This window comes from Nocardia sp. NPDC004340, assembly GCF_053602575.1.
Genome location: NZ_JBSGDW010000005.1, coordinates 167,975 through 223,047 on the forward strand (window position 1 = coordinate 167,975; position 55,073 = coordinate 223,047).

60 protein-coding genes, 1 tRNA gene, 1 other RNA gene and 2 pseudogenes (2 of these 64 running past the window's edge) are annotated in these 55,073 nt (G+C 68.0%); 41 read left to right on the plus strand and 23 right to left on the minus strand.

Features of this window, described 5'->3' with window-relative positions:
- Both ACWEOI_RS21770 and ACWEOI_RS21775 read right to left on the minus strand, forming a co-directional pair.
- A protein-coding gene (locus ACWEOI_RS21770; protein WP_357286757.1) for an acyl-CoA dehydrogenase family protein crosses the window boundary here: on the minus strand, window positions 1-189 show its 5' end (the start). The gene continues 1,047 nt to the left of window position 1, outside the view; 189 of the gene's 1,236 nt are visible here — the first part of the coding sequence; it begins with the start codon at window positions 187-189; its stop codon lies off the left edge, out of view.
- Window positions 190-216: 27 nt separating this feature from the next.
- Entirely contained in the window at window positions 217-1,605 is a 1,389-nt protein-coding gene (locus tag ACWEOI_RS21775) for an acyl-CoA dehydrogenase family protein (protein ID WP_379094446.1), read from the minus strand.
- 234 nt (window positions 1,606-1,839) lie between these two features.
- Here ACWEOI_RS21775 and ACWEOI_RS21780 point away from each other — a divergent pair, with 234 nt between their 5' ends.
- Window positions 1,840-2,094 carry a hypothetical protein gene (locus ACWEOI_RS21780; RefSeq protein WP_433667459.1) on the plus strand — a complete coding sequence of 85 codons (255 nt, stop codon included), beginning with the start codon at window positions 1,840-1,842 and terminating at the stop codon, window positions 2,092-2,094.
- 97 nt (window positions 2,095-2,191) lie between these two features.
- Here ACWEOI_RS21780 and hisN read toward each other — a convergent pair whose 3' ends face one another.
- Window positions 2,192-2,977, minus strand: a complete 786-nt coding sequence (gene hisN, locus ACWEOI_RS21785; protein ID WP_357086635.1) for a histidinol-phosphatase — start codon at window positions 2,975-2,977, stop codon at window positions 2,192-2,194.
- 116 nt (window positions 2,978-3,093) lie between these two features.
- Window positions 3,094-3,690 carry an NADPH-dependent FMN reductase gene (locus tag ACWEOI_RS21790; RefSeq protein ID WP_452360775.1) on the minus strand — a complete coding sequence of 199 codons (597 nt, stop codon included), beginning with the start codon at window positions 3,688-3,690 and terminating at the stop codon, window positions 3,094-3,096.
- 145 nt (window positions 3,691-3,835) lie between these two features.
- Here ACWEOI_RS21790 and ACWEOI_RS21795 point away from each other — a divergent pair, with 145 nt between their 5' ends.
- The 11 genes and pseudogenes from ACWEOI_RS21795 to ACWEOI_RS21845 all read left to right on the plus strand — a co-directional run bounded on the left by ACWEOI_RS21795 (window position 3,836) and on the right by ACWEOI_RS21845 (window position 13,081).
- Window positions 3,836-4,693 carry an MmyB family transcriptional regulator gene (locus tag ACWEOI_RS21795; protein ID WP_433667455.1) on the plus strand — a complete coding sequence of 286 codons (858 nt, stop codon included), beginning with the start codon at window positions 3,836-3,838 and terminating at the stop codon, window positions 4,691-4,693.
- Between the two features lie 63 nt (window positions 4,694-4,756).
- Complete coding sequence (gene prfB, locus ACWEOI_RS21800) at window positions 4,757-5,875, plus strand: peptide chain release factor 2 (protein ID WP_452360776.1); 1,119 nt, start codon at window positions 4,757-4,759, stop codon at window positions 5,873-5,875.
- 48 nt (window positions 5,876-5,923) lie between these two features.
- Entirely contained in the window at window positions 5,924-6,772 is an 849-nt protein-coding gene (locus ACWEOI_RS21805; RefSeq protein ID WP_452360777.1) for a mechanosensitive ion channel family protein, read from the plus strand.
- The gene (locus tag ACWEOI_RS21810) at window positions 6,750-6,926 is read left to right on the plus strand and encodes a hypothetical protein (protein WP_433667449.1); all 177 of its coding nucleotides are present in this window, start codon (window positions 6,750-6,752) and stop codon (window positions 6,924-6,926) included. The genes ACWEOI_RS21805 and ACWEOI_RS21810 overlap by 23 nt, the downstream gene beginning before the upstream one ends.
- Before the next feature lie 57 nt (window positions 6,927-6,983).
- Complete coding sequence (ftsE, locus tag ACWEOI_RS21815; RefSeq protein ID WP_433667447.1) at window positions 6,984-7,673, plus strand: cell division ATP-binding protein FtsE; 690 nt, start codon at window positions 6,984-6,986, stop codon at window positions 7,671-7,673.
- On the plus strand, window positions 7,673-8,578 hold the full coding sequence (ftsX, locus tag ACWEOI_RS21820; protein ID WP_357286737.1) for a permease-like cell division protein FtsX: 906 nt from the start codon (window positions 7,673-7,675) through the stop codon (window positions 8,576-8,578). The genes ftsE and ftsX overlap by 1 nt, the downstream gene beginning before the upstream one ends.
- An 84-nt stretch (window positions 8,579-8,662) precedes the next feature.
- Window positions 8,663-10,513: pseudogene (recQ, locus tag ACWEOI_RS21825) on the plus strand (DNA helicase RecQ); the annotation flags it as partial.
- Between the two features lie 448 nt (window positions 10,514-10,961).
- Window positions 10,962-11,270 (plus strand): MazG nucleotide pyrophosphohydrolase domain-containing protein, encoded by a 309-nt coding sequence (locus ACWEOI_RS21830; protein ID WP_452360778.1) that lies wholly within the window; start codon window positions 10,962-10,964, stop codon window positions 11,268-11,270.
- Between the two features lie 115 nt (window positions 11,271-11,385).
- Window positions 11,386-11,458 (plus strand) — tRNA-Glu (locus ACWEOI_RS21835).
- Between the two features lie 362 nt (window positions 11,459-11,820).
- Window positions 11,821-12,498, plus strand: coding sequence for an SPFH domain-containing protein (locus tag ACWEOI_RS21840; protein WP_433667442.1), 678 nt, complete (start codon window positions 11,821-11,823; stop codon window positions 12,496-12,498).
- Between the two features lie 49 nt (window positions 12,499-12,547).
- Complete coding sequence (locus tag ACWEOI_RS21845) at window positions 12,548-13,081, plus strand: SRPBCC family protein (protein ID WP_452360779.1); 534 nt, start codon at window positions 12,548-12,550, stop codon at window positions 13,079-13,081.
- 9 nt (window positions 13,082-13,090) lie between these two features.
- On the opposite strand, the gene ACWEOI_RS21850 is transcribed toward ACWEOI_RS21845, so the two are convergent.
- Window positions 13,091-13,414, minus strand: coding sequence for a putative quinol monooxygenase (locus ACWEOI_RS21850; RefSeq protein ID WP_452360780.1), 324 nt, complete (start codon window positions 13,412-13,414; stop codon window positions 13,091-13,093).
- Between the two features lie 131 nt (window positions 13,415-13,545).
- Here ACWEOI_RS21850 and smpB point away from each other — a divergent pair, with 131 nt between their 5' ends.
- Window positions 13,546-14,022 carry an SsrA-binding protein SmpB gene (gene smpB, locus ACWEOI_RS21855; RefSeq protein ID WP_040860814.1) on the plus strand — a complete coding sequence of 159 codons (477 nt, stop codon included), beginning with the start codon at window positions 13,546-13,548 and terminating at the stop codon, window positions 14,020-14,022.
- 103 nt (window positions 14,023-14,125) lie between these two features.
- Window positions 14,126-14,498: a transfer-messenger RNA gene (gene ssrA / locus ACWEOI_RS21860) on the plus strand.
- A gap of 46 nt (window positions 14,499-14,544) precedes the next feature.
- Here ssrA and ACWEOI_RS21865 read toward each other — a convergent pair.
- Together ACWEOI_RS21865 and ACWEOI_RS21870 are read right to left on the minus strand one after the other, a co-directional pair.
- Window positions 14,545-14,964, minus strand: a complete 420-nt coding sequence (locus tag ACWEOI_RS21865; RefSeq protein ID WP_452360781.1) for a nuclear transport factor 2 family protein — start codon at window positions 14,962-14,964, stop codon at window positions 14,545-14,547.
- A gap of 64 nt (window positions 14,965-15,028) precedes the next feature.
- On the minus strand, window positions 15,029-15,562 hold the full coding sequence (locus ACWEOI_RS21870; protein WP_452360782.1) for an AAA family ATPase: 534 nt from the start codon (window positions 15,560-15,562) through the stop codon (window positions 15,029-15,031).
- A 138-nt stretch (window positions 15,563-15,700) separates the two neighbouring features.
- Here ACWEOI_RS21870 and ACWEOI_RS21875 point away from each other — a divergent pair, with 138 nt between their 5' ends.
- The 8 genes from ACWEOI_RS21875 to ACWEOI_RS21910 all read left to right on the plus strand — a co-directional run bounded on the left by ACWEOI_RS21875 (window position 15,701) and on the right by ACWEOI_RS21910 (window position 24,563).
- Window positions 15,701-16,096: a hypothetical protein gene (locus ACWEOI_RS21875; RefSeq protein ID WP_452360783.1), complete on the plus strand. Its 396-nt coding sequence runs from the start codon at window positions 15,701-15,703 to the stop codon at window positions 16,094-16,096.
- 334 nt (window positions 16,097-16,430) lie between these two features.
- A complete protein-coding gene (locus tag ACWEOI_RS21880; RefSeq protein ID WP_452360784.1) occupies window positions 16,431-17,351 on the plus strand; it encodes an ABC transporter permease in 921 nt (306 codons plus the stop codon).
- Complete coding sequence (locus tag ACWEOI_RS21885; protein WP_452360785.1) at window positions 17,348-18,232, plus strand: ABC transporter permease; 885 nt, start codon at window positions 17,348-17,350, stop codon at window positions 18,230-18,232. Before ACWEOI_RS21880 ends, ACWEOI_RS21885 begins: the two co-directional genes overlap by 4 nt.
- Complete coding sequence (locus tag ACWEOI_RS21890) at window positions 18,229-19,257, plus strand: ABC transporter ATP-binding protein (protein ID WP_452360786.1); 1,029 nt, start codon at window positions 18,229-18,231, stop codon at window positions 19,255-19,257. Before ACWEOI_RS21885 ends, ACWEOI_RS21890 begins: the two co-directional genes overlap by 4 nt.
- Window positions 19,254-20,297, plus strand: a complete 1,044-nt coding sequence (locus tag ACWEOI_RS21895; RefSeq protein WP_452360787.1) for an ABC transporter ATP-binding protein — start codon at window positions 19,254-19,256, stop codon at window positions 20,295-20,297. The genes ACWEOI_RS21890 and ACWEOI_RS21895 overlap by 4 nt, the downstream gene beginning before the upstream one ends.
- Before the next feature lie 8 nt (window positions 20,298-20,305).
- Window positions 20,306-21,835, plus strand: coding sequence for an ABC transporter substrate-binding protein (locus ACWEOI_RS21900; protein WP_452360788.1), 1,530 nt, complete (start codon window positions 20,306-20,308; stop codon window positions 21,833-21,835).
- Window positions 21,832-23,088 (plus strand): amidohydrolase family protein, encoded by a 1,257-nt coding sequence (locus tag ACWEOI_RS21905; protein ID WP_452360789.1) that lies wholly within the window; start codon window positions 21,832-21,834, stop codon window positions 23,086-23,088. Before ACWEOI_RS21900 ends, ACWEOI_RS21905 begins: the two co-directional genes overlap by 4 nt.
- Window positions 23,089-23,090: 2 nt before the next feature.
- Window positions 23,091-24,563 carry a chlorohydrolase family protein gene (locus ACWEOI_RS21910; RefSeq protein WP_452360790.1) on the plus strand — a complete coding sequence of 491 codons (1,473 nt, stop codon included), beginning with the start codon at window positions 23,091-23,093 and terminating at the stop codon, window positions 24,561-24,563.
- 10 nt (window positions 24,564-24,573) lie between these two features.
- On the opposite strand, the gene ACWEOI_RS21915 is transcribed toward ACWEOI_RS21910, so the two are convergent.
- The 5 genes from ACWEOI_RS21915 to ACWEOI_RS21935 are packed head-to-tail and all read right to left on the minus strand — an operon-like array spanning window position 24,574 to window position 30,169.
- Window positions 24,574-25,554 carry an ornithine cyclodeaminase family protein gene (locus tag ACWEOI_RS21915; protein WP_452360791.1) on the minus strand — a complete coding sequence of 327 codons (981 nt, stop codon included), beginning with the start codon at window positions 25,552-25,554 and terminating at the stop codon, window positions 24,574-24,576.
- Between the two features lie 26 nt (window positions 25,555-25,580).
- On the minus strand, window positions 25,581-26,507 hold the full coding sequence (locus ACWEOI_RS21920) for an ABC transporter permease subunit (RefSeq protein WP_433667417.1): 927 nt from the start codon (window positions 26,505-26,507) through the stop codon (window positions 25,581-25,583).
- Entirely contained in the window at window positions 26,504-27,622 is a 1,119-nt protein-coding gene (locus tag ACWEOI_RS21925) for an ABC transporter permease subunit (RefSeq protein ID WP_433667415.1), read from the minus strand. The genes ACWEOI_RS21920 and ACWEOI_RS21925 overlap by 4 nt, the downstream gene beginning before the upstream one ends.
- Entirely contained in the window at window positions 27,619-29,181 is a 1,563-nt protein-coding gene (locus ACWEOI_RS21930; RefSeq protein WP_452360792.1) for an ABC transporter ATP-binding protein, read from the minus strand. The genes ACWEOI_RS21925 and ACWEOI_RS21930 overlap by 4 nt, the downstream gene beginning before the upstream one ends.
- 1 nt (window position 29,182) lies before the next feature.
- Window positions 29,183-30,169, minus strand: coding sequence for a BMP family protein (locus ACWEOI_RS21935; RefSeq protein ID WP_452360793.1), 987 nt, complete (start codon window positions 30,167-30,169; stop codon window positions 29,183-29,185).
- Window positions 30,170-30,307: 138 nt separating this feature from the next.
- Here ACWEOI_RS21935 and ACWEOI_RS21940 point away from each other — a divergent pair, with 138 nt between their 5' ends.
- Window positions 30,308-31,072: a GntR family transcriptional regulator gene (locus tag ACWEOI_RS21940; RefSeq protein WP_452360794.1), complete on the plus strand. Its 765-nt coding sequence runs from the start codon at window positions 30,308-30,310 to the stop codon at window positions 31,070-31,072.
- Between the two features lie 27 nt (window positions 31,073-31,099).
- On the opposite strand, the gene ACWEOI_RS21945 is transcribed toward ACWEOI_RS21940, so the two are convergent.
- Genes ACWEOI_RS21945 through cynS form a run of 4 tightly spaced genes read right to left on the minus strand, consistent with a single transcriptional unit; the run spans window position 31,100 to window position 34,286 of the window.
- On the minus strand, window positions 31,100-31,918 hold the full coding sequence (locus ACWEOI_RS21945; RefSeq protein WP_452360795.1) for an ABC transporter ATP-binding protein: 819 nt from the start codon (window positions 31,916-31,918) through the stop codon (window positions 31,100-31,102).
- Between the two features lie 5 nt (window positions 31,919-31,923).
- A complete protein-coding gene (locus ACWEOI_RS21950) occupies window positions 31,924-32,808 on the minus strand; it encodes an ABC transporter permease (RefSeq protein WP_452360796.1) in 885 nt (294 codons plus the stop codon).
- Entirely contained in the window at window positions 32,805-33,779 is a 975-nt protein-coding gene (locus ACWEOI_RS21955) for an ABC transporter substrate-binding protein (protein WP_433667405.1), read from the minus strand. Before ACWEOI_RS21955 ends, ACWEOI_RS21950 begins: the two co-directional genes overlap by 4 nt.
- Window positions 33,780-33,836: 57 nt before the next feature.
- Window positions 33,837-34,286, minus strand: a complete 450-nt coding sequence (gene cynS / locus ACWEOI_RS21960) for a cyanase (protein WP_452361060.1) — start codon at window positions 34,284-34,286, stop codon at window positions 33,837-33,839.
- Between the two features lie 301 nt (window positions 34,287-34,587).
- On the opposite strand from cynS, the gene ACWEOI_RS21965 reads away from it, so the two are divergent.
- The 4 genes and pseudogenes from ACWEOI_RS21965 (at window position 34,588) to ACWEOI_RS21980 (ending at window position 35,647) form a co-directional block, all read left to right on the plus strand.
- Complete coding sequence (locus ACWEOI_RS21965) at window positions 34,588-34,983, plus strand: hypothetical protein (protein ID WP_452360797.1); 396 nt, start codon at window positions 34,588-34,590, stop codon at window positions 34,981-34,983.
- 4 nt (window positions 34,984-34,987) lie between these two features.
- A complete protein-coding gene (locus ACWEOI_RS21970) occupies window positions 34,988-35,284 on the plus strand; it encodes a hypothetical protein (protein WP_452360798.1) in 297 nt (98 codons plus the stop codon).
- Between the two features lie 10 nt (window positions 35,285-35,294).
- Window positions 35,295-35,411 (plus strand): annotated as a pseudogene (locus tag ACWEOI_RS21975) (AAA family ATPase); the annotation flags it as partial.
- Between the two features lie 101 nt (window positions 35,412-35,512).
- Complete coding sequence (locus tag ACWEOI_RS21980) at window positions 35,513-35,647, plus strand: hypothetical protein (RefSeq protein ID WP_452361073.1); 135 nt, start codon at window positions 35,513-35,515, stop codon at window positions 35,645-35,647.
- A 29-nt stretch (window positions 35,648-35,676) separates the two neighbouring features.
- Here ACWEOI_RS21980 and ACWEOI_RS21985 read toward each other — a convergent pair whose 3' ends face one another.
- The 5 genes from ACWEOI_RS21985 to ACWEOI_RS22005 form a co-directional block, all read right to left on the minus strand.
- Window positions 35,677-37,968 carry an FdhF/YdeP family oxidoreductase gene (locus ACWEOI_RS21985; RefSeq protein ID WP_452360799.1) on the minus strand — a complete coding sequence of 764 codons (2,292 nt, stop codon included), beginning with the start codon at window positions 37,966-37,968 and terminating at the stop codon, window positions 35,677-35,679.
- A complete protein-coding gene (locus ACWEOI_RS21990) occupies window positions 37,968-39,029 on the minus strand; it encodes an FUSC family protein (protein ID WP_452360800.1) in 1,062 nt (353 codons plus the stop codon). The genes ACWEOI_RS21985 and ACWEOI_RS21990 overlap by 1 nt, the downstream gene beginning before the upstream one ends.
- A gap of 126 nt (window positions 39,030-39,155) precedes the next feature.
- Window positions 39,156-40,067: a LysR family transcriptional regulator gene (locus ACWEOI_RS21995; protein WP_452360801.1), complete on the minus strand. Its 912-nt coding sequence runs from the start codon at window positions 40,065-40,067 to the stop codon at window positions 39,156-39,158.
- A 31-nt stretch (window positions 40,068-40,098) separates the two neighbouring features.
- Entirely contained in the window at window positions 40,099-40,788 is a 690-nt protein-coding gene (locus ACWEOI_RS22000) for a DUF899 domain-containing protein (RefSeq protein ID WP_452360802.1), read from the minus strand.
- Window positions 40,789-40,871: 83 nt separating this feature from the next.
- Complete coding sequence (locus ACWEOI_RS22005) at window positions 40,872-41,399, minus strand: phenolic acid decarboxylase (protein ID WP_452360803.1); 528 nt, start codon at window positions 41,397-41,399, stop codon at window positions 40,872-40,874.
- A gap of 111 nt (window positions 41,400-41,510) precedes the next feature.
- Between ACWEOI_RS22005 and ACWEOI_RS22010 the strand changes: the two genes are divergently transcribed.
- On the plus strand, window positions 41,511-41,684 hold the full coding sequence (locus ACWEOI_RS22010) for a hypothetical protein (protein ID WP_433667389.1): 174 nt from the start codon (window positions 41,511-41,513) through the stop codon (window positions 41,682-41,684).
- A 63-nt stretch (window positions 41,685-41,747) separates the two neighbouring features.
- Here ACWEOI_RS22010 and ACWEOI_RS22015 read toward each other — a convergent pair whose 3' ends face one another.
- Window positions 41,748-42,347, minus strand: coding sequence for a hypothetical protein (locus ACWEOI_RS22015; protein ID WP_452360804.1), 600 nt, complete (start codon window positions 42,345-42,347; stop codon window positions 41,748-41,750).
- 203 nt (window positions 42,348-42,550) lie between these two features.
- Between ACWEOI_RS22015 and ACWEOI_RS22020 the strand changes: the two genes are divergently transcribed.
- Window positions 42,551-42,970, plus strand: a complete 420-nt coding sequence (locus ACWEOI_RS22020) for a hypothetical protein (RefSeq protein WP_433667385.1) — start codon at window positions 42,551-42,553, stop codon at window positions 42,968-42,970.
- Window positions 42,971-43,213: 243 nt separating this feature from the next.
- Here ACWEOI_RS22020 and ACWEOI_RS22025 read toward each other — a convergent pair whose 3' ends face one another.
- Window positions 43,214-43,978, minus strand: a complete 765-nt coding sequence (locus tag ACWEOI_RS22025) for an IclR family transcriptional regulator domain-containing protein (protein WP_433667383.1) — start codon at window positions 43,976-43,978, stop codon at window positions 43,214-43,216.
- 49 nt (window positions 43,979-44,027) lie between these two features.
- Between ACWEOI_RS22025 and ACWEOI_RS22030 the strand changes: the two genes are divergently transcribed.
- From ACWEOI_RS22030 to ACWEOI_RS22085, 12 genes are all read left to right on the plus strand, one after another.
- Window positions 44,028-44,267: a thiamine-binding protein gene (locus ACWEOI_RS22030; RefSeq protein ID WP_213559929.1), complete on the plus strand. Its 240-nt coding sequence runs from the start codon at window positions 44,028-44,030 to the stop codon at window positions 44,265-44,267.
- On the plus strand, window positions 44,260-44,649 hold the full coding sequence (locus tag ACWEOI_RS22035) for a helix-turn-helix domain-containing protein (protein WP_433667381.1): 390 nt from the start codon (window positions 44,260-44,262) through the stop codon (window positions 44,647-44,649). Before ACWEOI_RS22030 ends, ACWEOI_RS22035 begins: the two co-directional genes overlap by 8 nt.
- Window positions 44,650-44,789: 140 nt before the next feature.
- Window positions 44,790-46,133, plus strand: coding sequence for a solute carrier family 23 protein (locus ACWEOI_RS22040; RefSeq protein WP_433667379.1), 1,344 nt, complete (start codon window positions 44,790-44,792; stop codon window positions 46,131-46,133).
- Between the two features lie 127 nt (window positions 46,134-46,260).
- The gene (gene uraD, locus ACWEOI_RS22045; RefSeq protein WP_452360805.1) at window positions 46,261-46,758 is read left to right on the plus strand and encodes a 2-oxo-4-hydroxy-4-carboxy-5-ureidoimidazoline decarboxylase; all 498 of its coding nucleotides are present in this window, start codon (window positions 46,261-46,263) and stop codon (window positions 46,756-46,758) included.
- Window positions 46,755-47,090, plus strand: a complete 336-nt coding sequence (gene uraH, locus ACWEOI_RS22050) for a hydroxyisourate hydrolase (protein WP_433667376.1) — start codon at window positions 46,755-46,757, stop codon at window positions 47,088-47,090. The genes uraD and uraH overlap by 4 nt, the downstream gene beginning before the upstream one ends.
- A 6-nt stretch (window positions 47,091-47,096) precedes the next feature.
- Complete coding sequence (pucL, locus tag ACWEOI_RS22055) at window positions 47,097-48,002, plus strand: factor-independent urate hydroxylase (RefSeq protein ID WP_452360806.1); 906 nt, start codon at window positions 47,097-47,099, stop codon at window positions 48,000-48,002.
- 46 nt (window positions 48,003-48,048) lie between these two features.
- The gene (locus ACWEOI_RS22060; protein ID WP_433667372.1) at window positions 48,049-49,455 is read left to right on the plus strand and encodes a solute carrier family 23 protein; all 1,407 of its coding nucleotides are present in this window, start codon (window positions 48,049-48,051) and stop codon (window positions 49,453-49,455) included.
- Between the two features lie 182 nt (window positions 49,456-49,637).
- Window positions 49,638-50,459, plus strand: a complete 822-nt coding sequence (locus ACWEOI_RS22065; protein ID WP_452360807.1) for a hydroxypyruvate isomerase family protein — start codon at window positions 49,638-49,640, stop codon at window positions 50,457-50,459.
- Window positions 50,460-50,499: 40 nt separating this feature from the next.
- Entirely contained in the window at window positions 50,500-51,390 is an 891-nt protein-coding gene (locus tag ACWEOI_RS22070; protein ID WP_433667369.1) for a 2-hydroxy-3-oxopropionate reductase, read from the plus strand.
- 2 nt (window positions 51,391-51,392) lie between these two features.
- The gene (gene gcl / locus ACWEOI_RS22075) at window positions 51,393-53,171 is read left to right on the plus strand and encodes a glyoxylate carboligase (RefSeq protein ID WP_452360808.1); all 1,779 of its coding nucleotides are present in this window, start codon (window positions 51,393-51,395) and stop codon (window positions 53,169-53,171) included.
- 9 nt (window positions 53,172-53,180) lie between these two features.
- Window positions 53,181-54,353: a glycerate kinase gene (locus tag ACWEOI_RS22080; RefSeq protein WP_452360809.1), complete on the plus strand. Its 1,173-nt coding sequence runs from the start codon at window positions 53,181-53,183 to the stop codon at window positions 54,351-54,353.
- On the plus strand, window positions 54,350-55,073 hold the 5' portion of the coding sequence (locus tag ACWEOI_RS22085) for a fumarylacetoacetate hydrolase family protein (RefSeq protein ID WP_452360810.1). It continues 134 nt past the right edge of the window; the window shows 724 of its 858 coding nt (coding positions 1-724); the start codon lies at window positions 54,350-54,352; the stop codon falls past the right edge of the window. The genes ACWEOI_RS22080 and ACWEOI_RS22085 overlap by 4 nt, the downstream gene beginning before the upstream one ends.

Here is a 55,073-nt window from a genome sequence, read left to right on the forward strand (position 1 = left end):
GCCGGAGACGTCGGCGGAACCCGAGTCGGACAGGCCCTCGACCATGGCGGCCATGGTGTCCAGCTCGACCGGGTATTCGTGCTCGGCCAGGTCGTACTTGCGCGACGCGGGACGGAAGATCTCCTGCGCGACCTGGTGGGCCTGGTTGGCGCTGGCCCGCAGCTTCTTGGGGAGTTCGAGATTGATCATGAGTGGTCTCTCCGTTGAGAAGTCGGGTCAGAGGAGGACGACGCCCTCGGCGACGCCCACACCGCGCAGATCGCGGTACCAGCGCTCGACCGGGTGTTCCTTGGTGAAGCCGTGGCCGCCGAGCAGCTGCACGCCGTCGAGGCCGATCTGCATGCCCTTGTCGGTGGCCAGCTTCTTGGCCAGCGCGGCCTCGCGGGCGAAGGACAGACCCTGCTCGGCGCGAGACGCACCCCGCAGCGTCACGAGACGAAGACCGTCCAGCTCGATCGCCATGTTCGCGACCATGAACGCGACCGCCTGCCGGTGCGCGATCGGCTCACCGAACGCCTCCCGCTCCTTCACGTACGGAATCACGTAGTCCAGCACGGCCTGACCGGTGCCGATGGCCAGCGAGGCCCAGCCCAGACGGGCCAGCCGCACCGCGTCGGCGTACTCCTCGGCGCGCACCGCGCCCTCGGAGTCGCCCAGCAGGGCGGTGGCCGGAACCGCGACATTGTTCAGGATCAGGCGACCCAGGCCCGCGGCCCGCATACCCATGCTCGGGTCCGCCTCGATGACCAGGCCCTCGGTGTCGGACTCGACGATGAAGAAGGTCGGGCGGCCGTCCAGCTCGGCGGCGACGATGAACAGCTCGGCGTCACCGGCGGCCGGGACCAGGGTCTTCACACCGTTGAGGCGGAAGCCGCTGGGGGAGCGGGTGGCCTTGGTCTTCAGCGCGAACGGGTCGAACAGCGCCTGCGGCTCGGCGATGACCACCGAGGACTGCGGCACGTTCTCGCCCGCGTAGGCGCCCAGGTAGCTCTTCTGTTGCGCGTCGGTGCCCCACTGCGACAGCGCGACCGCGACACCGCTCGGCGCCAGGATCGGCAGCGCCAGGCCCATGTCGCCGTACGCCAGCGCTTCGGCGACCAGCGAGTTGGTGACCGCGCCGCGCTCGGAGGCCGCGCCCTCGAGCTCCTCGGGCACGTTGATCAGCGTGACGCCCAGCTCGGCGGCCCGCTCCAGCAGGTCGCGCGGCGCCTTGGCCGAGTTGTCGGCCTCGTACGCGGCCGGGCGCAGGATCTCGCCGGCGAAGTCGCGCACCGTCTCGACGATCATCTGCTGCTCGTCGGTCGGGGTCAGGTCGAAGTAGTCCTTCTTACGAGACTCGTTGGCGGGCAGACGCTTCGGAGCGCCACCGCCGGCGACCTTCTCGAACGCGCGGGTCGCGGCACCGAGGGTGCGGAATCCGGTCTTGGTGCCCTCATAGGTGAGACGCTCGATCGGCTTGCGCAGGTTGTACTTCTCGGCCAGGTCGGACCCCGTGATGGTCGTCATGACCCGCATCGCCGCGCCCATCCAGTCGCGTTTGACCGGGTTGAGGCCAACGGCGGAGGTATCCCGCTTCGTTGCGGTGTCTCGAGTGCTCATAATCACCAAGTTTCTATCGAGGAGGTGGGTGATCCCGCCCAGCAATCTTACTCCTGAGTAAGACTATCTTACTTCAGAGTAAGAACTGTCGTCGAGTGTTGTCTAATCGCGAGGTCAGAGCGGTGGCTCGAACGTGCCGATGACGTAACCCGAATCTAGTGAAACAAACACACTTCAAACGACGGCGAGCTGGGCTAAGGTGTCGGCGCATAACCCGATCCTGATGGAGGCTCGTACATAATGAAGATCGCGCTCGGAACGGTCGGCTTCGTCGCCGCCGGTCTCTTCCTCACCGCCCCCGCCGCGAATGCCGAAGTGCCGCTGCAGAACATCGACATCGGCATCACCGGCTCTGGCATCGGCACCGGCTCGGGCACCAGCGGGTGCAGCACCGGCGTCGGCACCGAGATCGGCCTCGGCTCGGTCGGCGTCGGCTCGTCCATCCCCGGCGGCCCGTTCCTCGACCTCGGTTCGGTCTGCGTTCCGCTGGGCTGATACCCCCAGGCGTCGCCACGCCGGCATGAGCAGGCGCAGTGACGCGCCCGGTAGCGGGACCGCAGCCCGCGCCGGGTACCCCTCGAAGAACTTCGAATCAGGCCTGCAGTGCCGCCAGAACCTGGTCCTGCAGATGCGAATTGGTCGCCACCGCGCTGCCGCCGTGCGGCCCGGGATTGCCGTCGAGCGACGTGAAGGTGCCGCCCGCCTCGCGAATCAGAATGTCGAGCGCGGCCATGTCCCACAGCGACAGCTCCGGCTCGGTGACGATGTCCACCGCACCCTCGGCCAGCAGTGCGTAGCCGTAGAAGTCGCCGTATCCGCGCACCCGCCACACCTCGTCGGTGAGCGCGATGAGCTTGGCGCGGCGGCCGATGGCCCGCCAGCCGGACAGGCTCGAGATCGCCAGACTGGACGCCCCCAGCTCCGCGATCGCGGACACCGAAATCGCCTTGGGCTCACCCTTTTCGAAGGTGCTCCACGCGCCGTGGCCCGACGCCGCCCACCAGCGCCGCGACAGGCCGGGCGCGCTCACCACGCCCACCACCGGCACGCCGTCCTCGAGCAGTGAGATGAGCGAGGCCCACACCGGCACGCCGCGCACGAAGTTCTTGGTCCCGTCGATCGGATCGATCACCCACTGCCGCCCGGTGAACTCGGCGTCCCCGCCGAATTCCTCGCCGAGCACCAGATCGTCGGGACGCTCGGCCGCGAGGACCTCCCGCACCATCCGCTCGACCGCCAGATCCGCGTCCGACACCGGCGTCAGATCCGGTTTCGAATCGATCTTCAAGTCGAGCGCCCCGAACCGCTCACGGGTGATCACATCGGCCGCGTCGGCCAGCCTCAGCGCAAGTTCCAGGTCAGCGGAGTATCCGGTCACCCCGAGCACGTTAGTCCTCCCCCGTTAACTCCGGGTGTCCCACATCCCCAACGACCGGTGGCACACCGGTGCCGGGAGCGGCCGCGAATTCGCCGGTCGGTGTGCCACCCGGTCGGTCAGGCGCTGACAGCGTCCTGCCGGGCGGTGCTGAGCGCGGTTGCCCACCAGTGCAGCTGGGTCAGCAGCCGGTCGGCGGCCTCCTCGTACTCGGCGGGTTCGATCAATGTGCCCGACTGGTCGAACAGCAGGTAGTAGCGGGAGAACGAGAGGTAGTTCCGCACCGTGTGGGCGTTCAACTCGTTGAACACCGCGCGCAGACCCTCGATCGCCAGCAGCCCGCCGGACCCGCCGCTGTAGCCGACGAATCCGACCGTCTTGCGATCCCATTCGGTGACATGCCAGTCGATAGCCGTCTTGAGCGACGACGGGAAGCTGCGGTTGATGTCGGGCGTGACGACCACGAACGCGTCCGCCGCCGCCAGCCGCGCGGCCAGCTCGTCGCCATTGCCGGGGCGGGCCGGATTCGGCTCCATCGCCATCGGGATCGCGGGCAGTTCGTGCGGCAGGTTGTAGTCGGCCAGATCGATCACATCCACCTCGAACGCGCCGTGGACGCGGGCCCGCGCGGCGAACCAGTCGGCCACCACCGGTCCGAAGCGTCCCTCCCGGACGCTGCCGATGATCACCGCGAGGCGCAGGGACGTGCTGGTCATGAGGGTCTCCTTGGGGGATCCTGTGCGGCCGGTCGGCCGCTCGGGATCAACTCTGCGAGTTCGCAAGACCGGTAGGGAGACCACGCTGAGGGTGGTAGTGGCAGGGACACCCTCAGCGGCCGCCTTGGTTGTTACCGTCGAAAACGTGAGTGAGAACGAGCTGGGACTGTTCCTGCGCCTGCGCCGCGAGGCCGTCACACCCGCCGAGGTGGGCCTGCCGACCGGTCCGCGGCGGCGCACGCCCGGACTGCGCCGGGCCGAATTGGCCACGCTCGCGGGTGTTTCCGTGGAATACCTGACCCGCCTCGAGCAGGGCCGCGACCGGCATCCGTCCTCGCCGGTGCTGATCGCGCTGTCCGACGCGCTCCGACTGACCCCCGCGCAGCGCGTGCACCTGCTCGGTTTCGCGAAGGCGGGGGATCCGAACTTCAACTGCCGCGGCGCATCCGGGCCCAACCGCCGCATCCGCCCGGCCGTGCAGGCCATGCTGGATCAGCTCGAGCCCGCGCCCGCGGCGGTGATGAACCGCCTCACCGAGATCCTCGCCGTGACCGACGGCTACCGCGCCCTGTTCGGGCCGATCGGCATGCTCGACGACGGACTGCCCGGCAATTACGCCCGCTACGTGCTGTCCGATCCGCGCGCCCGGGAGTTCTACCCCGACTGGGAACACAAGGCGGACAAGGTGGTCGCCACCCTCAAACAGGGACCCGGCCGCGCCGACCCGCACGTGAACGCCCTGTTCGACGAACTCGCCGAAACCCTCGGCCCCGAATTCACCGACCGGCTCGACACCATCCCCGGCCTGCCCGACACCAATGGCGTCGGCCGCCTCGAACACCCCGAGGCCGGGTCACTGCGCCTGGCCTACGAAACCCTGCACTTCTCCGCGGACGACGACCAGACCCTCATCGTCTACCTCCCCGCCGACGACGCCACCGCGACCGCCGTGGACCGCCTCGTCGGCCGTCGCCCCGGCGGCCTGCGCGCCGTCGCGGGGTGAGCAGCGCGGCCACGAGCCGCCGAAGTTTCGGAGTAATGGACCGCCCCGGTAGATTGGAACACCGTGCATCCTGACGTCTCCGCTGATCTGGCCGAACTCGACACGACTCTGAAGACCATCGAGTCGGTGCTCGATATCGACGAGCTGGCTCGCCGCATCGACGAGCTGGAACACCAGGCGGCCGACCCGGAGCTGTGGAACAACCAGGAGCACGCGCAGAGCGTGACCAGCGAGTTGTCGCACGCGCAGGCCGAGATGCGGCGGGTCAAGGATCTGCGGCAGCGGCTCGAGGACCTGCCGGTGCTCTACGAGCTGGCCGAGGCCGAGGAGGGCGCGGACCAGGTCGCGGCGCTCGCCGACGCCGACGCCGAGCGGTCCTCCCTGCACGCCGATATCGAGGCGATGGAAGTCCGGACCCTGCTCTCGGGCGAGTACGACAAGCGTGAGGCGCTGGTCAATATCCGTTCCGGCGCGGGTGGCGTGGACGCCGCGGACTGGGCGCAGATGCTGATGCGCATGTACGTGCGCTGGGCCGAGGGGCACAAGTACCCGGTCGAGATCTATGACACCTCTTACGCGGAAGAAGCGGGCATCAAGTCGGCGACCTTCGCGGTGAAGGTGCCCTACGCGTACGGCACGCTGTCGGTGGAAATGGGCACGCACCGACTGGTCCGTATCAGCCCGTTCGACAACCAGGGCCGCCGCCAGACCTCCTTCGCCGAGGTCGAGGTGCTGCCCGTCGTCGAGACCACCGACCACATCGAGATTCCCGAGGGCGAGGTCCGCGTCGACGTGTACCGCTCCTCGGGCCCGGGCGGCCAGTCGGTCAACACCACCGACTCCGCGGTCCGCCTGACCCACATCCCGACCGGCATCGTGGTCACCTGCCAGAACGAGAAGTCGCAGCTGCAGAACAAGATCTCGGCCATGCGCGTGCTGCAGGCCAAGCTGCTCGAGCGCAAGCGGCAGGAAGAGCGCGCCCAGATGGACGCGCTCAAGACCAACGAGGGCGCGTCCTGGGGCAACCAGATGCGCTCCTACGTGCTGCACCCGTACCAGATGGTCAAGGATCTGCGCACCAACTACGAGGTCAACAACCCCTCCGCCGTGCTCGACGGCGACATCGATGCTTTCATCGAAGCCGGAATTCGTTGGCGCATGCGAGAGCAGTCGGCCAACTAGATCAACTCGGCTCGCCCGCTCCGCACGACGGAGGGGAGCGGAGGCACTATGAACACAGAATTCGGGAATTGGCTGCGGTCCAGCGGTTTGGAGATCGTGCTGCTCATCGTGGGCACCATGCTCTTCAGCCGCGGCGCGAACTACGTGCGGGACCGGATCACCCGGCGCATCGACGCCGGATTCCGCAGCAGTGACTCGCTGGTGCGATCGGAGGCGTCCAAGCATCGGCACGCGCTGGCCCAGGTGATCACCTGGGTGGTGCTGTCCATCGTCTACTTCCTGGTCTCGCTGGAAGTGTTGCGGCGCTTGGGCTTCGAGCTGGGCGGACTGGTCGCCCCGGCCGCCGTGCTGGGTGCCGCGCTGGGTTTCGGCGCGCAGCGCATCGTGCAGGATCTGCTCGCGGGATTCTTCCTCATCACCGAAAGGCAGTACGGCTTCGGCGATGTCGTGCGGATCGCGGTCAGCGGGAACTCCGCGGAGGCCGAGGGTACGGTGGAGGACGTCACGCTGCGCATCACCACCTTGCGCAGCGCGGACGGCGAAGTGGTCATCGTTCCCAACGGCCAGATCGTGAAAGTGACCAACCTGTCCAAGGATTGGGCGCGCGCCGCCATCGATGTGCCGGTGCCCGCCACATCCGACATCAACAAGGTCAACGAAGTCCTGCGCGATGTCGGGGCCAAGGCGTTCTCCGATCGCAAGCTCAAGGCCCTGCTGCTGGACCAGCCCAGCGTGATGGGTGTCGAAGATCTCACCGTCAATCAGATGAACATCAAGATGGTGGCCCGGACGCTCCCGGGCAAACAGTTCGAAGTCGGGCGTGAGCTCCGTGTGCGGGTGGCCGCGGCACTGCGCCGGGAGGGTATGGGTGTCGGTGCCGATCAAGCGAATCCGTAAGTCCACCGCGATCCTGATGGCCGTGTGGGTCGCCACCTTCGCGCTCTACGTACTCGTCAAGCCCGCCGGACACGAGCCCAAGAACGCCCCGCCGATGGTGAACACCGTGCTCAGCAACTATCTGCCAAACACATCGGAGCACACCCAGCGCTGACCCCGCGTCCGCGCGGTGTAGTCGGCCGCGCGGTCGTGCTGGCTACACTGGCTCCCCGTGATAACCCTGCGCAACGTCACCAAGTCGTATCAGACCTCGACGCGGCCGGCGCTGGACAATGTCTCCGTCGATATCGAAAAGGGCGAGTTCGTCTTCGTTATCGGGCCCTCGGGCTCCGGAAAGTCCACGTTCATGCGGCTGCTGTTGAAGGACGAGAAACCGACCACCGGTGAGGTGTGGGTCGCCGACTTTCGGGTCGACCGGCTGCCGGGGCGCAAGGTTCCCAAGCTGCGCCAGCGCATCGGGTGCGTCTTCCAGGACTTCCGGCTGCTGCAGCAGAAGACGGTGGAACAGAATGTCGCCTTCGCGCTGGAGGTGATCGGCAAATCGCGAGCATTCATCAATCGGTCGGTGCCCGAGGCGCTCGACATGGTGGGACTCGCGGGCAAGGCCGACCGGCTGCCCGGTGAACTCTCCGGTGGTGAGCAGCAGCGCGTCGCGCTCGCCCGCGCCTTCGTGAACCGGCCGCTGGTGCTGCTGGCGGACGAACCGACCGGCAACCTCGACCCGGAGACCAGTCAGGACATCATGATGCTGCTCGAACGCATCAACCGCACCGGAACCACGGTGGTCATGGCCACCCACGACAACACCATCGTCGACGCCATGCGCCGGCGCGTGGTCGAACTCGATCGCGGACGCATCGTGCGCGACGACGAGATGGGCGTCTACGGGGTGGGCCGATAATGCGCGCGGGATTCCTGTTCAGCGAGGTCTTCACCGGCCTGCGCCGCAACGTCACCATGACCATCGCCATGATCCTCACCACCGCGGTGTCGCTGACCATGCTCGGCGGCGGCCTGCTCGCGGTCCGGATGGCGGACAAGATCCAGGACTACTACGTCCAGCGCGTGGAGATCCGGCTGTACCTCGACGACCAGGTGTCGAAGACGGACCCGGACTGCACCGGGCAGCCGTGCGCCTCGCTCATGGCGGATCTGAAGAAGCACGACTATGTGGCGAACGTGCAGTTCATCAATAGCTCGGACGCGGTGAAGGAGGTCAAGGAGACCACCTTCAAGGATCAGCCGGGACTCGCCGACGAGGTGAGCAAGGACGGACTGCCCGCCTCGTTCCGGGTGAAGCTCGACGACGTCACCAAGTACCGGTCCATCTACGACGACTTCTCCAAGCGGCCCGGCGTCATGACCGTGCTCAATGACATGGACATCGTGGACCGGCTGGTCAGCTTCTTCGTCGGATTGCGCAATGCCGCCTTCGGGTTGGCGGCGCTGCAGGCCCTGGCCGCTTTGATGCTGATCGCCAATATGGTGCAGGTCGCGGCGCTGGCCCGGCGGACCGAGGTGGGCATCATGCGACTGGTCGGCGCCACGCGCTGGTACACGCAGCTGCCGTTCCTGCTGGAAGCCGTGCTGGCGGCGCTGGTGGGATCGGTGCTGGCCGTGGGCGGTCTGTTCGTGGCGCAGCCGCTGGTGATCAACCGGGCGCTGGGGTCGCTGTTCAACGATCAGGTGCTGCCGCGGATCACCGGCGACGACATCGCGGCCGTGGCCATGGTCGTCACACCGATCGGTATCGGATTCGCCGCTCTCACCGCGTATGTCGCCTTGCGGTACTACGTGCGCGAGTGACGGGGTGCGAAGTTCTCGAGCGGGCACCGGTCGTCGGATGGTGTCCGTAGGATTGCCGTCGTGAGTGCGCCGGAGGTCGAGACCATTGACGGGAACCTGGGTGATGCCGGAAGTGATCCGGCACACCAGGTTTTGCGGAAGACGTTCGGGTACGACAATTTTCGCGGGCCGCAGCGGGAGATCGTCGAACAGGTGATCTCCGGCGGCGACGCCCTGGTGCTCATGCCCACCGGTGGCGGCAAGTCGCTGTGCTATCAGATCCCGGCGTTGGTGCGCCCGGGCGTCGGCGTGGTCGTCTCGCCGCTCATCGCGCTCATGCAGGACCAGGTCGACGCGCTCACCGCGGTGGGCGTGCGGGCCGGGTTCCTGAACTCCACGCAGTTCCCCGACGAACGGCGCACGGTCGAGGCGCAATTCGTGGCGGGGGAGCTGGACGTGCTCTACCTCGCACCCGAGCGGCTGCGGCTGGAGTCCACCGCCCAGCTGCTGGACCGGGGCAAGATCTCGGTCTTCGCCATCGACGAGGCGCACTGTGTGTCGCAGTGGGGCCACGACTTCCGGCCCGACTATCTGGGCCTGTCCATGCTGCACGAACGCTGGCCGGACGTGCCGCGCATCGCGCTCACCGCCACCGCCACCGAGGCCACCCGCAAGGAGATCGCCGAACGGCTGGACCTGCTCGAGGGGCGCGGGGCCAAACACTTCGTGGCCAGCTTCGACCGGCCCAATATCCAGTACCGGATCGAGGGCAAGAACCGGGCCGAGCATCAGCTGCTCTCGTTCATCCAGAACGAGCACGCCGGCGACGCGGGCATCGTCTACTGCCTGTCGCGCAATTCGGTGGAGAAGACCGCGGCGTTCCTGACCGCCAACGGTGTCGAAGCGGTGCCGTACCACGCCGGTCTGGACAACCAGACCCGCGCGACCAACCAGTCGCGGTTCCTGCGCGAGGACGGCCTGGTCGTGGTCGCCACCATCGCCTTCGGCATGGGTATCGACAAGCCGGACGTGCGGTTCGTCGCCCACCTGGACCTGCCCAAATCGGTGGAGGGCTACTACCAGGAGACCGGCCGCGCCGGGCGTGACGGGCAGCCGTCCACCGCGTGGATGGTGTACGGCCTCAGTGACGTTGTGCAGCAACGCAAGATGATCGACTCCTCCGACGGCGACGCCATGCACCGCCGTCAACTGCAACTGCACCTGGAGGCCATGCTCGCGCTGTGCGAGACCGTCCAGTGCCGCCGGGTCCAGCTGCTCGCCTACTTCGGGCAGCAGGGGGAGCGCTGCGGCAACTGCGACACCTGCCTCAACGCGCCCGAGGCGTGGGACGGCACCGTGTCCGCGCAGAAGGTGCTCTCCGCCGTGCTGCGGCTCAAGCGGGAACGCGGGCAGAGCTTCGGCGCGGGGCACATCGTGGACATCCTGATCGGCAAGCGCAATCCCAAGGTGGAGCAGCACGCCCATCACGAGCTGAAGGTCTTCGGCATCGGCACCGAGCTGCGCGATATCGAATGGCGCGGAGTGATCCGCCAGCTGCTGGCGCAGGGGCTGCTCGCCGTGCACGGCGACTACGGGGTCCTGACGCTCACCGAATCCAGCAACCAGGTGTTGTTCGAGAAGCGGCAGGTCATGCTGCGGCGCGAGCCCGAACGCAGCAAGGCGGCCCGAACTTCGAAGCCCGCCAAGGGTTCCCGCCTCGCCGCCGGCGACCTCAGCAAGTCCGATACGGACCTGTTCGAGAAGCTGCGGGCGTGGCGTGCGGCCACCGCCAAGGAACAGGGCGTGCCCGCCTACGTCGTCTTCCACGACGCGACATTGCGCGACATCGCCACCCGCAAGCCCGCGACGATGTCCGATCTCGCGAGCATCTCCGGCATCGGTGAGAACAAGCGCGCCAAGTACGGCGAGGGCGTGCTCGAGGTGGTGGCAGGCGATGGTGGCGCGATCGGCTCTGCCGGTGCCGCACAAGGTGATTCGCCGAGGATCGCCGCCGATGCCTCGGCCGGGGGCGGCGCGACGGGTGCTGTCGCGGATGGTCGTTCCTCGGGCGTGACGGGAACGGCAAGTTCTGCAACGGCTTCCAAGGCGGCGGCGAGCGGTTCGAGGTTCGCCACGGGATCCACGCCGGACACCGGTTCACGGGGCAGCAGTGGCACGCGCCAGGCCGGGGCGGCCACCCGCGGCCCCGCGCAGCGCTCGACCACGCCTGAATCGCGGCGTACGTCCGGCTCCGGTGCGCCGACCGGCGCGGGTAGGGGCTCGAATCCCGCGCCGTCCGCCTTCGCTCCGGTCGACGACATCCCCTGGCCCGATGAGGCCCCGCCGGACTTCGACGACCTGCCGCCGGACTACTGATCGGGCGGGCGTTCCGATGAGACACGACATGCCGCAGGTCGCGGCAGAGATCCTCGCGCACCTGCGGGCGGCCGGCTTCCCGGCCGAGGGCTCGCAGAACCGGCAAGTGCTCGCCCTGGCCGAGGAGACAGGCGAGTTCGTCGGCGCGTACCGCCGCTGGTCCGGACAGGCCCGCCGCACAGGCACATTCGAGGAGATGCGGGCCGAGTTGGCGGACGTGGTCATCTGCGCGTGGCTGACCGCCGAGGAGCTGGGCATCGATCTCGACGCCGCGATCGCGGACAAGCTCGCGGTGATCTTCGATCGCGGTTGGCGTGACGAGGTCCCGGAGAGCTGATCTCGGGCGGGCCCCGTAGCGCTCCGCAGGCCTGTCAACAGGCGATTTGGTTGCTGGGCGGCGGCACGATAAGCTTTCGGAGCTGCCGCGGTCCACGGATCGCAGCGAGCGACCTGGTCCCGTCGTCTAGCGGCCTAGGACGCCGCCCTCTCAAGGCGGTAGCGCGGGTTCAAATCCCGTCGGGACTACTGTGAAAGGCCCTTCAGTGAAAACTGAAGGGCCTTTTCGCATTTCATGGCCGTTCTTCCCGTCGCCGGAAAATCGTTGGCGCGCATCGCGATGCGCTGGCTACCTTTATCTCGGCCGCTACTCAGGGGCGCACCGGAATCTCCGGACCGCGTTCCCCGCATCGGGGGTGGCTACTCCCTGGTGACGCAGATTCCATCTGCCGAGGTTCGACTCCTTGACGTGATGCGCCCTGACCGGTCGTGGGCGGTATCGCGGCTCTGCGAGCTCTCCGTCCCCGGACGGGGGAGGCTCCCGCCGTGTGCCGTGATCGGTCAGGGTGTGTCCGGTCGTGCCCGATGCCAAGCGAGGGAAGGAGATTGGGATGTTCACGAAGACGATGTTCACGAAGACGTATGCGACTGTCATGGATTGGCAGCGCACCCTGCTGTACCGCGACGGTGTCCTGGAGCGGACGCTGGAGCCGGGCCGCCACCGCTACGACGAGAAGCGCTGCAAGCTCGTCACCGTCGATATGCGCCCGCGCATGCTCCAGGTCGTCGGCCAGGAGTTGCTGACCTCGGACGGCCTGTCGCTGCGCGTCAGCTTCGCCGCGGACTGGGCGGTCACCGATCCGGTGGCGTTCACGGTCGCGGCGCAGAGTGCCGAGGTGGTGCTGTACGGCGCGGTCCAGGAGGTCGCGCGCGACCTGGTGGCCGCGCACACCCTCGACGAGCTGGTCGCCGATCGCGCACTGCTCGGTTCCGGGACGGCGACGGTCGCGGCCGCGGTCGAGCGGCTCGGCATCCGGGTCGACGCCGTGCGCGCCAAGGACCTCATGCTCCCGGGCGAGCTCCGCAAGGCCGCCCTCGAGACGGTCCTGGCCCGTGAGCGCGGCCGCGCCGAGCTGGAGCGGGCCCGCGCCGAGGCGGCCGCACTGCGGTCGCTGGCCAACACGGCCAAGCTGCTCGCCGACAACCCCGTCCTGCTGCGACTGCGCACCCTGCAGGTCGCGGCATCGCCGGGCGCGAAGGTCGTTCTCGACGTGCGTGAGGAAGCCTGACGGTGATTTTGCTTGCATCATGAAATCGAATGCGCTTAAGCTCACTTTCATGATGCAAGCAGAATCGGCGCGCAACTTCACCACCACGTTCTCGGTGGATCGGTCTCCTCAGGAAGCCTTCGAGGGCATCGTCAATGTCCGAGGCTGGTGGTCCGAGGATGCCGAGGGCGTCACCGATCGGGTCGGCGGCGAGTTCGTCCACCGCTATCAGGACGTGCATCGCTGCACGGTCCGCGTCACGGAATTGGTGCCGGGCCGTAGGGTGGCCTGGCTCGTCGTGGACAACTACTTCAATTTCATCGAAGACCAGGCCGAATGGAAAGGCACCGAGATCATCTTCGAGATCACCGAGAAGGGCGGCGGGGCAGAGGTTCACTTCACCCACGTCGGCCTGGTGCCGCAGTACGAGTGCTACGACGTGTGCTCGAACGCCTGGGGCGGGTACCTCGGCGGCAGCCTCCGTAACCTGATCAATACCGGTACGGGACAGCCCAACCCGGCAGCGGGCGGCGCCGCCCCGTCCCACCAGGACGCGGCCTCCGAGTTGCGCGCCGAACGCGCACTCGACGGCCGGTCCGGGTAGAGCGGGGGATCAGGCCAGGGCTGTGGTGTGGTTCTGTTCCCACACCTGGATGTGCGGGCCGAACTCGCTGAGGAAGGCCTGCACGTGCGGGGTCGAGCCGTGATCGTCGAGGGCCTGGCGGGAATCCCAGTGCTCGAAGCACAGGAACAGCGACGGGTCGTCGTTGTCGCGGTAGAACTCGTAGGTGTGACAGCCGGGCTCGGCCAGGGTGGGTGCGGTGAGCGTCAGCATGGCCTGCGCGACCTGGTCGGCGGCGGCGGGATCGACCTTGATGCGGATGAAAGCCGTATGCACGGAGGTCCTTTCGAGGAGGGTCGCTGTGAACTGGCTCACGCCAGCACCGGTTTCATGAGTAACACCGGGCCGCCCGGTCCGGACTGGGCGCGTCCCGGCCACCGGAACCCGGCGAGACCATCCGTAAGCTGGTTGGGAATTCCGACCGGCGACGGGACGATAGAGGAGACATGAAGGAAAAGGGGCGCAAGGTCATCGCCAGCAACAAGAAGGCGAGGCACAACTACGCGATCCTCGAGACGTTCGAGGCCGGCGTGGCGCTGGTCGGCACCGAGGTGAAGAGCCTGCGCGAGGGTAAGGCCTCGCTGGTCGATGCCTACGCCTCGATCGACGACGGCGAGGTGTGGCTGCGCGGCCTGCACGTGCCCGAATACGGTCACGGCACCTGGACCAATCACGCCCCGCGTCGCACCCGCAAGTTGCTGCTGCACCGTCGCGAGATCGACAAGCTGCTCGGCAAGACCAAGGAGTCCAGCCTCACCCTGGTCCCGCTGTCCATGTACTTCTCCGACGGCAAGGTGAAGGTCGAACTGGCTCTCGCCAAGGGCAAGCAGGACTACGACAAGCGCCAGGACCTGGCCCGACGCGACGCCGAACGCGAGGTCACCCGCGAACTCGGCCGCCGCATCAAGGGCATGCGCGGCTGATCCGTCCGTTCGCGCGTTAATGGAATGAACCAAGGTTTGTGCGGTGTTAGGATAGGTAGCCCGGTGAGAGCCGGGAAGTTCATCTGAATCGGTGAACACAGACGGGGCTGAACGGTTTCGACTGCGTACGTTGATTCAGGGGAAGCGTGTCGGTGCAGGCAGGAGACCACCGTATAAGCGTCGCTGTAACCCTATAAGCGCCGATTCTCATCAGCGCGACTACGCTCTCGCTGCCTAAGCAACGAAGCGTGTCTGTCAGCCCGGGTTCGCCCTCGACCCGGTCCCTGGCATCAGCTAGAGGGCTCTACCGTCCGGCGCGGTCGCGGCGTCGGATGGGACATCTAACAGCGACTGGGATCGTCATCTCGGCTTGTTCGCGTGACCGGGAGATCCGAGCAGAGGCATAGCGAACTGCACACGGAGAAGCCCTGAAGATGCGGCGGAGGACCCGGGTTCGATTCCCGGCAGCTCCACCTCGAGGCTCCCGACCTGATCCAGGTCGGGAGCCTTTTTCATGCCGCTCTATCGGCGGCCGAACACCTCATACGTGCCCAGCTCGTGGGTGACCTCCTGACGCCAGGACACGATGCGCCAGCCTTCCGGGCCGCGCCGCACCGTGGCGTGATACCAGCCGAACACCTCGTATTGCAGATCCGGCCGCCCCTGTCCGATGTGGTGAACCCGCATTTTGGCTGTCACAGTGCCTGTTTCGCCGTCGATGGCGGCCGACTCGTTGCCCATGAGGTGCTGCGTCGGCCCGCAGCCGTCGAGATACCCGCGAATCATCCCGGCCAGATTGTCTCGGCCCGAGGCGATCTCACTACCCGCGTAATCGGCCGAGACATCCGGGCTGAACACGGTATCCAGCGCCGCCCAGTCCCGCCGGTCCAGGGCGTCCGCATATCGGTGCAGTAGTCCGATGACTTCTGTCGCATCACTCATCCGCCGGACGCTAGCCGCACCCACCACGCCCGCCCGGCTCCGTCCTGATCATCGGGATACGGAGCTACTTCGACGACCGGGTCTGAGTGCAGCGCACTCGCTGTGCAAGGTCAGCGAAATCGACTGTGCGCGTGGTATCGACGACGATCACGGGAGTCAGTCCCAGCGGGGCAGCCTTCGCGGCCCAGTCATCCCAGTTCTCGGACAAGCTCAGCAGGTCCTGGTGAACAGCCGCACGCTGTCTCGACGCGTACCGAGCTCTGGCGATCTCCGGAGGAACATCGCACCAGATCTCCACCACCCTGCGTACACCGGACCTTTCGATCCCCGACCTCGCGAAGCCCAGATCGCGCGGCCTGAACCACCACGAATCGATCACCACGTCGGTTGATGACTCTCTCGCCAGCGCCCACACCGTGTCCATAGCGATCCCACCAAGCTTCGCCCCGCCGACAGCTCCGCCCGTACTTTCCGCCAGCCCTTCTTTGACGATGTCCTTGGATAGGAACGAGGCATTCAGATTGAGCGCCAGTTCGGCGCCCAAGGTTGTCTTCCCCGAGCCCGGAAGTCCGTTGACCAGCACCAGAAGTCGGTTCACGGCGGTGCGCTCCATGTCAGTAGACGTGTCAGGTTGTTGTCAGGGCGCTGTCAGTCTGCCCGGCGAAAGTGTGTCCATCGAACAAAACGACCGGGACCGAACCGGTTGGGATCACCAAAGATTCGAAGGAGACACGACATGTCCATCACCCTGACCGACCAGGACAAGAGCACCATCCGCACCGCCGCCTACGGCGCGGTCGCGCTGCTTTCCGCCGCCGGCGCACCGCACAAGGGGAGCAGCCAGGGTTCCATCGCCCTCACCTCCGCGACCGGTGTTGTCGGGCACGTGCTCTCCACCCGGGCGCGTGACGTCCACCTGGACGGCAAGAACGTTGCCGAGCTGGCTGATCAGGTGCTGCCCGCACTGACGGCGGCGATCACGTTGCTCGGTGCGCAGGATCCGGCCGAGGCCGCCAACTTCCGTGCCACCGTGTTGGTCGCGGTCGAGGCCACCGCGCAGGCCAAGGGCGATCCGGGCCCGGCGGTGACCGCCATGGCCGGCAAGATCGCCGTTGCTCTCGACGCCGTGTAACCCACAGCTCCCTATGTTCGGCCAGGCCACGCCGACCTCATTCGGTCGGAAGTGGTTGCCGGACAGTTGAATACCGGGTCATTCGGCGTCACCCAAATCGTCTACGACGTCGTGCGCTGAACGAGGTCCCCTCACCATGGGTGAGGGGACCTTTTCGTGTTCGAGTGGCGGCGTGCGATTCCTGCGTTCGATGTGCCCGAATGTTTCGAAACATCGCAATTCGCAGGTCATTTCGTATATCTCATCGTTCACGGCTGCGAAACGCCCGGATGACGACGTGGATACCGGCCCATCCAATTCTGTAGGCCGCGTGTCCGGATGAGAAGAGTTGAGCTTGGTCGTCTATCTACTGCGCCGCTTGCTGCAGGCGGTGATCACGGTGTTCGTGGTGGTTTCGCTGGCCTTCGCGCTCGGACGGCTGACCGGTAGCCCGGCGGCCACCCTGCTGCCGGAGACGGCGAGCGAGGCCGATATCGCGGCGCTCGACGCGAAGCTGGGGTTCGACAAGCCACCGCTCACCCAGTACGTCGACTATCTGCGCGGAGTAATCGCCGGGGATTTCGGCGATTCCTACCGGCAGCAGGGCACCTCGTCGATGGCGATCGTCGGAGAGCGGCTGCCGGCCTCGCTGCAGCTCGGGACGGCCGGATTCGTGCTCGGAATCCTGCTCGCCTTCCTCGCGGTGCTCACGGTGCATCTGACCGGAATCCGGTCACTGCGCGGCGTACTGCTCGCGCTTGGTGCGGCGCGACTCGCGGTGCCGGACTTCTTGTTCGGTCTGCTGTTGGTGCTGATGTTCTCGGTGACCCTGGGTTGGCTGCCATCGCTGGCTAGCGCGAATCCGCTGTCCATCGTGATGCCGGCGGTCACCATCGCGACCGCGCAGTTCGTCGTGTACGCCCGGCTGCTCGACAATTCGCTGACCACCGAGAGCGCACAGGACTATGTGCGCACCGCGTATGCCCGCGGCGAGCGCCGCTCGACCGTGGTGCTGCGCGAAGTGCTGCCGAACGCGCTCCTACCGGTCCTCACGGTTTCGGGCATCAATTTCGGCACGCTGCTGGGCGGGCTGGTGATCGTCGAAAGCGTCTTCGCCTGGCCGGGTCTGGGCCAGTTGATGCTCACCTCGGTGTTCAGCCGGGACTTTCCGGTCGTGCAGTCCGGGCTGGTCGTCATCGCGACCATCTTCGTCGTCGTCAATCTCGCCGTCGACATCCTGTACGGCTTCGTCGATCCGAGAGCGAGAGTCCGATGATCAGAACCGCCTTTGCCCGCATCGGGTCCGCTCGCGATATCGCCGCATTGCTCGGCGTCGCCATGGTTCTCCTGGTCGTGCTGTTCTCGCTGCTGTATCCCCTCACCGACGGTTACAGTCCGTACTCGCAGGAGTTGGCCGACGCGTTCACGCGGCCGTTCACCACGGCGCGGTATCCGCTCGGCACCGACTCGCTGGGCCGCGATCTGGCCAGCCGCCTGGCGCTGGCGGGCCGGATCACCCTGGGCCTGGTCGTGGTCATCGTGGTGGTCAACTCGGTCATCGGCGTCATCATCGGCACCGTCTCGGGCTACTTCCGCGGCGCCCTGGACAGCCTGCTGATGGGGTATGCCGATGTGCAGCTCGCGGTTCCGATGAGCCTGGTCATCATGGCGTTGTCCGCGGTGCGCGGACCGAGTGTCGGGCTCATGGCCACAATTCTGGGATTGACGTTCTGGGTGGGGTACGCCCGAGTCGGCCGATCGGTGGCGCTGGGTCTGTCCACGCGCGACTTCGTCATCGCGCCGCGGCTGCTGGGCGCGAGTTCGAGCTGGGTGATGCGCAAGCACATCGTGCCGCACGTGCTCGTGCCGGTGGGCATTCTGGCGGCCGCCGATCTGGGGAACGTCATGATCATGATCTCGTCGTTCGACTATCTCGGGCTCGGTGTTCAACCACCCACTCCCAGTTGGGGACTGATGATCACCGACGGGCAGAAATATGTGCGCCAAGCGCCGTTCCTCACGCTGGTCCCAGCGGTCGCGCTGCTGCTCGTCATTGCCGGAACCCTGCTGATCAGTCAGCGATTCACCGGCGAGGGCCGTGGATCGCGCCGGGCGACGGGCGCTCGCGCGCCGTTCCGGAAGGCGGTGACGGCATGAGCGGCGACCGATCCCACGACCGTGTCCCACTGCTCGAGGTCACCGACCTCACCATCGGCTACCTCACCGCGTCCGGTGAACGGGTAGTGCTCGTCGACTCGGTCTGCCTTCGCCTCGAAGCGGGAGAAGTGCTCTGTCTCGTAGGCGAATCCGGCTCCGGTAAGTCGGTGACCATGCTCGCCGTGCTGGGTCTGCTCACCCCGCCGCTGACGATCTTCTCCGGCAGCGTGAAGTTCCGCGGGCGCGAGCTGGTCGGGGCGGACGAGGCCACCATGCGGCGGCTGCGCGGGGCGGAATTGGGGATGGTGTTCCAGGATCCGATGACCTCGCTCAATCCGGTGCGGCGGGTCGGGACGCAAATCGAGCGGGCGCTCGCGATACATCAGCGTCTCGATGCCAGGGCCCGCCGCCGACGAGTCGTCGAACTGCTGGGCGAAGTGGGTATCCCGCAGCCCGAGCAGCGCTCCCTCGCCTATCCGCACGAGTGGTCGGGCGGCATGCGGCAGCGCGCGGTCATCGCCATGGCGATGGCGAACGATCCGGCGGTGCTCATCGCCGACGAGCCGACCACGGCCCTGGACGTGACCATTCAGGCCCAGCTGATGGATGTGCTGGCGACCGCCCGGGCACGCGGTGGCGCGGGCATGGTGCTCATCACCCACGACCTCGGACTCGTCGCCCAGCACGCCGATCGCGTGGCGATCATGTACGCGGGCCGGGTCGTCGAGACGGGCACGGTGTGGCAGGTGTTCGACGACGCCACCCACCCGTACACCCGCGGACTACAGCGAAGTCTGCTCGGCGAGGCGCGGGCCGAGGCGCAAGGCCGCGCCTACGCCATCCCGGGATCGCCGCCCGCTCCGACCGATCGGCCGCCGGGCTGCCGGTTCGCCCCACGCTGCGAATTCCCGGGCAAGAACGGCGAATGCGAGACGGCCACACCGGTGCTCGCCCAGTTGAGCGCTGATCACGCCATCGCCTGCCCGCCCGCTCACGCCCTCGCCGGACAGGAGGCCTCGTCATGAATCCGACAGCTGTTCCCGAAGCGGTCATCCGGGTCGAAGACCTCGCGGTGAGTTTCGATATCCGTCGAGGACTGCGCCGATCACGGACACTGCGCGCACTCGACGGGATCACCTTCGAGGTCCGGCGCGGCGAAACCTTCGGTCTGGTTGGCGAATCCGGAGGCGGCAAATCCACGCTGGTGCGCACCCTGTTCGGGATCAACACCCCGACCGCGGGGCGCGTCTGGATTCTCGGGCGTGACCTGAGGACCCTGACGCCACGGGCGCGGCGGGCACTGCGGAACCGGGTGCAACTGGTCTTCCAGGACCCGTACTCCTCGCTCGACCCGCGCATGACCGCGCACGACATCGTGGCCGAACCCCTGCGCATCGTCGGCGGATACACCCGGGAGCGGGTCGTGGAGCTCCTGGACCAGGTCGGCCTCACCGCGGACGCGCTGCCGCGTCGCCCCGCCGAATTCTCCGGCGGGCAACGGCAACGCCTCGGTATCGCACGCGCGCTCGCACTGGAACCGGAGGTGCTCGTGCTCGACGAACCGGTCTCCGCGCTCGACGCCTCGGTGCAGGCGCAGGTGATCAATCTGCTGCAGGACCTGCAGGAGCGGCTCGGACTCTCCTATCTGTTCATCGCGCACGACCTTTCGGTGGTGCGGCACATGGCGGACAGGGTCGGGGTGCTGCATCTGGGAAAGCTGGTCGAAATCGGCGAGACCGAAGCGGTTTTCACCGATCCCGGCCATCCCTATACCCGCGCGTTGATCGCCTCCGCGCCCATCCCCGATCCCCATCGGCGCGGCCGTGATGCCGCGGTACTCGTGCGTGGCGAGATGCCCGATGCCTCGAATCCACCGAGTGGGTGCACCTTCCGCACCCGATGCCCCGACGCGAGAGACGACTGCGCCGAACGCGAACCCCCGCTCATACCGCTCGACCCGGATCACGCGCTGGATCTGATCGGTCGAACGGGTCACTCGGTCGCCTGCCATTACCCCGCGTTGCCGACTCGGCCTGCCAAATCCCTTTCCCTCCTCAGTGATTAGGAAGATCTGTGAGTTTCAAGATTCCCGCCGCCATCGCCGCGCTGACCGTCCTGGCGGCTTCCGTGACGCTGACCGGCTGTGCTCCGGCCGGCAGCTCCGGCACCGCGGGCAACGCGATCGTGGTGGGCGCTGTCGCCGAGCCCGAGCACGTTCCCGACCCGATCGTCGACGGCTCGCTGGCGGGCTACAACTACTACTTCGCCGCCTTCGATCAGCTGGTCCGATTCGATGAAGACGGCAAGCTCACGCCGCTGCTCGCCACCAGCTGGGAGCCGAACGCCGACTTCACGAAGTGGACGTTCACGATTCGCGACAACGCCAAGTTCCACAATGGTGAGCCGGTGAAGCCGTCCGATATCGCCTTCACCTACAACACGATCAAGGCGACGCCGTCCGGCGACCCGGCCTCCTACATGGAGATGTTCGAATCCGCGGCGGTGGGCCCGCAGAACACGGTGGTGTTCACCCTGAACGCCTCGTACTCGGCGTGGCCGAGCATCGTCACCGGCGTCTCGATCGTGCCCGAAAGCGTGTACACGAAACTGGGTTCCGCCGGTTTCGCCGCCGCGCCGGTCGGCTCGGGTCCGTTCCAATTCGATCACTACACCCGCGGCGTCGAGTACGTGGTCAAACGCAATCCGAACTACTGGGGAGCGGCGCCGGCAGTCGACAAGGTGACCTTCAAGACGGTGGGCGACGCCGATGCCCGCCTCAACGGGGTCCAGTCCGGAAGCCTGGACGTGGCACTGATGGCGCCGAATCAGGTTTCCGCACTGACAGGTTCGTCGAATGTCACCGTCAAGTCCAAGGTGTCCAATGGCGTCACCTTCCTGGGCATGAATTCGACGGGCGGACCGCTGGCGAATGAGAAGGTGCGCCAGGCCATCTCGGTGGCGATCGATCGCGAGAGCATCGTGAAGAACGTGCTCGCCGGGAAGGCGACCGTCGACAATCAGCTCATCGCCGCGAATGTGGGCGGCTACGATCCGACCTACCCACGCGCCGTCTATGACCCGGCCAAGGCCAAGCAGTTGGTCGCCGAGTCCGGCTACACCGGTCAGGAGATCCCGTTCCAGTACGCCACCAACGGCCGCATCCCGCTGAGTTCCGAAATCGCGCAGGCGATTCAGGGTGACCTCGCCAAGGTCGGCATCAAGGTCGCGTTGCAGGGCACCGATCAGGGCAGCTTCTCACAGATCATCTACGGGACGAAGACCGCGAAGGGCCTGTACCTGAACACCTACGCGCCCTCGACGCTGGACGGTGACGCACCGGTGTCCTCCATGTTCGGCGGCCAGCAGAACGACTACGCCATGGTGCCCGCCACCGCCGCGCTGGTCGCCAAGACACGGACGGTCAGTGGCCCGGCCCGGATCAACGCCTATCGAGAGCTGTTCCAGTTCAACGATGCTCGGGCCTTGCTCATCGGTCTGTACACGCCCGACACGAACTACGCGGTGAACCCCAAGCTGAATTGGACGCCGCGGGCCGACGGCATGATCACCGCGCACACCGCGACCTTCAGGAACGCCGCATGAACGACCTGGTCATCGGCAACGTTCACCCGTGGGGCGGGAAGCCGGTCGAGTTGGTCATCGAAAACGGGGTAGTGGCCAAGGTTTCCGAGGCGACGACAGTAATACCGGTCGCCCCTGCGACTCCCTCCGGTAGCTACCTCGACGGCGGCGGCCGGCTCATCCTGCCCGCGCTCTCCGATGTCCACCTGCACCTGGACTCCAGCTGTCTCGGCCTCCCCGTCCGCCCCTACACGGGTGGGCGCGGGCGCTGGGGCCGGATCATGAACGATCGGGAGCACTGGCGATCGGCGGAACGCACTGTCACAGAACGGGCGTCGTTCTCCCTCGCCGTGGCTGTTGCCAATGGCGCGACCCGTATCCGCACCCATGCTCAGGTGGACGCCGACTCCGGGTTGGACAAGCTCGAGGGCGTGCTGGCGGCGCGGGAACGGTATGCCGATGTCGCCGACGTGCAGATCGTCGCCTTCCCCCAGGTCGGGATCCTGCGCGAACCCGGCGTCGTGGATCTGCTCGACGCGGCTCTGCGCGCGGGCGCGGACCTCATCGGCGGCATCGACCCGTGCGAGATCGACCGGGACCCGGTGCGGCACCTCGATGCCGTCTTCCTGCTCGCCGAACGGCATCAGGTCGGCGTCGACATCCACCTGCACGAGGCCGGTGAGCTGGGCCTGTTCACCCTGTCGCTGATCCTCGAACGGGTCGAGGCGCTCGGCATGCGAGGGCAGGTGACGATCTCGCATGCCCGGTGTCTCGCGAGCGGGCTGCCCGGCGTCGCCGAGGCGATCGCCCGCCTCGCGGCGAACGAGGTGGCGATCACGCACGCCGCGGGCGGAAACGGCTGGGAGCTGCCGCTGCTCGAATTGGCGGCCGCGGGTGTGCGAGTCGGGGTCGGCATGGACGGTCAGCGCGACTTCTGGTCCCCGTACGGCAACGGCGACATGCTCGATCGGGCCTGGCAGCTGGCCTTCACCAACGGGTTCTCCAGCGATGCGGAGATCGAGCACGCGCTCGCCATCGCCACCTGGGGCGGTGCGGGCGTGATCGATCGCCGCCTGAGCGTGCTGGATCGGCTCGGGCTGCACCCCGGGTTCGAGGCCGGCGATCCCGCCGAATTCCTGCTGGTCGATGCGCCCAGCCCGACCGACGCCGTGATGGATCGGCCCGCTCGCCGGACGGTCGTGCATCGCGGGGCGGTTCTCGAAGTCGACACTGCCCTCGAGGGTTTCGAGTGGCCCGGCGGGTCGGGGAGGTGAGCGTGCGTCGCGCCATCCGGGCAGCGCATGTGCTCGCCTATTCGGGGGACGGGCATGTGCTGCTGGACCATGCGGAGGTCGTGGTCGACGGGACGCGCATCCTCGCCGTCGGGCCGCACGGCGCGGCGGCGGTGGACGAGGTGGTCGACCTGGGCGAGGCCCTGTTGACGCCGGGATTCATCGATCTCGACGCGCTGACCGATATCGACCACGCCCTGATCGACTCCTGGCAGCCACCCGAACTCGGGCTGGGTCTGCAATGGTCCCGCGACTACGCCGAACAGCGACGGCGAGCCGTATTCGACAGTGCGGAACGGGCTTTCATCCGCGAATTCGGGTTCGTCCAACTGCTGCTGCACGGCGTGACCACCGCCATGCCCATCGCCTCGGAGGTGCACAGCGACTGGGCGGAGACGTTCGAGGACGCGGTGGCCATGGCCGAGACCGCCGAGCGGCTCGGACTGCGGGTCTACCTCGGGCCGAGCTACCGGTCCGGAGTGAACGTGGTGGATGACGACGGCACTCGCTCGCTGTATTGGAACGAGGCGCTGGGTCTCGAAGGATTCGACGGGGCCGAGCGGTTCCTGGCGTGGGCCCGGAACAACACCTCCGATCTCGTTCACAGCGTCCTATTGCCCTGCCGCATAGAGACACTCAGCGAAGATCTGCTGCGGCGGACCGCGAAGCTGGCTGCCGAAGCCGGGGTGCTGGTCCGACTGCATGCGCTGCAGGGGCTCACCGAACGCAGTCTCGTGCTGGAGAAGTTCGGTGCGCCGCCGCTGCGGGTCTTGGAGCGCACAGGTCTGCTCGGCCCGAAACTGCTGCTGCCGCACGGGATCTACGTCGACTCGCATCCGCTCGTCGGTGTCGGCACCGATGTCGACGTCGCGACGCTGGCCGCCGCGGGCGTCACCATCGTGCACTGCCCGCTCACCTCGGCCCGCTACGGCGCGGCCCTGGACAGTTTCGAGCGCTATCGGGCGGCCGGAGTCGGTCTCGCGCTCGGCACCGACTCCTTTCCGCCCGATCTGATCCGGGGTATCGACACCGGAGTCAATATCGCCAAGGTCGCCGCGCACCGCCTCGACGCGGCCGGCTACGGCGACTATCTGACCGCCGCGACGCTGGGCGGGGCTGCGGCCCTCGGACGCCCCGACCTCGGTCGAATCGCGGCGGGCGCCACCGCTGATCTGGTCGCCTTCCGGCTCGGCGATATCCGTGACGGCGTCCTCGACGATCCGATCCGCACCATCTGCATGAACAGCACGGCCCGCGCGGCGACCTTCTCGATGATCGCCGGGCGCATCGTCATGCGAGACGGCGACGTGCCCGGCATCGACCTGCCCGCCATGGCCCGCCGCGCCCAATCCCTGTTCGACCGCATGCGCCAGGCATACTCCGACAGGGACTATCTGCGACGCGACCCCGACGACCTCTTCCCCCCGTCCTTCCCCCGAACGCGATCCACCGCCTGAGCGAAAACGGTCAGGCGCTGAGGTCGACTTCGGTGCCGATGCCGTTGGCTCGGGCCTTGTCGATGAGCAGGCGGGCGGTGGCCAGGTCCTGGAGGCCGATGCCGACGGAGTTGTAGAGGGTGATGTCGGTGTCGGCGGTGCGGCCGGGGGAGGTTCCGGTGATGACGTCGCCGAGTTCGGTGGTGACCGCGGAGTCGGGGATCGCGCCCTCGGCGATGGCGAGGAGGGTGTCGCCGGATTTGGTGAGGGTGGTGGCGATCGAGTCGACTATGACGCGGGAGCGGCGCATGGCCTCGCCGTCGATCTCGCGGTGGTCGTTGCGTGGCGGCGCGCCTACCGCGTTGACGTGGAGGCCGGGGGTGAACCACGCGCCGTGCACGATCGGGTCGCGGGACGGGGTCAGGGTGCAGAGGATATCCACGGCCCTGGTGACTGCCTCGGGGGAGTCGAGGGTCTCGATGGTGAGGTCGAGATCGGCTACGGCGGTGCGGAATTCGCTGACGGTGGCGGCGGTGCGGGACCAGACGTAGACGGTGTCGAGGTTGCGGACGCGGGCGATCGCGCGGGTGTGCTCGACGGCCAGGTTGCCCGCGCCGATCAGGCCGAGGGTCGAACTGGCCTGGCGGGCCAGGTATTTCGTCGCGACCGCGGTGGCGGCCGCGGTGCGTACGGCGGTGACCAGCCGGCCGTCGATGAGGGCCTCGCAGCCGCCGTGCTCGGCCGAGGTCACCACGATCACCGAGCGCTGCACCGGAAGCCCGCGGGCCCGGTTGTCCGGCAGATCGGCCAGCAGTTTCACGGCGGCCGCGTTCGCGGATTCGGCGGCGGCGGCCATCGGGATGAAGGCGGCCCGGCCCAAGGACATGGCGGGTGGGGCGGGGACTACCGCGGTGCCGCGGGCGAGGTCGGCGTGTGCGCGTTCCACCGCCGCGAGCACCTCGCCGCGGTCGAGCACGGCGCGCACATCGGAATGCGACAGGATCAGAGTCAACGGTGCTCCTCGAGAACGTTTGCGGGTCAGAAGGTTCGGGCGAAGGCGACGGTCAGGTCGCGTGGGGAGCGGCTGTTGCCGACCAACCCGCTCACGGCGACGATCGCGATCAGATAGGGCAGCATCACCAGCAGTGCGAACGGCACGTGCAGGCCGAGCGCGGGGAGCGCGAATTGCAGCGCCTGGGCGATGCCGAAGAACACCGAGGCCAGGACCACTCCGAGCGCCCGCCACCGTCCCGCGATCACCGCTACCACGGCCAGATAGCCGATGCCGCCGGTCATGTTGTCGCTGAAGGAATGCACCTCCGACAGCGCGAGCTGCGCGCCGCCCAGACCGGCGGCCACCGCGGCCAGCAGGACGCAGCCATAGCGGACCGCGCGCACCGGAAGCCCGGTGCGATCCGCCGCCACGGCATCCTCGCCGATGGCGTCGACCACCAGACCGAGCTTGGTGCGGCGGGCGAACACCACCGCGAGCACGGCGACCAGCGCCATGCACAGATAGCCGAGCGCGGTCTGCCCGAACAACGCGGGCCCGACGACCGGGACGCGGTGCAGCAGCGGAATGGGCAGCGGGTCGAAACCTGGAGCGCTGTGCCCCTTGCCGTCGGCGAGCAGCAATCGTGCACCGTAGGTGGTCGCGCCCAGCGCCAGCGCATTGCTCGCGATTCCGACGACGATCTGGTCGGCCCGCAACGCGACACTCCACACCGCTTGCACCACACCGAAAATCGCCGCCGCCGCGACGGCCGCGAGCGTTCCGAGCACCGGCGAACCGGTGGAGACCGCGCCGAGGACGCCGGCGAACGCGCCGGTCAGCATCATCGCCTCGAGACTCAGATTGAGCACACCGGCGCGTTCGCTGACCAGCTCGCCACTGGCCGCCACCAGGATGGGGAGCGTGAAACCGATGCCGCTGGTGGCGATGTCGGTGACCGTGTCCAGGCTCATCGCATCGCTCCCGTCAGCTCCGGGGTCGGAGCTTCCTGTGGGTCGGTCGTGTCGACCTTCGGCCGTCGCGTGGTCCAGACGGCCGCGCCCGCGATGAACACGATCATCAACGACTCCACGACCGAGACCGTCGAGGCGGGCACGTTCGCCGCCAACTGCAGATTGATGCCGCCCGAGACCAGGAATCCCAGCAGCATCGACACCGCGGCGACGGCGGTCAGCGAGCCGCGGGCCAGCAGTCCGACCACGAGTCCCGAGAACCCGTAGCCGGAGGAGAATCCCTCGGCCAGGACGAAAGGCGCGGTCGCGACCAGCAACCCGCCCGCCAGGCCCGAGAACGCCCCCGCCCCCGACAGGCTGAGGAAACGCAGCCGGTCGACCGGCAGGCCGAGGCGTGCCGCGGCATCGGGGTTGCGGCCGACCGCGCGCAACCGGGTGCCGACCGCGGTGTGGCGCACCATGATCGCGGTCCCGACCGCGGCCGCCAACGCGATCCACAGCGCGATGGTCGCGGGCGAGCGCTGGATGCCCAGCAACGGCAGATGCGCTGCGGCCGTGAGCGGTTCGGATTGTGGCAGCGTCTCGGACGAGGTGACCGGCTGGCGCAGCAGCGCGGGCTCGTGCACGACCAGCAACACCAGGGCCAGGCCGACGAAGTTCAGCAGCAGCGTGGTGATGATCTCGCTGGTGCCGCGCCGCACCCGCAGATACGCGGCGATGGCCGCCCACGCCCACCCAGCGGCCGCCGCGCCCGCCAGCACCGCGGGCAGCGTCACCGCGGCGGGCGCGCCGGTGAGGGTGGTGCCGATCGCGGTGGCGGCGATACCGCCCGCGCAGATCTGGCCCTCCCCGCCGACATTCACCAGGCCCGCCCGATGCGCGATGGTGAAACCGACCGCGACCAGCATCAGGGTGGCCGCGACATTCAGCGATGCGCCGATCGCGTAGTTGCTGCCGAACATCCCCTCCCACAACGCCTGTACGGCGGTAGCGGGCGCCGCACCGGCCGCTGCCGCCAGCGCCAGCCCGATCAGCCCGGCGGCGACCGTGGCCGCGGCGGCGGCCACGACCGGCCGGTATGCCGTGACATTCGGCCGGTAGGCCGTGACGCTCATCGCGCAACTCCCATCATCAGTTCACTGATCTGTTGTGCCGCAGTGGGATCGGCGGTCGATACCGGCCCGGTGAGCGCGCCACGGTAGGCGACGAACACCCGATCGCACAGCGCCAGCAGTTCCGGCACCTCGCTGGACACGACCAGCACGCCGCAACCGTCGGCCGCCGCGCGCCGCAGCCGGGTCAGCACGAAATCGACCGCCCCGATGTCGAGCCCCCGCGTCGGCTGCGCGGCGACCAGGCAGCGTAGGTTCGCCGTCGACAGCTCCCGCGCGAGCACGACCTTCTGCTGATTGCCGCCGGAGAGCGACCCCATCCGCACCCACGGCCCCGAGGCCCGCACATCGAAGTGCTCGAGTTCGGTTTGCGCGGCCCGGCCCATCGCCCGCTTGTCGAGCAGGCCGAAGCGTCGGAAGCGGTCCAGCCTGCCCAGGAACAGGTTTTCGGCGATGGACATGTCGGCGATCATCGCGTCGCGGTGGCGGTCCTCGGGGACGACGCCGAGTCCGATCCGGGTTCTTCGGGCCGGGGTGGCGGTAGTGATGTCCTTGCCGTCCAGGGTGATTCGTCCGCTGTCCGCCGTGGTCGCGCCGGACAGCACGCTCACCAGTTCGCTCTGGCCATTACCCTCGACGCCCGCGATGCCGACGATCTCGCCGGGCCGCACCGCCAGCTCGACGTCGACGAGCGCGGTGCGGCCGTCGGGGCGTGCCACGGTCAGCGCGGTCACGTCGAGCACCGCGGGCCGGGCTTCCAGTGCGGTCGAATGATCCTGTCGGGCAGCAGGACCTGGAACGCTCTCGATTCCGAGCGTGGCGGCGACGGTCGGGTCGAGGTCGGCGGGACTGCGGCCTACCATCGCCGTCAGCAGGTCGGACACCGAGGTGTTCGACATCGGCCCGCCGCCCGCCACCGTGCCGTGGCGCAATACCGTCGCGGCATCGGCGACCCGGGCGACCTCGCCGAGCTTGTGGGTCACCAGCACGACCGCCTTGCCGTCGGCGGCGATCGCGCGACAGGTGTCGATCAAGGCGTCGATCTCGGCCGGATCCAGCACCCCGGTCGGCTCGTCGAGCAGGATGAGCGACGGATCGCGCAGCAGCGCTTTGACGATCTCCACCTTCTGCCGCGCGCCCACCGGCATGGTGGCGACCCGCTGATCGGGATCGACGCGCAGGCGGTAGCGCGCGGCGATGTCGTCCAGCCGCGCGGTGAGATCCGCGCGGCGCATCCGCCATCCGCTCTGGGTGAGGGTGAGGTTCTCCCCGACGGTCATCGTGGTCACCAGGCTGAAGTGCTGGTGCACCATCGCTACCCCCGCGGCCATGGCGGCGGCAGGCGAGTCGGGTCGAAAAGGGTTGCCGCCGAGCGACATGCGACCGGTATCGGGGCGATAGCCGCCGAACACCAGATTGCACAGCGTCGACTTGCCCGCGCCGTTCTCGCCGAGAACGCAATGCACGGTGCCCTTCTCGACGGTGACATCGACCCCGTGCAGCGCCCGGACCGCGCCGAAACTCTTACCGAGGCCCTGCAGGGCCAATGCCGGAGCGCTCATCTCAGTACGGCTTGACCGCGCCGGTCGACAGCGCCGTCTTGGCCTTGGCCAGCGCGTCGGCGGCGCTCTGGTCGCACAGCTTGAAATCCGTGCCGTGGTTGGGGGAGGTGAGCCCGAACTTCACGTTCTCGGCCTTCCAGGTCCCGTTCACGGCGGCATTGACGGCGTATTCGACCTCGGCGCCGATGTCGGTGTGCACGTAGCCGAGGTAGGCGGGGTTGGTGCAGTCGCCGGGGATCGGGCCCCCGATCATCGCCGTATTCGACTGGGCCGCCGCCTGTTCCATACCCGCTTTGCCCAGGTTGACGATCTGTCCGAGCGCACCCGCGCCGGCGCCGTAATCGGCCAGTGCGGCCTGTTTCGCCTTGGCCGGATCATTGAAATCGCCGACGTACTGCGGGGTCAGCACCTTGATGTCGGGCTTGGTGAAGCGTGCGCCATTGCCGTACGCGGTCGCGGCATTGACGATCGCCGGGAGTTCGACGCCGCCGACGAAGGCGACCGCGCCGGTCTTCGAACCCGCCGCCGACACCGCGCCGCTGAGGAATTCGGCCTCGGCCTGCTGCGGGTCGTAGTACGCGAGGTTGGACAGCGGCTTGGCGTCGGCGGGACCGCCGATCTCGACGAACTTCACGTTCGGGAACTGCGGGGCCACCTTGCGCACGTCGGCGTCGGTCTGCCCGCCGAGCGAGATCACGAGATCGTTCGACGAGGCGAAGCGCACCAGCGCCTGCTGATAGTCCGCGGCCGCGACCTGCTCGACCTTGCTCAGTTCGACCTTGTCGCCCAGAGCGCTTGCGATCCGCTGGTAGCCCAGATAGCCCGACTGCATGAAGCCGGTGTCCGACAGCGAGCCGGGGAAGAACACCCCGACCTTCAATTTGCCGCCGGAGCCGGCGGTGTCGGCGGAGCCGCAGGCCGACAGGACAGCGGCGGCGGCGAGTGCGGCCGAGCCGAACGCGATCGCGCGTCGAGTGGACTTGTGCACGAGGAGACTCCTTGCTCGAACGATCCGCCGACTTAGCGGTATACCATTAGATGATGAGGGTGCTTTCCCCATGTGACGTGCGGATTACCGAAACGTAAGAAATCGTGACCCACTTCGCGGGCGGCTACCGTTGGAGACGTGCGGGAGCGAAAGGGCGGTGTCGTGGCGCAGGAGCCGACGAAGAAATCGCTGCGGGATCAGGCCTACGAGGAACTGCGGGACCGGATCATCGATCTGCGAATGAACCCCGGCCAGCGGCTCGTCGAACGAGACCTGGCCGCGGAGCTGGCGATCTCGCGCATCCCATTACGCGAGGCGTTGCAGATGCTGGAACGCGAAGGGCTGGTGGTGATCGTGCCGCGTCAGGGCGCGATCGTCGCCCCGTTCACCGTCGCCGACGTCCGCGACCTGTTCGATGTTCGCGAGAGCCTCGAAGTCCTGGCGGCCCGGCTCGCCGCCGAGCGCGCCACCGACGCCGACCTCGCCGCCCTCCGCGACCAACTGACCGCGGCCCGCGAGGCGACCGCCCGCGGCGAGCAGCCCGCGATCGCCGCCGCCAATGCCGGCTTCCACGCCATGATCGTCGAGATCTCCGGCAACCCGCTCCTGCAATCCCTGTTGCGCCCCTTGGAATCTCGCGTCCAGTGGCTCTTCCACCTGACCAAGGAGCGTGACCCCGGCGCCCAGTGCGAGGAACACGAACTCCTCTACAACGCCATCGCGGAACATGATCCGACCGCCGCCGCCGAAATCGCCTACCGCCACGTCGCTTCCGGACGGGAACCCAGCATCGCCCTGTCCCAGCAGTGGTCCATGCCCGCCATAGATCCGATCAGCGCCACCCGCACCCGCCAGCGTCCGCCGCAGCGCAATTCGATGCGGCTGGTCAGCGGGGAAGCCTAGCCGGACGCATCCGGACAGTGTGGGCGGCTACCGTGCACCCGGATGCGCATCGACGTCGCGCTCGTGGACGAGAGCGTCGATGCGTCGTTTGTAATCGTTGAACACCGCGGTGGTCGGGTCTCGTTCGACGGGAAGATCGATGGTGACGGTCTCGCGCAGGTGCCCGCTGCTGCCGTGTGCGGAGCCGCCTGCCATCACGACTACCCGATCCGCCAGGTAGACGGCTTCGTCGATGCTGTGGGTGATGAACACGACGGTCACACCGGTCTCATGGTGGATGCGTTTGAGTTCGGTCTGCAGCACCGATCGGGTCAGGGCGTCGAGCGCGCCGAAGGGTTCGTCCATGAGCAGGACCGCGGGACGGTTCGCCAGGGCCCGGGCAATGGCCACGCGTTGCTGCATGCCACCGGACAGCTGGTGCGGGAACGACTTTCGCACCCGAGCCAGACCGACTGTGTCCATACAGCGATCGGTGATCTCGCGGACCTCGGCACGCAGCACACGGGCCTGCTTCGGGCCGTAGGCGATGTTCTCGGCGACGGTGAGCCACGGGAACAGTCCGTAGTCCTGGAACACCACGCCCCGATCGGGTCCGGGTCCGAGGATCGGTTCGTCGCCCACGGTGATCCGGCCCGCGGAGGGGGATTCGAAGCCCGCGAGAATGCGCAGCAGGGTCGATTTGCCGCAGCCGCTGGCGCCGACGACGCACACGAATTCCCCCGGGGCGATGTCGAGGTCGACGCCCTGGACGGCGAATCCGCCGGCGTCGGGATACCGCTTGCCGATGCCGTCCATGACGATCCGGGCCGGCGCGTGCGGACGGCGGCGGGTCGAGTAGATCTTCATCGCGGTCACCTTGTCGTGGGCAGGAGCGGTCGCCGTCCGGCCGCCGCGCGGACGGCCAGCAGCAGGATGCGGTCGGCGAGGAATCCGGCGAGGCCGATGACGATCATCACCGCGACGATCAGATCGGTGCGCGACTGTTCGCGCGCCTGGGTGATGAGCGCACCCAAACCGACTCGGATACCGACGGTTTCACCGACGACGAGGATCACCCAGGACAGCCCGAGCGCGATGCGCAAGCCCGCGACGATATTCGGGATCGAGGCGGGCAGCACCACCTTGTAGAGGGTCTGCGCGGGTGGCGTACCCAGCATCGCGGCGGCTTCGAACAGCCGGGCCGGCACGGCCTGCACTCCGGCGATGGTGTTGAGCAGAATCGAGAAGACAGCCGCCAGGAACACCAGGAATATCGTCGAGCGATCACCGAATCCGATGATCAGCAGCGCCAGCGGGGCCCAAGCGGTCACCGGGATCGGACGGACCAGATTGATGGTCGGTTCGAGCATCCGGTAGGCGATGCGGGACCGCCCCATCACGATGCCCAGTGGAATGGCCACGGCCGCCGCGAAGCCGAAGCCCTGCACGACGCGCACCGTGCTGGCGTACAGGTGCCGCCACAGTGTGCCGCTGTAGGAGTCGCCGATGACGCCGCCGAACGCGAGGTCGGCCAACCGCCGCGCGACCTCGTACGGCGTCGGCACGAACCGCATCTGGATGCCGAACGGCAGCGTCCAGCCGCCGTTGACACCACGGTCCCACAACAGGATCAGCAGGATCGGCACCGGCAATGCCCACAGTGTTGTCAGTACGCGCGCGCCCACGCGGCGTCGCGCCGCCTGGACCGGCCCCGGGGAAACTTCGGCGGCCGGCGCGGGGGTCCGGGTCGCGGTCATCGCGGTGCCGCGAGGGAGTCGAGGAAGCCGGTATCGAAAACCTTGCCCATGTCGGGCGCCTTGGGTAGCTGGTCGAAGGCCACCATCTGTTCGGCCAGCGTCTTCACGCGCTGCCGATACGGATCGTCGAGTGCCCAACGCAGCGTGACGTTCTCGATCGCCGTATCGGTGATGGTGCGGTCCAGGCCGAAGGTGGAGACCAGGCCTTCCGCCCACGCGGCCCGGTCGGACTTCATGTAATCGATCGACCGGGTGAAGGCTTGGACTGTCTCCTGGACCCGTGGCCGATCCTGCTCGATCAATCGACCCCGGGTGGCGAAGACGATGTTCACGCCGCCGATCGGGGTTTCGTACGGCGAGGTGATCTGGTGGGCCCCTGCCTGTTTGGCGATCGAGGGGGCGGTCTCCGCGCTCAGGAATGCGTCGATCTGCCCGGATCGGTAGGCGTTGGCCATATCCGAATACGGCAGGTTCACCAGGTCGACATCCTTGGCCGGATCCATCCCGTTGGCGCGCAGGGTGAGTTTGAGCAGGATCTCCTGCGACGAACCGGCTGGGTATCCGACCTTCTTGCCGCGCAGATCATTCGGTGTGCGAAGGTCGGGACGACCGACGAATCCGGACCCGCCGTCGGCGGCCGAGGCGATGATTCGCACGTCCTGGTCGGCTGCCACGCCCGCCAGGATCGAGGGGGCTCCGAGCACGCCGAAGTCGATGGCGCCCGAGGCCAGTGCGTTCTTGATATCCGGGGAACTCGCGAACAAGACGATCTCGTAATTGGTCGCCGAAGGTGCGAAACGCTGCATGAAATACGGTGCGTACAAATGGGGTTGCCCTCGCAACGTGCCGATCCGGACGGTATTCGGACTACCGCCTGTGTCGTCGGGGGTGGAGATGCACGCGGTGAGGCCGACGATGGTGGTCACCGCGAGCAGTAGCGCGGACAACACGCGGAACAGGGTGCGGGTCATCGAGATCCTTTGTGGTGGTGTCGAACTCGTCTGGTCAGGCGCCGTGGTCCGCCCGCGTCACCAGCGATAGTCGAGGAACTTCCCGTCGAAGGTGACCACGACCCGGTCACCGTCAGGATCCGGACGCCGGCTGATGTCCATCTGGAAGTTGATCGCGCTCATGATGCCGTCGCCGAATTCCTCGTGGATCAGCTCTTTGAGCGTGGGGCCGTACACATTGATGGCCTCGACGAACCGGTAAACCGTGGGGTCCGACATGATCGCGGGATCGGCTGTGCGCGTGGGCTGTTGGCGCAGCGCCTCGGCCACCGAGTCGTCCAGCGCGAGCAATTCGCAGATGATCTCGGCCTGCTGGGCGCTGAGCGCGTGCCGCCCGAGCAGCGCCGCCGTGGCCCAGACGAGCGGGGCGTCGATCGCCGCCGCCAGCTCGGCCCAGCTGTGCCCGCCGCGGATGCGGGCCGCCGTAACAAGTGCTGCGGCAGCGGATTTGCTCATGATCGGTGTCATCGAAGGCTCCTGGGTCAGCGGCGTATGCCGCCACCCTGTCATGCCCAGCAGCGGTATACCGCTATCTGAAACCAGGTCTTCACAGGCGTCGTGGCGACGTGGGGAAACCGCGCCCTCGGTGAGCTTTCGGTCATTTTCACGCAGCGAGTCGTTCACGACCGGACAACATCCCTCCATGTCAGTAGACGTGTCAGGTTGCCGTCAGGTCGCTGTCAGTCTGCGCGGCCACAGTGTGTCCATCGAACAAAACGACCGGGACCGAACCGGTTGGGATCACCAGAGATTCGAAGGAGAACACGACATGTCCATCACCCTGACCGACCAGGACAAGAGCACCATCCGCACCGCCGCCTTCGGCGCGCTCGCCCTGTTGTCCGCCGCCGGGGCGCCGCACAAGGGCAGCAGCCAGGGCTCCATCGCCCTCACCTCGGCGACCGGCGTGGTCGGACACGTGCTCTCCACCCGGGCACGTGACATCCAGTTGGACGGCAAGAACGTCGCCGAGCTGGCCGATCAGGTACTGCCCGCGCTGACCGCGGCGATCACCCTGCTCGGCGCGCAGGACCCGGCCGAGGCGGCCAACTTCCGCGACACCGTGCTGGTCGCGGTCGAGGCCACCGCCCAGGCCAAGGGCGATCCCAGCCCGGCGGTGACCGCCATGGCCCGCAAGATCACCGCGGCCCTCGACGCCGCATGACCCGATGACCACTTCCGGCCCGATGCGGCCGGAAGTGGTTGCCGTGAATCAGCAGACCTTGTTCGAGTATCACCCTTGCGCCTTCTACGGCTGCGGCGGCGAAATGTACGAGATCGGCAAATACGAGTCGGTGGCGGATGCCCGCGCGGCCGCCGAAGGCCGGACGGACGCTGTGTCCAGTGGCGGCCTGTGCCTTGCTTCAATGCTGGAACAATGTATGGCTACCCAGGCAACGAGGACAGCGCGACCTGGAGTTTCATCATCAGGTGGGACGACGATCTGGAGTGATCGTGACAGGTGACTATTGAGGGATGAACCGACTTCTGGTGCTGGTCAATGGGCTTCCGGGTGCGGGGAAGACGAGTTTGGGGCGCGGGTTGGCCGAGGAACTGGAAGCGTTGTTCTTGTCCAAGGACGTCGTCAAGGAGGCGTTGGCGGAGTTCGTTGGGGGTGTGATGTTTCGGCGGAGGTTGCGAGGGCGCGGTATGTGGCGCGGCGGCGTGACCCCATTCATCGGGATCGGCAGCGGTTGGTCGAGGATTGGGACGACTGGGTGGCGGATGCGGCGCCGCTCGGGCTGTCGCCCGTCGTCGTGGTGGATACCTCGCGCGCAGTTGATTTCGCTGACCTTGCCGACCAGGTGAAAGCGGTGGGGGTGGACTAGGCCAGGGCGATTTCCTCGCGGGCGGGCTGTCAGCCGGAGCGTTCGATGGTGACGTTTACGTTCTTCATGATCGGCTGGTCGCTTTGGGTGCTGTAGTCGCCGATGGCGCAGAGGACGTTGAGTTCGGGCATGTAGCCGGCGGCGCAGCCGCGGGGGATGTCGTAGGGGATTGCCTTGTAGCGGTGGACTGTTCGGGTGGTGCCATTGCGGGCGATGCTGGTGATGTCGACTTCGTCGAACAGCTTCAGGTTGCGGTCGCGCATGTCGTCAGGGTTCATGAGGACCAAGGTGCGGAGGTTCTTGATGCCTCGGTAGCGGTCGTCGTGGGAGTAGATGGTGGTGTTCCACTGGTCGTGGGAGCGCATGGTGGCGAGGGTGAGGGTGCCGGGGGCGGGGGTGAGGTCGGGGAGGTCGGCGGTGGAGAATTCGGCTCGGCCGGAGGGGGTGAGGAAGACCAATTCTCGGGCGGGTTGTTTGATGCGGAAGCCGAGGGGGAGGCGGACTCGGCGGTTGAAGTCCTCGAAGCCGTCGATGACCTCGGCCATGGTGTCGCGGATGCGGTCGTAGTCGTCGACGTAGTGGTCCCAGGGGGTATTCGTCCGGGGGAGAGCGGCTTTCGCTACACCGGCGATGATGGCGGGCTCGGAGAGCAGGTGCGGGGAGGCGGGCTTCTTCATGCCCTTGGACAGGTGGACCATGGCCATGGCGTCCTCGACGGAGGTCTGCTGCAGGCCGGCGCGCTGTTCGTCGCGTTCGGTACGGCCCAGGCAGGGGAGGATGACGGCGCGGGCGCCGTGGACCAGGTGGCTGCGGTTGAGTTTGGTGCTGACCTGGACGGTCAGGGAGCAGCGGCGCAGCGCCTCGGAGGTGTAGGCGGTGTCGGGGGCGGCCAGGGCGAAATTGCCGCCCATGCCGACGAATACGGTGACCTTGCCCGCCTGCATCGCCTCGATGGTGCCGACGGTGTCGAGGCCGTGCGCGCGGGGCGGATCGATGCCGCACACCTCCGCCAGGCGATCCAGGAACTCCGGTTTCGGACGATGGTCGATGCCGCAGGTCCGGTTGCCCTGGACATTGCTGTGCCCGCGGACCGGGGACGGGCCCGCGCCCTCGCGGCCCAGATTGCCGCGCAGCAGTAGGAGATTCACGATCTCGCGGATGGTATCGACGCCGTGCTCGTGCTGTGTCACACCCAGGCACCAGCTGATGATCGAGCGGTCCGCCTCCCGGTAAATCTTTGCGGCACGGCGCAATTCGGCCTCGGTGAGCGCCGACTGCTCCTCGATCTCGGCCCACGGGGTGGCTTCCACCTTGGCGCGATAGGCCTCGAATCCGGTGGTGTGGCATTCGATGAACCGATGATCCAGCGCCTTCGGATCGGTCTTCGACTGTTCCAGAACAGCTTTGGCGATACCGCGGATCACCGCGAAGTCGCCGCCGATGCGGGTCTGCAGATTCAGGGTGCCGGTGGGAGTGGCATGGAAGGTCGCCATGTGCAGGAACTCGTGCGGGATGATGGTGCGCCGCGAACCGGCCTCGATCAGCGGATTGATGTGCACGATCTGGGCGCCACGACGATCGGCCTCGGCGAGCGCGGTGAGCATGCGCGGGGCGTTGGAGGCCGCGTTGACGCCCATGATGAACAGGGCGTCGGTGGTCTCCCAGTCCGCCAGGTCGCAGGTGCCCTTGCCGGTGCCGAGCGCGGCCTGCAGGGCGCGGCCGCTTGCCTCATGGCACATGTTCGAGCAGTCCGGCAAATTGTTGGTGCCCAGCTCGCGGGCCATCAGCTGGTACAGGAAGGTGGCCTCGTTGCCGAGGCGGCCGGAGGTGTAGAACGCGGCCCGGTTCGGGTCGTCCAGCTCGCGCAGGGTGCGTCCGACCAGCTCGAACGCCTCCTCCCACCCGATCGGGACATAGCGGTCGGTTTCCGGGTCGTAGGTCATGGGCTCGGTGAGGCGGCCCTGGTTCTCCAGGTCGTGGTCGCTCCAGCCGGACAGCTCGGTCACGGTGTGGGCGGCGAAGAAGTCCCGGTCGACCCGCTTGTGGGTCATCTCCCAGGTGACGTGCTTGATCCCGTTCTCGCAGATGTCGAGATGAATGCCCTTGATGGAATCCGGCCAGGCGCAGCCCGGACAGTCGAAACCGTCGTTCTCGTGATTCATCTTCAGGATCGCGCGCGTGCCCAGGATCGGCTCGCGCTCCTGGCCGATCATGAACTCGGTGACGGACTTGGCGGCACCCCAGCCGGCAGCGGGATGGTCGTACGGGTGGAAACTCGGCCCGCCGTCGGACTCGGTCCGGTTGGTGTGATCGATGGCCATCACAGATCCCTTCGACAACGTGCCTGCGGTCGGTGTGGTGCGGATCCAGTCGGTGATAGCCAGCGTAGATGTTCAGGGCCGACGGCCACCAGCACACCGACAGCAACACCCAGAACCGTGTCCACGCCGCGATCGATCAGCAGCCGCTCCGGACTGGTCACGACCGACAGACTGGTCATCAACATGATCAGCGGTGTGAAGAATCCGAGCGCCAGCGCGTAGTTGCGGGCCATGTACAGCTCGGTCGGGAACAGCAGCGCCAGCACCAGGGCGCCGGTGACCACCGGGCGCGGGCCGGGGATCAGCAGGACCGCCGACAACCCGAGCCCCAGGAAGGTCCCCGCGACCCGGTGCAGCCCCCGCGAGAGGTGAGCGCCGGCGTCGAGGGCCGCCAGCGGGACCGCGGCGGACGCCATGGCCCAATTCGCATGGCCCACACCCAATCCCAGACCCGCCAGACCGGCGCCGGAGACCGCGACGGCGTAGCGCGTCGCGTGCCGTGCACCGAAATGCGCACCCGGCCGTACGGATGCGGTTGCCGCGTCGACGGTTTCGCTGTCGAGGACGGCGAGCACCATGCACAGCACCGCGGTCACCGTGAACACCACAAGCGCCGGAAGGGGTTTCGCCAGACCCGCCGGTGTCAATGAGACCGCCCCGAGCGCGAAGATCGCGTAGAACGGGCCCGCGGGCCGGATCCCGCGGCGATCGGCCAGCAGCGAGGCCGCGGCCGCGAATCCGCTCTCGACCACCACCAGCACGACCGGCGCGACACCGGTCGCCGCCAGCAGCACGCCGATCCCGACACCGCCGCCGATGAGCAGGGCCGCCGACCGCTGATGCCGCCCCCGCTCGCGCCGCGAACTGCCGCGTCCGTACATGCCGACGAACGAGCCGAACATGGCGAAGATCAGCAAGTCGGTCCGGCCCAGGACCAGCAGCACCGACCCGGGGATCACCAGTCCCGTCGCGACGCGCAGCGCGTGCCGGGTGTGGTCGGCGGAGGGCCCGACGGTGAAGAACCCCGTTGCCGCCTCGCGGACCGCCAGCACCGCACGCACGTTCCCACTCCGCCTCTCGCTCGGTACCCGCGGCGATCGAGTCCGGCGGATGTAGAGATCAAGTGTTCGGCGCGGAGGGGTCCGGCGTCCAAGACGTGGCTGCTACCGGCTGATAGGTGCGGCCGATCAACCGAGGTCGAGGCCTGGTCCGGCGTCTAGACGGACGAGTCGCGAGGTTTCGGTGAAGGCGCGGATGATCAGCGGCACCGGCTCGGTCGCCAAGGTGACCAGCGCGATGGTCGCGGTCACCGGATCGCGCGGCCGCAGTACCCGCGCACCCGCCGGTGGCCGCGTCGCGCGCAGCCAGGACTCGGGCACGATCGTGGCCCAGCGTCCGGTGGCGACCTGACCGAACAGGGTCGCCACCGAATCGGTCTCCAGTCGCGGGTCGGCCGTGAGCCCGTGACCGGCCAGCGCGTCGTCGATCAGCTCGCGCCCGCGCATCCCCGGACGCAGCAGGCACAGCGGCAGTTCCACCACCTCGGCCCAGTCGACCGACGCGGTCGCACCGGTCAGCAGTCCCTCCGCGGCGAGCACGACATGGTCCTCGGAGTACAACGGCGTCACGGTCACGTCCGGCGAATCCCGGCCGTCGGGATAGACCAGTCCCGCATCGAGTTCGAAGCGCCGCAGCCGGTCGACGATGTCGGCCGACTCCAAGCCGGTGTCCACCCGCACCCGCACCAGCGGGTTGTCCGCGCAGAACGGCTCGGTGAGCCGGGCGACGGTGGCCGCGGCCGCGGGAATCACCCCCAGCCGCAGCTCACCGGTCAGACCGGTCTGCAGGGCCACGACCTCCTGCTGCAGCGCATCGCGATCGGCCAGGATCCGGCGGGCCCACAGCACCAGCCGCTCCCCTTCGGGAGTGAGCCCCTCGAAGGTGCGCGCCCGCTTGACCAGCGGCACCTTCAGCTCATGCTCGAGCTTGCGGATCGCCTCCGACAATGCCGGTTGCGACACGTAGCAGGCGGCGGCGGCTCGCGCGAAATGACGCTCCCGGGCGAGGGCGACGAAGTACTCGAGCTGCCGGAACAACATGACCACATTCGATCACGGCCGCGGCGGAGTCCTAGGGATTCGGGTCGCCGTAGGCGGCGGCGATGTCCTCGGAGGAGACCCAGCCGGAGTAGGTCGGGGACTGCGGCCACCCGGCCGGCGAGTCCTGCCACTCTTCCCGGCGTCCGTAGGGGAGCAGGTCGATGAGCGGGAAGGTGTGGGCGATCTGTTCCACCCCGCGGCCATTGGTGTGCCAGGTGCGGTAGACGGTATCGCCGTCGCGCAGAAAGACATTCACGCCGAAGCCGCCGCCGGGCGGTGCGTCGACGTCGCTGCCGAAGGTGCTGTTCGCCGTTGAGTACCAAGGCATCTGGTTGCCGACCCGGCGCTTGTAGGCGAGCGCCTCGTCGATCGGGCCCTGGGTGATGATGACGAAGCGGGCGTCGTAGTTGTCGAGGAAGTTGAAGCGGGTGAACTGGGCGGTGAATCCGGTGCAGCCGGGGCAGTGCCATTCCTTGCCCTCGAACCACATGTGGTTGTACACGATCAGCTGGGATCTGCCGTCGAAGATCTCGGCGAGGGTGATCGGGCCGTCCTCGCCTTCGAGGGTGTAGGTCGGGAGTTCGACCATGGGGAGGTGGCGGCGCTGGGCGGCGATGGCGTCCAGCTCACGGGTGGCGGCCTTCTCGCGGATGCGCAGGGCTTCGAGTTCTTTCCGCCAGGTGGCGGCGTCGACGATCGGTGGCAAGGGCTGGGTGCTCACGGAGGTCCTCCTGACCGGCTCACAGATTGCGTGCTGACAGTGAGGACGGGATCAGCGCGCGGAATTCATCGGTGTGGCCGAAGTCAGTTGGAGCGGTTGGCGTAATCGTGGGGGAGTCTGCCCGGGGGACGGTCGATGACGGTGTCGTCATCGGGGCTGCGGGCCTCCAGAAACGTGATGTGCCCGGTGGCCGCGACCATGGTCTGGGGGTAGGCGGGCCCGCGGTTACGGGCGGCGGTGATCTCCGGGATGTTGTCCTCGTAGCGGCCCAGGGTGAATTCGGGGTAGTCGAGCATCCACTGCGGGTAGCAGATGGTGGTGTGGACCCGGCGCTCGGTGAGCCAGGCGATGACCACGGTGACCGTACCGGTCGGTTCCACCCAGGCGAGTTTGAACAGGTCGTCGCCGAGCTGGACGATCTTCGCCGCCTGTTTGGTGGACCAGCGACCGAACATCGGACCCATCAGGCACCGGAACGCGACGGTCTGGGGATTACGGACGTACAGCTCGTACTTCCAGCCGTTCTCGTACGTGTAGATCAGGTGCTGCCCGACGATGCCCGTCAGGTCGCCGGCCCAGGCCGGTACGGTGGCGGCTTCCTCGGCGCTCATCGTGAACTCCTCTCGGCCGACCTGCGTCGAGCCCCGGGTGATCTCCGCCAGCCTATCCGCTGATCACACCGTTTCGAGGAAACCGAAGGGTGTTCCCGGTCGCGCGCTCAGTTGGCCGCCCACGGGCACCCGGACCAGCGGCAGCACACGCCGACCCTCGCGGGGGAGACGCGGCGCGCACAGCTCGACGAGGAGGTCTTCGGCTCGGTCCCCGCTCTGGCCGTGCTGGACGACCGGCAGTGGCGTGAGCTGTACGCGCTTCTGGAACTTGTAGCGTCTCAATAGGATCCGGCTGTTCCGAGCTTCAGCCGGGCGGTGCCGCCGGAATCGACGGCACCGCGGCCGCATTCAGCTCGCCGGTGCCGCCGGAGGTGCGGTGAGCAGGCCCTCCGCCGCTCCGACCGCGGCGCCGACCCCTGCGCCCAGCGCCGCGAACGGTGCGGCGACCATGGCGTAGCCGACCGCCGCGCCGAACACCGGAACGATCACCAGACCGATCGGTGCGAACGGCAAGCCGGCGACCAGACCCGCGACCACCCCGATGAGCGCGCCGGTCGCGGCGATCGGGCTCACGGCGGTGGCGCCGACGCTCGCGCCGATGAGGGAGTCGGTGATCACGGTCTTCGCCGTGTGCGTGGCCCGGGCATGGTCGACTCCGGCCGCTTCCAGGGCTTGCGTCAGCACCGATTCCGCGCTCGCCGAGGTGTCGTTGATCTGCTGGGTCTGCTCGGGCGTGAGGAAGAAGGGCTGGTCGAGCTTCATGGTGCCGATCCGGATCGACGAATCCGGGATGGGGGTGACGGGTTGGACGGCCGGGGCCGGCTCTTCGGCGAGAGCGGGTGCGGTACTCAGCAGGGACAGGGACAGGGGAAGTGCTCCGGCGACGGCATAGGCGGCCGCGCGCCGAAATGCCGGACGAACCGGACTTTTGGCCTGATGAAGGCCCATAAGAAACCTCATTCCGATGCATCGATGTCTGTCGCATCAGGATTCGAAGCCGGAGCCGGTTCGGATATGTCTCTGCCCCAATTTGCTGAAGATATGCCAGCGGGCTTCGGGGTGAACCCGGCAATCCGGGAATGGGCATGGCAGAATCGAATTCGAATTCGCCTGGTCAGAACGTCGTCGATTACTGCGTAGGAGATTCGGATATGAAATTCGCTCGTCGGTCGGCCGTTGCCGGAACGGTGCTCGCCGCCTGTGGATTGGCGGCCATCGGGACGGCCGCGGCCGACACCGTCACCATTCCCTTCCAGATCGACGCCGCGCCCTACGGAAACCCGAACGGCAGTTTCGACGCCTTCCCCGCCCGCTGCGCGGCGGTGCTCGGCGGACAGCCCGGGGCCGTGGTGGTCACCGGCGCCAAGTCCGGTGGCTGGGGCTGCTTCGTGTCCACGCCGGTCAACTGGATCAACCTGTCGACGGGGGCGACCGGGGTGGCGATGCTGTCCGACGGCCTGAACGGAATCCCGTCGGCCGCAACGATCGACACCGGCCCCGGCCGGGTGGCCCTGATGCTCGCGCCCGGCGGCACCTACACCCCCGGATTCGCGACATTCACCGTGCAATAACGCGCCCGCACCGAACCGGCTAGTACGGTCCTGAATTCGTTGGTCTGAATCACCTGCGTGACGAGCGAATGAGGATCCGTTGCGGGGGAAGATTGCCCGGAGCCTGCTGCGGGATGGATCGGCACTGGTCGCGGTCTGCGCGGCCGCCGGTCCGGCCCACGCGGATTCGGCGAATGCGGATGGGCCGCTGGATAGTTGCGCGCAGCTCGCACTGCCCGGGGTGGTTGGCCGGCGGCGTCGCGCTTACTGGAGATCGTCCGACAGGGCGGCGGCGACCTCCGCCAGCAGCGGCGCGGCGCGCTCGACGAGTTCTTCGGTCATTCGGCCGACGGGGCCCGATACCGAAATGGCGAGTCGGGCGGGGGCTTTCGGGACGGCGACCGCCACGCACCGCACTCCCAGTTCCTGCTCGCCCTCGTCCATGGCGTAGCCGGTTCGGGCGGCCTGGTCGAGCTGGCGGGCGAACTCCTCCGGGTCGGTGATGGTGGTGTCGGTGTAGCGGGGCATTCCGGTGCGCCGCAACAACTCCCGGGTCAGGTCCGGCGGGGATCCGGCCAGGATCGCCTTGCCGACCGCAGTGCAATGGGGGAGGACGCGGCGGCCCACCTCGGTGAACATGCGCATGGAGTGGCGCGACTGTACCTGTGCCACATAGACGATCTGGTCGCCGTCGAGCATGGCCATGTTCGCGGATTCGCCGAGCTCGTCGACCAGCCGCGCCAGGTGCGGGCGCGCGAGGACGGACAGCATCTGGGAGGAGCTCTCGCCGAGTTTGATCAGCTTGGGTCCGAGCACGTATTTGCGGGACGGCTCCTGGTGCAGGTAGCCCAGATCGACCAGGGTGCGGACCAGGCGGTGGATGGTGGGCAGCGGCAGCCCGGATTCGGTGGCCAGCTGGGACAGGCCCATCATGCCGCCCTCGTCGGCCATGAGTTCCAGCAGCCCGAACGCGCGCTCGATGGATTGCACACCCCCGGAACTGCCCTTCGGCTGCTTCGCTGCGGGCACCCCGGTCCTCCTTAGTTTTTCCGAATGCCGGAATAGTAGCCTGGGGCGCATGCGGCTACGCGCGGAGTTCACGACCGAACCGTTCCACGGCGAAGGGGAGGCCCCGCCGCATGCCCTGGCGGCGCTCGAGCTCGCCGAATCGGCCGGTCTGGAATGCGATTTCGGTCCGCTCGGCACCTCGGTGGCCGGGTCGGACGAGCGGCTGCTGCCGGTGCTGGGCGAGATCATGGTGACCGCCTTCGCGCACGGCGCCACCCGGGTGACCATGCAGGTCGAGCAGGATGACTGAACATTCGCCCGTGGACGCGTCGCACCCGGTCCTGGTGACCCTCGCGCCCCTGCTGGAGAAGACCGGCGGCCGTCTGGTGTCCGCCGGTGAGGCCGCCGCCGACGACGTCCCGCTGGTCTGGCAGGGCGAGACGCTGGCCTGCGTGCGTTTCGGTCAGCCGGAGGCCGACACCCTGGGCGGCCTGGAACGGCTGCTCGACGAGGTGGCCGGTGAATTGGGCGGCCCGCTCGCCGGGCTGCCGCGCGCCGAGAAGCAGCGTGCCGTGCGATTGCTTGAGGAGCGCGGCGCGTTCACCTTCCGCAAGTCCGCGGAGACCGTGGCGGCGGCGCTGGGCGTCACCCGCTTCACCGTCTACAACTACCTCAACCGCGAGCGCGCCTGACCGGTCCCGCGGCTCGGGTCATGGCGCTGACCGGGGATCTCTGTATATCTTCAACGAACTGTTGACGACCAGTGTGGCCCATGCCACTCTTCTCGGCTAGCGGAATGACCCTTCCGCGATCCGAGAGAGGCTGCGTTCCCATGGAAACAGAAGCGCCAGAACGACATCCGGTCGACGTCATCCCGCCGCCCTGGCAGCTGGTCGCCGGCGGCCTGCAGCACATCGCCGCCATGGTCGCCGGAGTCGTGGCGCCCCCGCTGATCGTCGGCGCGGCCGTCGGGCTGGGGACCAGCGACACGGTCCTGCTCATCACCGCAAGCCTGTTCACCGCGGGCCTGGCCACCCTGCTGCAGTCGCTGGGCTGGTGGAAGTTCGGCGCGCGGCTGCCGCTGATCAATGGCGGCTCCTTCGCCGCGGTCGGCCCGATCCTGGCCATCGCCAAGGACGCCGCGCCGGGGGAGGCGCTGCCGGTGATCTTCGGCGCGACCCTGGTGGCGGGCATGCTGGCGGTGTTCGCCGCGCCGTATTTCTCACGGCTGCACCGGTTCTTCCCGCCGATCGTGGGCGGAACCGTCATCTCGCTGATCGGGTTGTCGCTGCTGCCGGTCGCGCTGGGCTGGATCAGCGGCGCGGGGGAGGGTGCGATGGGGGAGGCGCACGTGCCGTTGAAGAACCTCCTCGTCGCCGCGATCGCCCTGGTCGTGGTGCTGTTGTGTCATCGATTCCTGAAAGGGTTCGGTCGGCAGCTCGCTCTGCTGATCGGGTTGGTCGCCGGGTCCTTGGCGGGATGGCCACTGGGACTGCTGGATACGGGCCCGGTGCGCTCCAGCGCGCTGGTCGGCTTCATTCCGCCTTGGCATTTCGGCGTTCCGCAGTTCCAGATCGGCGCGATCGTCTCGCTGTGCATCGTCATGCTCGTGGTGATGACCGAATCGACCGCGACCATGATGGCGCTCGGCGAGATCGTGGACCGGCCCGCGGAGGAGCACCACATAGCGGGCGGTCTGCGGGCCGCCGGACTGGGCACCGTGCTGGCCTCGGTGATGGGCGGATTCGCGTGCGGCGCTTTCGCGCAGAACGTCGGCCTGGTCGCGCTGACCAGGATGTACAGCCGTTTCGTGGTGGCCGCCAGCGGTGCGCTGCTGGTGCTGCTCGGGCTCTTCCCGGTGGCGAGCGCGGTGGTCGAGCTGGTGCCCAAACCGGCGCTGGGCGGGACGGGACTGGTGTTGTTCGGGACCGTGGCGGCCAGTGGCATCCGTACCCTCGCCAAGGCCGATCTCGGCGACCCGATCAATTCGCTCATCGTGGGCGTCTCGCTGTTCGTCGGGATGACCCCGACGGTTGCCCCTTCGTTCTATGCCGGTCTGCCGGGTCCGGTGTCGATCATCATGGCGTCCGGAATCAGCGCGGGCTGCCTGACGGCCCTGGTGCTGCATCAGCTGTTCCGCTCGCGCACGACCCCCGCTCTGGCCCCCTCGGCCTGAGCCGAACCAGTGCTCTGACCTGCGGCCCGTGTATATATTCAACAAACTGTTGACGAGTTGTTGTGGCCCGTGACACTCTTCTCGAGTGGCGGAATCACCCTTCCGTCATCCGAGAGAGGTAGCGCCGATGGTGACGTTGAGCGAATTCAATTCGACAGCCGGTGAACGACTCCGGCCGGATCTGCTGACCTGCTGCGACGTGCCCGAATGGGCCGACGCCGTGCTGGCGGACCGGCCCTACGCCGATATCGACGGCGTGCTCGCCCGAGCCGACGAACTGGCCGCCGGACTGTCCGGCGCCGACGTGGACCGTGCCCTGGCCGCGCACCCCCGGATCGGCGAGCGGGTCGCCGGCACCGGCACCGGATCGGCGTGGTCGCGCCAGGAACAGGCCGGGGTCGGGCAGGACGTGGCCGTCGCCGCTCAGCTGCTGGACGGAAACCGCGCCTACGAGAAGCGATTCGGCCGGGTCTTCCTGATCTGCGCCACCGGCCTGTCGGCCGAGCAGATCCTCACGAACCTGCACGAGCGCCTCGCCAACGACGATGCCGCCGAGGCGGCCGTGGTGGCCGGAGAATTGCGCAAGATCGCCGTCCTGCGCCTGCGAAAGGTCTTCGAACAATGAGCACCATTACGACGCACATCCTGGATTCCGCGCTCGGCAAGCCCGCCGCGGGCGTCCCGGTCCGGCTGGAACACCTCGGCCCCGAGACCCGGGTGCTGGCCGAGGGCAAGACCGATGACGACGGCCGCGTCCGCGACCTCGGCCCCGAGGGGCTGGAGGCGGGGAACTACCGGCTCACCTTCGACATCGAGTCCTATTCCGCCGCAACCCGACAGACCTACTTCTATCCCACGGTGTCGATCACGTTCACCGTGGCGGGCGAGCCGGGCGAGCACTACCACGTGCCCCTGCTGATGAGCCCCTTCGCCTATTCCACCTATCGAGGAAGCTGAACCCCTATGGCAATCAAGCTGGGACAGAACCAGTACGGCAAGGCCGAGAACCGGGTCGTGCGCGTCTACCGCGACACTCCGCGCCACCAGATCCGCGACCTGAACGTCTCCTCGGCGCTGCGCGGCGACTTCGCCGACGCCCACATCACCGGCGATCAGGGCGACGTACTGCCGACCGACACCCAGAAGAACACCGCCTTCTCCTTCGCCAAGGAGAAGGGCGTGCACTCCATCGAGGAGTTCGGTCTCACCCTCGCCGACCACTTCATCTCCCGCGCCCCCACCGCCACCGGCGCGCGCGTCGAGATCGAGGAATACGCCTGGGACCGCATCGAGGTCGACGGCTCCGGCCACGACCACTCGTTCGTGAAGTCCGGTCGGGGCATCCGCACCACCGTGGTGAACGTCGACGGCGTCGGCCCGGATCGGGTGGCGCACGTGGTATCCGGCGTCCGCGACCTGACCCTGCTCAAGACCACGGGCTCGGAGTTCCACGGCTTCTTCAAGGACAAGTACACCACCCTGCGGCCGACCAATGACCGCATCATGGCGACCTCGCTGGTGGCCAAGTGGCGCTACAACCACACCGACGTCGACTGGGACAAGACCTACGACGCCATCCTCAAGACCATCCTGCGGCAGTTCGCCGTGGTGCACTCCCTCGCGCTGCAGCAGACCCTGTACTCCATGGGCCGCGCCGTGCTCGAGCAGTTCACCGAGGTCGCCGAGATCCGTTTCTCCGCACCGAACAAGCACCACTTCCTGGTGGACCTGAGCCCGTTCAATGTCGAGAACCCGGGCGAGGTCTTCATCGCCGCGGATCGCCCCTACGGCCTCATCGAGGCCACCGTCGAGCGCGACGACGCTCGTGAGTCCGGCAACGCCTGGCTCGCCACCCCCGGCTTTTGCTGACCAGGCAGAGCCTGATTCCCCTCTTCCTGATCTAGGAGGTGCGGCGATGGGTGATGACCAGAGCCGCGTGTCAGTGACCGTCACCCGACCCGAGGATGCGCGACATTCGGTGGGGCAGTTGGCGATCTACGGAACTCAACACATTCTCACGATGTACGGCGGAGTGATCGCGCCGCCGCTGATCGTCGGCGGTGCGGCCGGGCTCTCGGTGTCGGACATGGCGCTGCTGGTGACAGCGGGCTTGTTCGTCTCCGGCCTGGCGACCCTGCTCCAGACCCTGGGCATCGGGCCGATCGGCTCCAGATTGCCCATTGTGCAAGGCATTTCGTTCGCGAGCGTCTCGACGATGGTGACCATCGCGAGCGACGGCGGACTCCGGCCGGTGTTCGGGGCGATCATAGTCGCCGGCTTGATCGGCCTGGTGTTGTCCAGCTTCTTCGCCAAGCTGGTGCGCCTGTTCCCGGCGGTGGTGACCGGGACGATCATCACGGTGATCGGACTCTCGTTGCTGCCCACCGCGTTCCGGTGGGCGATGGGCAACAATCCGAAGGCCGCCGACTACGGATCGGTGGGCAATATCGGCTTCGCCGGGCTCACGCTGCTCATCATCCTGGTGATCAGCCGGGTGTTCCAGGGCGCGATCTCGCGGCTGTCGATCCTGCTGGGTCTGGCGGTCGGCACGGTCCTCGCCCTGCTCACCCATCACGCCGACTTCGGTGCGGTGAGCACGGCGAAAATCGTCGCGCTGCCGCCGATCCTGCACTTCGGCGGGCCGACCTTCGAGGTCGGGGCGATCGTGTCCATGACCATCGTGGTGCTGGTGATCATGACCGAGACCACCGCCGACATCCTCGCCATCGGCGAGATCGTCGGCACCGAGGTGGATTCGGCGCGGGTGGCGGCCGGCCTGCGGGCCGACATGCTGTCCACCACGGTCGCGCCGGTGTTCGGCAGCTTCCCGTGCAGCGCCTTCGCGCAGAACGTGGGGCTGGTGGCGCTGACCGGCATCAAGAGCCGATTCGTGGTCGCCGCGGGCGGTTTGGTGCTGGTGCTGCTGGGCCTGTTCCCGGTGGTGGGCGCGGTGGTGGCCGGGATTCCGTATCCGGTGCTGGGCGGCGCGGGCATCGTGCTGTTCGGATCGGTGGCGGCGAGCGGTATCCGCACGCTGGCGCGGGTGGATTTCACCGACAACCTGAACATGGTCATCGTCGCGGTGGCCCTGGGTGTCGGCCTGATTCCCATTGCGGCGCCGACGTTCTGGGACAAGTTCCCGACCTGGCTCGGGGTGATCATGCACTCCGGGATCAGTGCCACCGCCGTGGTGGCGATCGTGTTGAACCTGGTGTTCAACGAGATCACGCGCGGAAACAAGGCGGGCGCTTCGGTGTTCGCCGCGGTCGAGGATCGGAAGGACGATCTGGGCGAACGCCTGGACGACGACATCCGCGACTGAGTCGAGTGGGATCCGCGCTCGATTCCGCAACTTCGTATATTTCCCGCTCTACCGGCCGGTAGCTCCCGGAACTCTCTTGACGGGCTTGTTCCGGGAGCTCTAGCATTTTCATATCCCGAAAAAACATTTCCGCATTATGGAAAACAGCGGAGAACCTGCGGGAACGACTGGAGGGATTCCTGATGACCCACACGCTGAACTACGCCGTGAACTGCTCGCTGCTGTACACCGAGCTGCCCGTCCTGGAGCGCCCGGAAGCCGTGCGGCAGGCCGGATTCGACGCCATCGAGTTCTGGTGGCCGTTCGCCGAGGCGGTCCCGTCCGACAAGGATGTGGACGCCTTCGTGACCGCGGTCCAGAACGCGGGCGTGCAGCTGATCGGCCTGAACTTCTTCGCCGGTGACATGCCGGGCGGCGACCGCGGCCTGGTCTCCTGGCCGGCTCGCGCGGCGGAGTTCAAGGACAACATCGACGTCACCGTGGGCATCGGAGAACGCCTGGGCACCAAGGCTTTCAACGCTCTCTACGGCAACCGCGTCGAAGCCGCCACCGCCGAGCAGCAGGACGAGCTGGCTGTCGAGAACCTCTCCGCCGCAGCGCTGGCCGCCGCCCGCATCGGGGCCACCGTGCTGGTCGAACCCGCCTCCGGCGCACCGCGTTACCCGCTGCTGACCGCCGCCGACGGTCTCGCCGTCATCGACAAGGTGCAGGCGCATTCCGGGGTATCGAACATCGGCCTGCTCGCCGACCTCTACCACCTCGCCGTCAACGGCGACGACGTGGACAAGGTGATCACCGAGCACACCGACCGCATCGCCCACGTGCAGATCGCCGACAACCCGGGCCGCAACGAGCCCGGCACCGGTGAACTCCAGCTCGAGCTCCAGCTCACCGACCTCGCGTCGCGCGGCTACCGCGGATGGGTCGGCCTCGAGTACAAGCCCTCCGGCCGTTCCGAGGACGCCTTCGAATGGCTGCCGCGTGACCGCCGCGCCGCCAAGTAGACCGAAAACTCTTGACATTCACCGACTTAGGGAACAGATCATGACCAACATCGCTTTCATCGGCCTCGGCATCATGGGCAGCCCGATGGCCGTCCACCTGCAGAACGCCGGCCACGCCGTCAAGGGCTTCGACCGCAACCCGGCCCAGGCGCAGCCGCTGGTGGACGCGGGCGGCCGGGCCGTCACCTCCATCGCCGACGCCGTGCGCGGCGCGGACGTCATCGCCGTGATGGTGCCGGACTCCCCGCACGTGCAGGAAGTCCTGGCCGGGGAGAAGGGCGTTTTCGAGACCGCCGAGCCCGGCGCGCTGATCATCGACTTCTCGTCCATCCGCCCGGACGTCACCCAGGAGCTGGCCAAGCAGGCCGCCGAGCGCGGCTTCCGGCTGCTCGACGCCCCCGTCTCCGGTGGTGAGCCGGGCGCGGTCAACGCCACCCTGTCCATCATGGTCGGCGGTTCGGCCGAGGACTTCGCCTCCGCCCAGCCGCTTTTCGACAAGGTCGGCAAGACCGTCGTGCACGTCGGCACCAATGGCGCGGGCCAGACCGTGAAGGCTGCCAACCAGCTGATCGTGGCCACCAATATCCAGGCCGTGGCCGAGGCCGTGGTCTTCCTCGAGGCCTACGGCGTCGAGCTGGGCCCGGCGCTGGACGTGCTCGGCGGCGGCCTGGCCGGTTCGGCCGTGCTGAACCAGAAGCGCGACAAGATGATCAACCGCGAGTTCGCGCCCGGCTTCCGCATCGACCTGCACCACAAGGACATGGGCATCTTCACCACCGCCGCCCGCGAGGCCGGTCTGGTGACCCCGGCCGGCTCGCTGATCGCGCAGCTGGTCGCCTCGGCCCGCGCCAACGGCGACGGCCACCTGGACCACTCTGCCCTGCTGCGCGGCGTGGAGCGCCTGAGCGGCGCCCTGGACAAGGAGAACTGAGCATGGCGCGCATGCGCACCGTCGACGCGGCGGTCCTGATCCTGGAGAAGGAAGGGGCCACACAGGCTTTCGGCCTGCCCGGCGCCGCGATCAACCCCTTCTACAGCGCCATGAAGGCGCACGGCGGGATCAAGCACGTGCTGGCCCGCCACGTCGAGGCCGCCTCGCACATGGCCGAGGGCTACACCCGGGCCCGGCCCGGCAATATCGGTGTCTGCATCGGCACCTCGGGGCCCGCGGGCACCGACATGGTGACCGGCCTGTACGCCGCCTCCGCGGATTCCATTCCGATCCTGTGCATCACGGGCCAGGCGCCCGTGGCCAAGCTGCACAAGGAGGACTTCCAGGCCGTCGACATCGCCTCCATCGCCAAGCCGCTGGCCAAGTGGGCGCACACGGTGCTCGAGCCCGCGCAGGTGCCGGGCGCGTTCCAGAAGGCGTTCTGGCTCATGCGCGAAGGCCGTCCGGGCCCGGTGCTGCTGGACCTGCCGATCGACGTGCAGCTGGCCGAGATCGAGTTCGACATCGAGACCTACGAGCCGCTGCCGGTCGTGCGCCCCGCCGCCACCCCGGCGCAGGCCGCCAAGGTGCTGGCGATGCTCAACGCCGCGCAGCGTCCGCTGATCATCGCGGGCGGCGGCGTCATCAATGCCGACGCCGACGCGCTGCTGGTGAAGTTCGCCGAGCTGACCGGTGTTCCGGTCGTCCCGACCCTGATGGGCTGGGGTTCGATTCCGGACGACCACGAGCTGAACGCGGGCATGGTGGGTCTGCAGACCTCCCACATCTACGGCAACGAGTCGCTGCTGGCCGCGGACTTCGTGCTGGGCATCGGCAATCGGTGGGCCAACCGCCACACCGGTGCGCTCGACGTCTACACCAAGGACCGCACCTTCGTGCACGTCGACATCGAGCCGACCCAGATCGGCCGGGTCTTCGCGCCCGACTACGGGGTCGTCTCCGATGCCGGCGCCGCGCTGGAGCAGTTCATCGCGGTCGCCGAATCCCTCGACCAGGTGGGCGGTCTGACCGACCACCGCGCGTGGGTCGGGCAGGTGCGCGCCAAGCGCGCGACCGGTCAGCGCAAGACGCACTTCGAGAACGTGCCGCTGAAGCCGGCGCGCGTGTACGAGGAGATGAACAAGGCCTTCGGCCCAGAGACCCGCTACGTCACCACCATCGGTCTGTCGCAGATCCAGGCGTCGCAGATGCTGCACGTGTACAAGCCGCGGCACTGGATCAACGCCGGTCAGGCCGGGCCGCTGGGCTGGACCCTGCCCGCCGCGCTGGGTGTGGCCACCGCGGTCGGGGACGAGCCGGTGGTGGCGCTCTCGGGCGACTACGACTTCCAGTTCCTGATCGAGGAATTGGCCGTCGGCGCGCAGTTCAACATCCCGTACATCCATGTGCTGGTGAACAACTCGTACCTGGGCCTGATCCGTCAGGCGCAGCGGGCGTTCGACATGGACTACTACGTGCAGCTGGACTTCGAGAACATCAACTCGCCCGAGGTCAACGGCTACGGCGTGGACCACGTCAAGGTCGCGGAAGGCCTGGGCTGCAAAGCGATTCGCGTCTTCGAGCCGCAGGACATCGGTCCCGCGTTCGAGAAGGCCAAATCGCTGATGGCCGAGTACAAGGTGCCCGTCGTGGTCGAGTGCATTCTCGAGCGGGTCACCAACGTGTCCATGGGCGCGGCCGGGATCGACGCGATCACGGAGTTCGAGGAACTGGCCTCCGCCTTCGCGGACGCCCCGACCGCCACCGTTCCGCTGGACTAGAGGATTCCCATGGCTCGTGTGCTGATCGCCTCCGACAAGTTCAAGGGCTCGCTGACCGCGGCGCAGGTCGGGGCCGCCGTGCGAGCCGGAATCCGGCGCGGGCGACCCGACGCCTCGGTGGCGGTGGTGCCCGTCGCCGACGGCGGTGACGGCACCGTCGCCGCCGCCCTCGCGGCCGGGTTCGACGCGGTCCCGCTGACCGCGTCGGGCCCGACCGGGGAACCGGTGCTGACGGCCTACGCCCGCCGCGGCGACCTCGCCGTCGTGGAAATGGCCGACGTGTCGGGACTGGTGCGGCTGCCCGAAGGCCGTCCGCACCCCATGACCGCCACCAGCCGGGGCACCGGCGAGGTGATGGCGGCGGCGGTGGCGGCCGGCTGCCGCCGCATCGTGCTCGGGATCGGCGGCAGCGCCGGAACCGACGGCGGCGCAGGACTGTTGGAGGCGCTCGGCGCCCTGCTGCTGGACGACGAGGGGCGACCCATCGGCGACGGCGGGGCGGCGCTCACCCGGGTGCACTCCATCGACCTGACCGCCCTGCGTGAGCGGATGGACGGCGTCGAGGTCATCGTGGCCTGCGACGTCGACAATCCGCTCACCGGGCCCTCCGGGGCCGCCGCGGTCTACGGACCGCAGAAGGGCGCCGATCCGGCCCAGGTCGCCGAGTTGGACGCCGCGCTCGGGCAGTGGGCGCGACGGCTGGCCGACGAACTCGGGTCGGATCGGCGCGGCGTGGCGGGGGCCGGCGCCGCGGGGGGCGTCGGATTCGCCGCGCTCGCGGTGCTCGGCGCGACCCTGCGGCCCGGCATCGAATTGATGCTGGAACTGGTCGGTTTCGACGAACGGCTGGCCGGGGTGGACCTGGTCGTCACCGGTGAGGGCAAGCTCGACGAGCAGACCCTGCACGGCAAGGCGCCCGCCGGCGTCGCCGCGGCCGCGCGGGCGGCGGGGGTGCCCGTTGTCGCGGTGTGCGGCCGGAACACCTTGCCGCCCGAGCGTTTTCAGGCGGCCGGTTTCACGGCGGTGTACTCGCTGCTCGAGATCGAGCCCGACGAGCAGCGCTGCCTGAGCGCCGGGTTGATGTTGTTGCAGCAGTTGGGCGTTCGCATCGCGGACGAATATCTGCCGGGCGGCCGCCGCGTGACCGCCACGGTATCCGAGCAGTCCGGAGGCGACGCGTGAAACTCCTGCGAGTAGGACCCAAGGGGTCCGAGCGGCCCGCGGCCATCGACGATCACGGCGTGCTGCGCGACGTGTCCGCGGTGACCGCCGACGTCGACGGGACGCTGCTGGGCGATCCGATCGCGCTCGGCGCGATCCTCGGGGCGCTGGCCTCCGGCACGCTGCCCGAGGTGGATCCCGCCGCGCGTATCGGGGCGCCGATCACCCGGCCCGGCAAGGTGATCGGCGTCGGCCTCAACTACACCGACCACGCCGCCGCCATCGGCGCGGCCATCCCGGAACGGCCCGTCGTCTTCCTCAAGCCCGGCACCACGGTGAGCGGCCCCTACGACGCCATCGAACTGCCGCGCCACAGCGCCACCACCGACCACGAGGTGGAGCTGGGCGTGGTGATCGGCCGCCGCCTGCGTGACTGCCCCGACGCCGCCACCGCGCTGGGGGCGGTGGGCGGCTACGTCACCGCCAACGACGTCACCGAACGCGATGGCATCGCGGGCGAACCGACCTGGGTGAAGGGCAAGTCCTTCGACACCTTCACCCCCATCGGGCCGTGGCTGGTCACACCCGACGAGATCGCCGAGCCGCAGGCGCTGAGCCTGCAGTTGTGGGTGAACGGCGAACAGCGGCAGGCGGGTTCGACCGGCGACATGGTGGCCGGGGTCGGCGAGGTGCTGCGTTACCTGAGCACGCTGATGACCCTGGAACCCGGCGATCTGGTGC

Excerpts from the sequence above, each read along its gene's own strand:
- ACWEOI_RS21780 (WP_433667459.1), top strand. The coding sequence starts at position 1,840 with ATGAAGATCGCGCTCGGAACGGTCGGCTTCGTCGCCGCCGGTCTCTTC.
- ACWEOI_RS21790 (WP_452360775.1), bottom strand. The coding sequence starts at position 3,690 with ATGACCAGCACGTCCCTGCGCCTCGCGGTGATCATCGGCAGCGTCCGG.
- ACWEOI_RS21805 (WP_452360777.1), top strand. The coding sequence starts at position 5,924 with ATGAACACAGAATTCGGGAATTGGCTGCGGTCCAGCGGTTTGGAGATC.
- ftsX (WP_357286737.1), top strand. The coding sequence starts at position 7,673 with ATGCGCGCGGGATTCCTGTTCAGCGAGGTCTTCACCGGCCTGCGCCGC.
- ACWEOI_RS21830 (WP_452360778.1), top strand. The coding sequence starts at position 10,962 with ATGCCGCAGGTCGCGGCAGAGATCCTCGCGCACCTGCGGGCGGCCGGC.
- ACWEOI_RS21840 (WP_433667442.1), top strand. The coding sequence starts at position 11,821 with ATGTTCACGAAGACGATGTTCACGAAGACGTATGCGACTGTCATGGAT.
- ACWEOI_RS21845 (WP_452360779.1), top strand. The coding sequence starts at position 12,548 with ATGATGCAAGCAGAATCGGCGCGCAACTTCACCACCACGTTCTCGGTG.
- smpB (WP_040860814.1), top strand. The coding sequence starts at position 13,546 with ATGAAGGAAAAGGGGCGCAAGGTCATCGCCAGCAACAAGAAGGCGAGG.
- ACWEOI_RS21865 (WP_452360781.1), bottom strand. The coding sequence starts at position 14,964 with ATGAGTGATGCGACAGAAGTCATCGGACTACTGCACCGATATGCGGAC.
- ACWEOI_RS21875 (WP_452360783.1), top strand. The coding sequence starts at position 15,701 with ATGTCCATCACCCTGACCGACCAGGACAAGAGCACCATCCGCACCGCC.
- ACWEOI_RS21885 (WP_452360785.1), top strand. The coding sequence starts at position 17,348 with ATGATCAGAACCGCCTTTGCCCGCATCGGGTCCGCTCGCGATATCGCC.
- ACWEOI_RS21890 (WP_452360786.1), top strand. The coding sequence starts at position 18,229 with ATGAGCGGCGACCGATCCCACGACCGTGTCCCACTGCTCGAGGTCACC.
- ACWEOI_RS21895 (WP_452360787.1), top strand. The coding sequence starts at position 19,254 with ATGAATCCGACAGCTGTTCCCGAAGCGGTCATCCGGGTCGAAGACCTC.
- ACWEOI_RS21905 (WP_452360789.1), top strand. The coding sequence starts at position 21,832 with ATGAACGACCTGGTCATCGGCAACGTTCACCCGTGGGGCGGGAAGCCG.
- ACWEOI_RS21920 (WP_433667417.1), bottom strand. The coding sequence starts at position 26,507 with ATGAGCCTGGACACGGTCACCGACATCGCCACCAGCGGCATCGGTTTC.
- ACWEOI_RS21925 (WP_433667415.1), bottom strand. The coding sequence starts at position 27,622 with ATGAGCGTCACGGCCTACCGGCCGAATGTCACGGCATACCGGCCGGTC.
- ACWEOI_RS21930 (WP_452360792.1), bottom strand. The coding sequence starts at position 29,181 with ATGAGCGCTCCGGCATTGGCCCTGCAGGGCCTCGGTAAGAGTTTCGGC.
- ACWEOI_RS21945 (WP_452360795.1), bottom strand. The coding sequence starts at position 31,918 with ATGAAGATCTACTCGACCCGCCGCCGTCCGCACGCGCCGGCCCGGATC.
- ACWEOI_RS21950 (WP_452360796.1), bottom strand. The coding sequence starts at position 32,808 with ATGACCGCGACCCGGACCCCCGCGCCGGCCGCCGAAGTTTCCCCGGGG.
- ACWEOI_RS21955 (WP_433667405.1), bottom strand. The coding sequence starts at position 33,779 with ATGACCCGCACCCTGTTCCGCGTGTTGTCCGCGCTACTGCTCGCGGTG.
- cynS (WP_452361060.1), bottom strand. The coding sequence starts at position 34,286 with ATGACACCGATCATGAGCAAATCCGCTGCCGCAGCACTTGTTACGGCG.
- ACWEOI_RS21965 (WP_452360797.1), top strand. The coding sequence starts at position 34,588 with ATGTCCATCACCCTGACCGACCAGGACAAGAGCACCATCCGCACCGCC.
- ACWEOI_RS21970 (WP_452360798.1), top strand. The coding sequence starts at position 34,988 with ATGACCACTTCCGGCCCGATGCGGCCGGAAGTGGTTGCCGTGAATCAG.
- ACWEOI_RS21985 (WP_452360799.1), bottom strand. The coding sequence starts at position 37,968 with ATGGCCATCGATCACACCAACCGGACCGAGTCCGACGGCGGGCCGAGT.
- ACWEOI_RS21995 (WP_452360801.1), bottom strand. The coding sequence starts at position 40,067 with ATGTTGTTCCGGCAGCTCGAGTACTTCGTCGCCCTCGCCCGGGAGCGT.
- ACWEOI_RS22005 (WP_452360803.1), bottom strand. The coding sequence starts at position 41,399 with ATGAGCGCCGAGGAAGCCGCCACCGTACCGGCCTGGGCCGGCGACCTG.
- ACWEOI_RS22015 (WP_452360804.1), bottom strand. The coding sequence starts at position 42,347 with ATGGGCCTTCATCAGGCCAAAAGTCCGGTTCGTCCGGCATTTCGGCGC.
- ACWEOI_RS22020 (WP_433667385.1), top strand. The coding sequence starts at position 42,551 with ATGAAATTCGCTCGTCGGTCGGCCGTTGCCGGAACGGTGCTCGCCGCC.
- ACWEOI_RS22030 (WP_213559929.1), top strand. The coding sequence starts at position 44,028 with ATGCGGCTACGCGCGGAGTTCACGACCGAACCGTTCCACGGCGAAGGG.
- ACWEOI_RS22035 (WP_433667381.1), top strand. The coding sequence starts at position 44,260 with ATGACTGAACATTCGCCCGTGGACGCGTCGCACCCGGTCCTGGTGACC.
- ACWEOI_RS22040 (WP_433667379.1), top strand. The coding sequence starts at position 44,790 with ATGGAAACAGAAGCGCCAGAACGACATCCGGTCGACGTCATCCCGCCG.
- uraD (WP_452360805.1), top strand. The coding sequence starts at position 46,261 with ATGGTGACGTTGAGCGAATTCAATTCGACAGCCGGTGAACGACTCCGG.
- uraH (WP_433667376.1), top strand. The coding sequence starts at position 46,755 with ATGAGCACCATTACGACGCACATCCTGGATTCCGCGCTCGGCAAGCCC.
- pucL (WP_452360806.1), top strand. The coding sequence starts at position 47,097 with ATGGCAATCAAGCTGGGACAGAACCAGTACGGCAAGGCCGAGAACCGG.
- ACWEOI_RS22060 (WP_433667372.1), top strand. The coding sequence starts at position 48,049 with ATGGGTGATGACCAGAGCCGCGTGTCAGTGACCGTCACCCGACCCGAG.
- ACWEOI_RS22065 (WP_452360807.1), top strand. The coding sequence starts at position 49,638 with ATGACCCACACGCTGAACTACGCCGTGAACTGCTCGCTGCTGTACACC.
- ACWEOI_RS22070 (WP_433667369.1), top strand. The coding sequence starts at position 50,500 with ATGACCAACATCGCTTTCATCGGCCTCGGCATCATGGGCAGCCCGATG.
- gcl (WP_452360808.1), top strand. The coding sequence starts at position 51,393 with ATGGCGCGCATGCGCACCGTCGACGCGGCGGTCCTGATCCTGGAGAAG.
- ACWEOI_RS22080 (WP_452360809.1), top strand. The coding sequence starts at position 53,181 with ATGGCTCGTGTGCTGATCGCCTCCGACAAGTTCAAGGGCTCGCTGACC.